Origin of the sequence: Curtobacterium sp. MCBD17_028, from assembly GCF_003234875.1 — a bacterium.
Classification (GTDB): Bacteria; Actinomycetota; Actinomycetes; order Actinomycetales; family Microbacteriaceae; genus Curtobacterium.
In genome coordinates, this window is the sequence record NZ_QKTQ01000022.1 from 1 (window position 1) to 43,287 (window position 43,287).

Genomic DNA, 43,287 nt, shown 5'->3' on the forward strand with positions numbered 1-43,287 from the left:
CGCTCCGGGCAGCACCGCGGCGTCGACCACTTCCGGCGCAGCGACGGCCCCGAGCACCCCGGCCCCGAGCACGGCGGTCCCGATCAGCTCCGCGCCGAGCAGGTCCGCGGGCAGCACGCCCGCTCCGGGCAGCACCGCGGCGTCGACCACTTCCGGCGCAGCGACGACCCCGAGCACCCGGCCCGCACCCGCCGGCGCGAGCACGCGCACCGGTACGAGCACGACGCCCACGGCCGACCGTGGGACGCGCGGCACGCTCGGCGCGACGGCCGGCACCCTCGACGGGGCCCTCCGGCCGGTCGCGGGTGTCCTCGGGTCGCGGCCGGTCGGTGCGCTGCCCGTGGTCGGACCCGTCCTCGGCGACGGCGCCCTCGGGTCCGTGACCGCTCCCGTGACGGGCCTCGTCGACGGCGCGCTCGGGGGCGCCGGCGCGGCTGTCAGCGGACTCCCCGGTGCGGTCGACCCGGTCACCTCGCCGGTCCTCGACCCGGTGGTCGGCCCGGTGCTCGGCGCGGTCTCCCCCGTCGTCACACCCGTCCTCGGGGGCATCGGCTCCGTGGTCGATCCCGTGCTCGGCGGCATCGCCCCGGTCCTCTCGCCCGTGACGTCGACCCTCCCGCCCGCGACCACCGTCCTCGACCCGACGACCCCGGTCGTGGGTCCGGTCCTCCCCGTGGCACCCGGCCAGGGTCAGCCCGGCGACGGTCACCCCGCCCAGGGTCAGCCCGCCGGGACGCCCGGCAGCGCGACCGACTCCGCCGTGGCCGACAGCGTGCTCGTCCGCTCGGGCGCGGGCGCGGGGACCTCGGCCTCCAGCGCATCGGGCCTCGGCACGACGGACTTGGTCCCGACCGTCTCCACCGCTGGCGGGACCCGCCCCGGCGACGCGACCCCGGTCCTCCCGGCAGCGCCGGCCGCACCAACCGCCCCCGCGGCCCCCACCGGGACCACCGGTGGCAGCAGCGCCGCCGCCGGTGGTGCGCCCACCACCCCGGTGGCGACCATCTCGACTCCCGCGTCCGTCGTCCTGGCGGCCGGCCCGATCCTCCCCACCGGTGACGACGTGCTCCCCGCATCCGTCGTCGCCGACCACGACGTCGCTCCTGATTGAGCCCGACGCACCTGCCCCGCTGGCAGGACGCGTCATCGCCGCACACGCGGCGCACCAGTCTCGATCACATCAGGAGCACGACCATGAACAAGTACGTCTCGAGAGGGCTGTGGTTCACCCTCTTCGTCAGCGGTCTCTCGCTCGGGGGTGGGCTCGCCGCCCACGCCGCCGAGACCACGGGGACCGACGGCATCGCCTCCGGCACGCAGGTCGCCGGGAGCTTCGGCCTCCCCGTCTCCGCCACCGGTGACGCCGTGAGCGTCCTCGGGGACGCGACCAGCACCTCCACCGCGCCGGCGGCGTCCGCACCGGCGGCACCGGCGTCCTCGCCGGCGTCAGCCCCGGCGGCACCGGCGTCCTCGCCGGCGTCCACCTCGGGCTCCGGTGGCATCGCGTCCGGCACGCAGGTCGTGCCGACCGTGAGCGTTCCGGTGGACCTCGGCTCGACGGCGGTCGCGGTCGGCGGTGACGCGACCAGCGCACCCGCTCCGGCCGCAGCCCCGACTCCGGCGGCCGCCTCCGCGTCGGGGGCGACGGCTCCGGCGGCTCCCGCCGCCACCACCTCCGGTTCCGACAGCGTCCTCGGCGGCACCCAGGTCGCCCCGGACGTCGCCGCACCGATCGCGGCCACCGGGGACAGCATCGCGGTCCTCGGGGACGCCACCGGCACCAGCTCGGGAGGCTCGGCACCGGCCGCGAACGCCGGGTCCACCCCGGCGTCGGGGTCGGGTCCGACCACCTCGGGTTCAGACGGGACGGCCTCGGGGACGCAGGTCGCACCCGTGGTCAGCGCACCCGTCACCGTCGGCGGCAACGGGATCGCGCTCCTCGGCGACGCCAGCTCCACCGGCACCACCGGCAGCGGCACCTCCGGCACCAGCACCGGCAGCACGGACACCGGCACGACCGGCGGCACCACCACCTCCGGCTCGGACGGCACCGCGTCCGGCACCCAGATCGCCCCGGTGATCAGCCTGCCGGTCACCATCGGCGGCAACGGGATCGCGCTCCTCGGTGACGCCAGCTCCACCGGCACCACCGGCAGCGGCACTTCCGGCACGACCGGCACCGGCACCAGCACCAGCACCGGCACCGGCACCGGCACCGGCAGCACGGACACCGGCACGACCGGCGGCACCACCACCTCCGGCTCGGACGGCACCGCGTCCGGCACCCAGATCGCCCCGGTGATCAGCCTGCCCGTCACCATCGGCGGCAACGGGATCGCGCTCCTCGGTGACGCCAGCTCCACCGGCACCACCGGCAGCGGCACCTCCGGCACGACCGGCACCGGCAGCACGGGCACCGGCAGCACGGACACCGGCACGACCGGCGGCACCACCACCTCCGGCTCGGACGGCACCGCGTCCGGCACCCAGATCGCCCCGGTGATCAGCCTGCCCGTCACCGTCGGCGGCAACGGGATCGCGCTCCTCGGTGACGCCAGCTCCACCGGCACCACCGGCAGCGGCACTTCCGGCACGACCGGCACCGGCACCAGCACCAGCACCGGCACCGGCACCGGCACCGGCAGCACGGACACCGGCACGACCGGCGGCACCACCACCTCCGGCTCGGACGGCACCGCGTCCGGCACCCAGATCGCCCCGGTGATCAGCCTGCCCGTCACCGTCGGCGGCAACGGGATCGCGCTCCTCGGTGACGCCAGCTCCACCGGCACCACCGGCAGCGGCACCTCCGGCACGACCGGCACCGGCAGCACGGGCACCGGCAGCACGGACACCGGCACGACCGGCGGCACCACCACCTCCGGCTCGGACGGCACCGCGTCCGGCACCCAGATCGCCCCGGTGATCAGCCTGCCGGTCACCATCGGCGGTACCACCGTGGCGGTCGGCGGCAACAGCACCACGACGCCGGACCCCACCACGCCCGCCGGGCCGACGAACCCGGTCGTCACGGATCCGACCAGCCCGGCCGACCCGACCAGCCCGGCCGAGCCCACCACGCCGGTGGGCACCACGGACCCCGCTGACGGCACCGACCCCGTGTCGACCACGTCGGCCGGGAACGACCCGACCGCCACGACGGGGGACGAGGGCACGGTGACCGGTCGCGCCGCGGGCATCGTCCCGGCCACGGTGGTCTCGACGGCTCCGGCCGCGGCGATGACCCGCACCGCCTCCACCACCGGCACGATCGCCGCGGTGGCGACCACCGCCTCCACGGCGGCGCTCGCGTACACGGGTTCGACGGGCATCGCGGTCTTCGGCGGGATCGGACTGCTGCTCCTGCTCGTGGGACTCGCGCTGCTGTTCCTGCACCGTGAGTCGGTGATCCGCAGCCGCCGCTGAGCCGCGGCTGAGCCGCGGCGATCCGCTCGAGTCGAGCCGCGATTCGGACTCCGAGCCGGGGAACTTCCCGGTTCGGAGTCCGATTCGCGGCTCAGACCCATGGGCTACCGTGCTGCCATGAGGGCCAGCGCGGGCGCGAGTGGATCCGGACGGCGGTCCCCCGCGGTCCTGGTGGTCACGATCGTGTCCGCGTTGCTCGTCGTCGCGGCAGCGGCGTTCGCCGGGCCGCTGCGGTTCGGCGGACCACGATGGTCCCCGACGATCGCGCTGCCGACCGCCACGACCGCACCGGGACCGACCGCGGCGACCACCCCGACGGCGCAGCCCGGCGCCGCCGGACACCGCTCGACCCTCCACGTCGACCTGACCTGGCCACTGCTGATCGCCAGCCTGGTCGTGCTCGCACTCGTCGTGGTGCTCCTGGTCCGCCTGCTGGGACGGCGGCGACGTGGCGGAGCCGAGCCGGGCCTCCCCACCGGCCTGCTGACGGACGACGTGTCGGACGTCGACGTCCCGACCACGGCGGCCGCGATGCGCACGGTGCACCGCGGCCTCGCGCGCGCGCTCGACGTCATCGACCAGGACCGACCGGCGTCGGACGCGATCACCGCCGCGTGGCTCGGCCTGCAGGAGGCCGCCGAGGACGCCGGCTACCGGCGGCAGATCGCGGAGACCCCGACCGAGTTCACGGCGCGGGTGCTGCTCCGGCTCGAGCTGGACCGGAACGCCGTCGGGACGCTCCGGGACCTCTACGTGATGGTGCGGTTCGGCACCACGCCGGCCGGGCCGACGGAGGTGCAGGCGGCCCGCGTGGCGCTGCGGACGCTGCAGGAGCGGTGGCCGGGCGGGACACCCACCGCGGCCTCGGAGCAGCGCCGGTGAGCGGCCGGACGGTGGGACTACCCGCTCGGCGCCGGGTCGTCGAGGTGGTCGTCGTCGCGGTCGTCGTCGGTGCCGCAGGGTGGTTCTTCGGACTCCCGGTGCCCCAGGCCGTCGTCGTCGCAGCCGTGATCACCGCGGTCGGGTTGACCTGGTCGGCGGTGCGCGACGACGAACGGCTCACGTGGCCGGCACCACCCACCGACGTGGTCCGCGGGGCGCGCCGCGACGTCCAGGCGCTGGCGTGGTCCCTGCGCTCACGCGGCGGGGTGCCCGAGCGACCCGTCGTGCGCCTCCGCGCGGCCGCAGGCCACCTGCTGCTCGTGCACCACGGGGTCGACATCGACGACCCGGAGGCCCGACCCGCGGTCGAGCGCCTGCTCCCGCCCGACGTCGTCCGCGTGCTCCTGAGTCCGCGGCACCCCGAACTCGACCTCGCCACGTTCTCGTCCCTCCTGATCGCCGTGGAGGCGCTCGGGGAACCGTCCGGAAGGCTCCCGTGACCGATCAGACCGCCGACACCACCACCCCCAGCCCGCTGTCCGTGGCCGAGGTCGCCCGGCTCAGCGCCGCCGTCCTCGACGCCGTCGGGACCGCCGTGGTGGGCATGCGGGAGCCCCTCGAGCTGGCGTTCGCGAGCATCCTCGCCGGCGGGCACGTCCTGTTCGAGGACGTGCCCGGGCTCGGCAAGACCCTCGCGGCACGGTCCCTGGCGCAGGCGTCCGGGCTCGACTTCCGGCGCCTGCAGTGCACGCCGGACCTGTTGCCCGCGGACATCACCGGCTCGTTCGTCTACGCCCCGAGCACGGCGGAGTTCGTGTTCCGGCCCGGCCCGGTGTTCACGGGGCTGTTCCTGGCCGACGAGATCAACCGGACGTCGCCGAAGACCCAGTCGGCGCTGCTCGAGGCGATGGCCGAGGGGCAGGTCACCGTCGAGGGTGACCGCTTCCCGCTGCCGCGGCCGTTCCACGTCGTGGCGACGTCGAACCCGATCGAGTACGAGGGCACCTACGCCCTGCCCGAGGCGCAGCTCGACCGCTTCATGGTGCGTCTCGCCGCTGGCTACCCGAGCAGGACCGAAGAGCAGCGCGTGCTCCTCAACCGCGTCGACCGTCAGCGCGAGGTCGCGACGGTGCCGGCGGTGATCAGCGGGGCAGATCTCCTGCGCATGCAGGCGACGGTGGAGCAGGTGCACGTCGACGAGGACATCGCGTTGTACTGCGTCGACCTCGCCGTCGGCACACGGGAGCACCGCGACGTCCAGGTCGGAGCCTCGCCGCGCGGTGCACAGGCGCTCCTGCTCGTCGGACGCGCCCGTGCGGTGATGGCCGGCCGCGACTTCGTCACCCCCGAGGACGTCAAGACCGCCGCCGTCCCGGTGCTCGCCCATCGACTCTCGCTCACCCCGCAGGCCTGGGCCAACGGCGTCGATCCGGCGACCGTCGTCCGGACGGTGGCCGGGCAGGTGGCGGGGCCGCCCGCGGTGGCCTCGGGTCGGGGCGCCGGCACGGGTGGCGGCATCGGCACGGGTGGCGGCATCGGCACGGGTCGGGCGACGGACGCCCCTGCCGGTCGGGAGGCCCCGTGAGCGACGACGACGGATGGCACCTGCCCGTCGGGGTCCCGTCCGGAGCTGTCCCGTCCGGAGGGGCGCCGTCCGGAGCGCTGCTGCCCGGAGGGGCGCCGCCCCGGTCCTCGTCCGCCGCCGTGCCCGAGGACGCCACGCCCGGCGTGCGCTCGACGGACCAGGCGTACAGCGTGCCGTGGGTGCCGAACCCGCCGATCACCGCTGCGATCGCAGCCGCGGTGTTCCTCGCCGGGCTCGCGCTCGTGACGGCCCGCGTCGAGTTCGCCCTCGTGGCCGCACCGCTGCTCGTGATCGCCGCGCTCGGGCACGACCCCGCTCGCGGCCGCGCAGGTGTCATCCGGACCCGAACCGCGGTGCGGCCCGAGGACAACGGGCGGGGCGTCATGGTCGACGTCGAACTCCGGGCACCCCAGGTCGCCGAGGCGGTCGCCGTCGTGGCGACCCTCGCCGACGGATCCACCCGGCGTGTCCTGGTCACGCCGTCCACCGCGGCGGCACTCCGCGGGCCGGTCACGGTCCTCCACTCCGGGCCGCAGGCCGTGGTCCGGCTCGACCTCGCGCTCATCGCGCAGGGCGGCACCGCGGTCACCCTGCCGGAGGAGGGACCGACGCTCCGCGCGGTCGTCCCGCCACCGCGCCTGCGGATCGAACAGCTGCCCATGCCGCACCGGCTCGTCGGCACCACGGGGACCCACGAGTCGAGCAGCCGCGGCGACGGCGGGGAGTTCCGCGACCTCGCGCTCTTCGCCCCCGGGGACCGGCTCCGACGGATCGACTGGCGACGAACGGCACGACGAGCGCAGCAGCCCGGCGAGCTGTACGTGCGGCGAACATCGTCCACCGCCGACGCCGTGGTCGTCATCGTGCTCGACGACCGTGACGACGTCGGGCCGGACGTCACCCGCTGGTCCGGTACCGCCGGACCCGAGCGGAGCGCGACGTCCCTCGACCTCGCCCGCGAGGCCGCCACCACCCTGGCCTCGGCGTACATCGGCGCAGGCGACCGAGTGGGCTTCCGGGACCTCGCCGGTGCTGTGACGGGCATCGAACCCCGCGGAGGGGTGCGGCAGCTCGACCGCCTCCGCTCTGCGACGGCACGAGCGGTCCCGACGAGCGACACCCCGGGGCCGGTGCGTGCGCCGACCGTGCCCGCGGCCTCGCTCGTCGTGGTGCTCTCGACCTTCCTCGACGACCATCCCGCAGCGATGGCGATCACCTGGGCGGCGACCGGCCGCCGCGTGGTCGCCGTCGACGTGCTCCCGCCGCTCGATCGCTCCGACGCGGACCGGCAGGAGCGCGTCGCGTCGCGGCTCGTCGAGCTCGAACGCCGGGTCCGGTTCGATCGGATGCGAGCGGCCGGGGTGGAACCGATCACCTGGCGGACCGCCGACGGGACGCCGCCCGCGGTCGCCGTGCGGCTGCTGAGCAGAGCGAGGCGGCGGCCATGAGTGCGGAGGCGAGCCGGGCCTCCCGGTCGTTCCCCCATGTCGGACGTGCCCTGCCGGCGTGGGTGTTGACCGCGCTCGGTGTCGTCGCGGGCCTCGGTGGGGCGTGGGTGGCCGTCGGTCCGAGCGGGTGGTGGTTCGCACTCGCGGTGGCGCTCGTCGCCGCGTCGGCGGTGTTCCCGCGTGGGCCGTTCACCGCCGGACTGGTCGTGCAGCTCGCAGTGGCCGCCGTCGCCGGGGGTGCCGGGGCTGGATGGGGTCCGCTTGCAGTCGTGCTCCTCAGCACGCACCTGATCGTCGCGGTCGGCATGGTGGCGTCGGTCGCACCCCGGCGAGCCCTCGTGCAACTGCGGGCACTGCGGCCGTCGGCACTCCGGTTCGTCGCGGTGCAGGCGGGGACGCAGCTCGTGGCGGCCGTGGTGCGCATGGTCGGGGTCCGTGGCGGCGCCGATGACGGCATCACGTGGATCGCCGTCCTCGCGGCGGTGGCGATCGTCGCGGTCGCGGTCGCGGTGCTCGTCCCGGCGCTCGGCGCGAGTCGTCGGTCGTCGGACGGCTGAGGGTCGCCCGCGTCGTCCGGTCATGCCCGGAGCTGCCGTGCCGCCGCCTCCAGGGTCCGCCGCAGCGCTCGGAGCGCCGGGGAGCCGGCCCCGGCTTCCCGCTGTGCCGTGAAGACGGTCCGCTGCGGACGCCCGGGGAGCGGCACGAGGCGGCAGGTGGTGCTCCGGCCGGTCCACACGAGGTCCGGCATGAGCGCGACCGCGTTGCCGGACTCGATGAGGCGGATCTGGGTCTGCAGGTCCGGCGTCTCGTACCGCACGTCGGGTTCGAACCCCGCTGATCGGCACACCTGCTCCGCGAAGTGTCGTGATGCGGCCCCGCGCGGCTCCATGACCCACGGCATGGCGGCTGCGCCGAGCAGGTCGTCCACAGACTGGTCGAGTGCGTCGACCGGCGGGAGCGCCAGGCGCACGGCGTCGCGGGTCAGGTCCTGGCGGTCCAACCCGGCGTGCCACGCGGCGGCATGCGCCGGGTACTGCTCGGCGATGACGAGGTCGAAGTCCCGGACCCACGTGGCGCGCAGGGCGCTCTCCGGTTCGTGCTGGACCATCTCCACGCGGACGTCGGGGTGGGTGCGGGCCATGGCGCGGAGGGCCGGCGGCATGAGGGCGAGCGCCGCGGACTGGAACACCGCCACGCGGACCCGCCCCTGCACGCTCGGGAGTGACTGGTCGAGCGCACCCTGGGCCCGTTCGAGCACGTCGAGCACCTCGCTCGCCGCGGCGACGAGCACCTCGGCCTGCGGGGTGAGCTGCAGACGCCGCCCGGCGGGTCGGAGGAGCTCCAGGCCCGTTTCGCGCTCGAGGGCGTTCAGCTGCTGGGACACCGCCGACGGCGTGAAGGACATCGCCTCGGCGACGGCGGCGATCGTGCCCCGGATGGCGAGTTCGCGCAGGATCACCATGCGCCGGACGTCGAGCATGCGGACTCCTCGTGTGGGTGTGTGGACCGTGGGATGTCACTGTGGCTGGATCGCGACCAGTGCGTGGGGCCACCTGTCACGCCTGTGGATAACCCGGTAGGAACGCTACCGATAACCGTGAACCAACCGTCACTGGTGCTACCGCAACCGGAGCCCGATACTGGGCGCATGACCGACCTCGCCACCCCACGGCACGACATCGACGGCGCCGCCGCGGATCCCCTCGTCGACGCCACGATCGTGCTCGTCCGTCGGTGGCTCGCCGAGGCCGACGGCCACCCCGTCGACGGTTCGGCTGCTCAACTCGCGGGCGTGCTCCGCGACCCCAAGGGCCTCGCGTTCACCGTCGGCTTCGTCGACGGCGTGGTCAGGCCGGAGGACCGGACCGTCGCCGCCCGGACGCTCCATCGGATCGCGCCGGACGTCCCCACGTTCCTCCCGGCCGCCATGCGTGCGCTCGTGCGCGCCGGTGGCGGGCTCGCCCCGGTCCTGCCGGGCGTCGTCGTGCCGATCGCGCGCCGCGTGCTCCGGCGGATGGTCGGGCACCTGATCATCGACGCGTCCGACTCCGCGCTCGGGCCGGCGATCCAACGGGTCAAGCGCGAGGGCGTGCGCCTCAACATGAACCTGCTCGGCGAGGCGGTCCTCGGCGAGCGCGAGGCCGCGCGTCGACTCGAAGGCACCGAGCGGCTCCTCGCCCGCGACGACGTCGACTACGTGTCGATCAAGGTGTCGTCGACCGTGCACCCGCACTCGCCCTGGGCCTTCGACGAAGCCGTCGCCGACGTCGTCGCCAAGCTCCGCCCCCTGTTCGCCCGAGCGTCCGCCGCCTCCCCTCACAAGTTCATCAACCTCGACATGGAGGAGTACAAGGACCTCGACCTGACGATCGCGGTCTTCACGACGCTGCTCGACGATCCGGCGTTCCTCGACCTCGAGGCCGGGATCGTGCTCCAGGCGTACCTGCCGGACGCGCTCGGCGCCATGCAGCGGCTCCAGGAGTGGTCCGCGGCACGCCGCGCCCGCGGTGGCGCCGGGATCAAGGTCCGGCTCGTCAAGGGCGCGAACCTGCCCATGGAGCAGGTCGAGGCCTCGATCCACGGCTGGCCCCTGGCGACCTGGCACACCAAGCAGGACTCCGACACGAACTACAAGCGCGTGCTCGACTGGGCCCTCACGCCGTCGCGCATCGCCAACGTCCGGGTCGGGGTCGCCGGGCACAACCTGTTCGACATCGCGCACGCCTGGCTCCTGGCCGGGGAGCGCGGGGTGCAGAGCGGCATCGAGTTCGAGATGCTCCTCGGCATGGCCCAAGGGCAGGCCGAGGCCGTCAAGCGGACCGTCGGGGGTCTCCTGCTCTACACGCCGGTGGTGCACCCGAGCGAGTTCGACGTCGCGATCGCGTACCTGATCCGTCGCCTCGAAGAAGGCGCCTCGCCGGACAACTTCATGTCCGCCGTGTTCGAGCTGTCGACCTCCGAGGCGCTGTTCGAGCGCGAGGCCGACCGGTTCCGCGCGTCACTCGCTCCGCTCGCCGAGTCCGGCGGCCTCGAGGCTCCTGCTCCGCATCGGGTCGCCGACCGGTTCGCGGCAGTTCCGCGGCCGACCCTCGGGCACTTCGAGAACACGCCGGACACGGATCCGTCGGTCGCCGAGCACCGCGTGTGGGCGCGCGGCGTCATCGAGCGGATGTCCACGAGCACGCTCGGCGTCGACGCCGTGCAGGAGGCCCGGATCACCGAGCCGGACACCCTCGCCGCCGCCCTGCAGCGCGTGCGCGAGGCAGGCTCGACGTGGGGATCGTGGTCCGGCGAGGACCGAGCGAGGGTCCTGCACGCCATCGGTGCGGCGCTCGAGGCGCACCGCACCGAGCTGGTCGAGGTCATGGGGGCCGAAGCCGGCAAGACGATCGACCAGGCCGACGTCGAGGTCTCCGAGGCCGTCGACTTCGCCCACTGGTACGCCGAACTCGCGCGGTCGCTCGACGAGGTCGACGGTGCCCGGTTCGTCCCCGCTGCCCTGACGCTCGTGACGCCGCCGTGGAACTTCCCCGTCGCGATCCCGGCCGGGTCGACGCTCGCGGCGCTGGCTGCCGGATCGGGAGTCGTGCTCAAGCCCGCCGGTCCGGCCGAGCGCTGCGGCGCGGTGCTGGCCGGTGTCATCGGCGATGCACTGGCCGCCGCGGGCGCGCCCGCCGACGTGCTCGCGCTCGTGCAGGTGTCGGAGGAGGACCTCGGCCGAGACCTCGTCGCCTCCCCACTCGTCGATCGGGTGATCCTCACGGGCGCGTACGAGACAGCGGAGCGCTTCCGGTCCTTCCGGCCCGATCTGCCGCTCCTCGCCGAGACGAGCGGCAAGAACGCGATCATCGTGACGCCGTCCGCGGACCTCGACCTCGCCGTCAAGGACGTCGTGCAGTCCGCCTTCGGGCACGCCGGGCAGAAGTGCTCCGCAGCGTCGCTCGTCGTACTGGTCGGCTCGGTCGCCCGGTCGAAGCGGTTCAAGCACCAGCTGCTCGACGCGGTGTCGTCCTTGACCGTCGGGTACCCCTGGGACCCGACGACGCAGATGGGCCCGATCATCGAGCCAGCCAGCGGCAAGTTGCTCACGGGCCTGACCGAGCTCGGCCCTGGCGAGACGTGGCAGCTCCGGCCCGAGCAGCTCGACGATCGCGGTCTGCTCTGGAGCCCCGGGGTGCGCGGTGGGGTCCGGCGCGGATCGGACTACCACCGCACGGAGTACTTCGGGCCGATCCTCGGCGTCATGACCGCGGACACCCTCGACGAGGCCATCGACATGGTGAACGAGGTCGACTACGGACTGACCTCGGGGCTGCACGCGCTCGATCCCGCCGAGATCGGCGCATGGCTGTCGCGGGTCGAGGCCGGGAACCTCTACGTCAACCGGGGGATCACGGGCGCGATCGTCCGGCGGCAGCCCTTCGGCGGGTGGAAGCGATCCGCCGTCGGGCCCGGCACCAAGGCCGGGGGTGTCAACTACCTCATCGGCCTCGGTTCGTGGGAGCCGACCGCGGCGAGCGCCGGTGATGCGGTGACGTCCGCGGCCGTGGCGCGCCTCCAGGCTGATGCCGGTGCTGGCCTGTCCGAGCCGGACCGTGCGCTGCTCGCGCGCGCTTTCCGGTCCGACGCGCACGCGTGGTCGACGCTGTTCGGCACCGCCGCGGACGTCTCCGGGCTCAGCGCCGAGCGGAACGTGGCCCGGTACCTGCCGTGGCCGGAACCCGTGCTCGTCCGGCTCGTCGCGGGTGGCAGCGTCGCGTCGCTCGTCCGCGTGGTCGGTGTGGCGGCTGCCGCGGGGGCGGCGGTCGCGGTCTCGGTCGACCCGGAGTGCACGCTCCCCGAGGCCGTGCGGACCGCACTCCGCGTCGAGCCCCACGTGGGATCGGTGGCCGTCGAGTCCGCCGAGGCGTTCCACGCCCGTGCTGGCCGACTCGGCGGCGGGCGGATCCGGCTCATCGACGGGGACGCCGAGGCCGTGCGTGCCCTCGCCGTCGCGACGAACGGGAGGCCCGACCTCGCCGTGTACGCCGGACCGGTCACCGAGGCGGGCCGCATCGAGCTGCTGCCGTTCCTGCGAGAGCAGTCCATCGCGATCACGGCCCACCGCTTCGGGACACCGAACCACCTGTCGGACGGGCTCATCTGACACCCCGTCGCTGGCTCCCCGCGCCCGAGCGGAGAAGCCGTGCACGAGAGGATGGCCGCAGAAGGAGTGTGTGCGATGGAGATCCGTTCGTTCGAGGACACCGACACCGAGGCCGTGGTGGCGCTCTGGCGTGAGGCCGGGCTGACCCGCCCGTGGAACGACCCGCACGAGGACGTCCGCCGCAAGCAGACCGTGCAGCCCGAGATGTTCTTCGTCGCCGAGGACGCCGGGCGGATCGTCGGCGCGGTGATGGCGGGGTACGACGGGCACCGCGGCTGGATCAACTACCTGGCGGTCGGAGACGACCAGCGCGGCACGGGACTCGGTCGCGCGCTCGTCGAACGCGCGGAGGGGGCGCTCCTGGCGCTCGGGTGCCCCAAGGTGCAGCTCCAGGTCCGGCCCGACAACACCGGGGTCGTCGACTTCTACGAGCACCTCGGCTACGCCCCGTACGAGGCCGTCAGCATGGGGAAGCGCCTGATCGAGGACTGAGTCGTGCCCGATCCTCGCGACACCGGCCGAGCCGTTCCCCGCTCGGCCCGGTCCGGCAGCGTCCTGGTCGCACTCGGCGCCGCACTCTGGGGCACCGGTGGGGTCGCGGGCACGATCGTGGCCGCGGACAGCGCGATGTCCTGGCCGGCGATCTCGGCGCTCCGTCTGCTCGGCGGCGGACTCGTCATGCTCGCGGTCACCGCGGCGATGGGCGGCCTCCGGCGCGTGCCGCGCAGCCGGGAGGCCCTGGGGCACGTCCTCCTGACGGCCGTCCTGACCGGCGTGTACGGCACCGCGTACTTCGAGTCGGTCTCGCTCGTCGGCGTCGCGGTGTCGACCGTCATCTCCCTCGGGGTCGCGCCCGTGGCGGTAGCGGTCGCCACGGCACTGCACGAGCGCCGGCCGCCCCGCGCCACGGTGGTCCTCGCGCTCGCCACCGCGGTCGTCGGGCTCCTGCTCGTCAGCGACGTCTCGGGCTCCGAGCCCGGGGCCGGCAGCGCGAGTGTCTCCGGCGCCGGCGTTGCCGTCGGGTCCTCGAACACGGTCGGCGTGCTGCTCGCGCTCGTGGCCGGGCTGGCGTTCGCGGGGACCTCGATCGTGAACCGGCGTGTGATCCCGGGTCTCGGGCCGTCGACGCTCATCGCCGTGTCGTTCACCCTCGCCGGGGTGCTGTCCGCCGTGTTCGCGCTGTGCACCGGGTTCCACCTCGCGAGCGCGGGGCCCTCGGCGTGGGGCGGGGTCGCGTTCCTGGCGCTCGTGCAGACCGTGCTCGGGTACCTGGCGTTCTACGGCGGACTCCAGCGCGGGGTCGCGGCGACGACCGCGGCGGTGCTGTCACTCGTGGAGCCGCTGGTGGCGACCGTGCTGTCGGTCGTGGTGCTCCACGAGCCGCTCACGGTCGCGGGTGTGGTCGGCATCGTGCTGCTCCTCGTCGCGGTGGTGCTGGTCCGCCCGCCGCGCTGACTCCCCAGGAACCGCTGGTTCCCGCGGAGCCGGTCGCCGAGAACAGGCGGAAAGGCTCGGGCGGGCGGCGAGGGCGAGCGGTGGAAGGGCTCGGGGGCCGGAACCTGCCGGCGGCTGAGGGAGAATCGAGTGCCTGCAGCATCCGGAGGTCCCCATGCAGCTCTCGCACCGCGCCCGTGCCGTCGCACCCTTCTACGCGATGGAGTTCGGCAAGCAGGCGGCAGCCCTCGAGGCCGAGGGCCACGACGTCGTCAAGCTCAGCCTCGGCGAGCCCGACTCCGGCGCACCACCCGCCGTCCTGGAGGCCCTGCGCCAGGTGGCCGACGGACGGCCACTCCCCTACACGGCCGCGTTGGGCCTCCCGGCGCTGCGCGCGGCGATCGCCGCGTTCTACCGGACGCAGCACGACGTCGAGATCGATCCCGCGCGGATCGTCGTGACGGCGGGCGCGTCGGCGGCGTTGCTCCTCGCGACGGCCGCGCTCGTCGACGCCGGTGACGAGGTGCTCATGGCGGACCCGTCGTACCCCTGCAACCGCGAACTGGTCGAGACGTTCGGGGGACGGGTGACCCTCGTCCCGACGACCGCCGAGACGCGGTTCCAGCTCGACGACGACGCCGTCCGGGCGAACTGGACGGAGCGGACCACAGGCGTGATGATCGCGACGCCCTCGAACCCGACGGGCACCTCGATCCGTCCCGAGGACCTCGCGGCGATCTGTGCGACGGCGCGGGAGCGCGGCGCGTGGCGGATCGTGGACGAGATCTACCTCGACCTCAGCGACCCGGACGAGCAGGGTCGGCGTCCGCGCAGTGTGCTGTCGATCGATCCCGACGCCATCGTCGTCAACAGCTTCTCGAAGTACTTCGGCATGACGGGGTGGCGTCTGGGTTGGTGCGTCGTGCCCGAGGAACTCGTGCCCGTGACCGAACGCCTGGCGCAGAACTACTTCCTGTGCGCGTCCGCCCCGGCGCAGGCGGCGGCACTCGCGTGCTTCACCCCGGAATCGCTCGCCGTGGCGGAGGCGCGGCGAGCGGAGTTCGCCGAGCGGCGGGCGGTCGTGCTCGACGGCCTCGCGCGGATCGGCCTCCCCGTGCCGGTCCCGCCGGACGGTGCGTTCTACGTGTACTTCGACGTGACCGGGACCGGACTCAGCTCGTGGCAGTTCTGCGAGCGGGCGTTGCACGAGGCGCACGTCGCCCTGACGCCGGGCCGCGACTTCGGAGTCCACACGGCGGAGTCGCACGTCCGGTTGTCGTACGCGGCGTCGATGGACGCACTGCACGAGGGTCTGGCGCGCCTCGGCCGATTCGTGTCGTCCTTGGGCTGATCGGTGGCACCGGCCCGCGACACAGCGGGCACCCGGGCTTTCGGGACGGCAGCGAGGACCGATCGGGGTACGGGCGAGCCAGGCCGATTCAGGGCGCATGGACAGCGAACGCGCATCTCGTCCCCCTACGTTGACGCCAACCTCGCACCCGCGGGGGAACCCGCAGGAGCCGGTCGAAGGGCCGCTCCCCCCACGGAAGCAGTCGCCCTGACGACCACCGATCCGACCGTGCCGCGCATCGTCCGCACGCGTCCCCGCTCCGGCACCACCAGCGGCACGTCCACGTACTCCTCGATCCTCGCCCAGGTCAAGGAGCAAGGCCTCCTCGGCCGCCGCATCGGTTTCTACTGGGCGCTGTTCGGCGCCCTCATCGGGTCGCTCGGGGTCGTGTGGGCCGCGTTCGCGCTCCTCGGCCACTCCTGGTTCCAGCTCATCGTCGCGGCCGCGCTCGGCGTCCTGTTCACCCAGTTCGCGTTCCTGTCGCACGAAGCCGCGCACCGGCAGGTGTTCGCATCGCACAAGTGGAACGACCAGGCGGGCCGGTTGCTCGGGACCTTCCTCGTCGGGCTGAGCTACTCCTGGTGGATGAACAAGCACACCCGGCACCACGGGAACCCGAACACGGTCGGCAAGGACCCGGACATCGCGCCGGACACCATCCGGTTCCGTCCCGAGGACGCCGCCGCGGCGCGCGGTCCGCTCCGCTTGCTCGTGCGGGTCCAGGGGTACGCGTTCTTCCCGCTCCTCACCCTCGAGGGCATCAACCTCCACTGGCTCGCGGTCCGCTCGGTCGTGACCGGCGCCGCGACCAAGGCGGACGCCCGACACCGCTGGATCGAGGGCGGTCTCCTGGCGGCCCGCTTCGGCATCTACCTGACCGTGGTGTTCTGGTTCCTGCCGCTCGGCATGGCGTTCGCGTTCCTCGGGGTGCAGCTCGCGGTGTTCGGCGTGATGATGGGCGCCTCGTTCGCCCCGAACCACAAGGGCATGCCGGTGCTGGCGCACGACGCCCAGGTCGACTTCTTCTCGCGACAGGTTCGGACCTCCCGGAACATCCGCGGCGGCTGGTGGGTGTCGTTCCTCATGGGCGGCCTCAACTACCAGGTCGAGCACCACCTGTTCCCGAGCATGCCGCGGCCGGCGCTCAAGAAGGCTCGCCTGCTGGTCCGCGACCACTGTGCGACGCTCGACGTGCCCTACACCGAGACCACGCTCGTGCGGTCCTACGGCATCGTCGTCCGGTACCTCAACGAGGTCGGCCTCGCCGCGCGCGACCCGTTCGCCTGCCCGCTCGTGGCCGAACTCCGGGTGCGCTGACCGCCCTCGGGTTCACTCCCCGAACAGGATCTCCAGCAGGGCGACCACCACGACGCCCGCGATCGGCACGCCCGCGATGAGCAGTCCGGCGCGGACCTGCGTCCGGTGGATCGTCCTCCGACCGCCGGACGCCTCGGCGACCTGGGTCGCGGCGACGAGCTCGGGTGCCGCGGCGGGCGGAACGGGCGGCGGAGCAGGGCGGTCGTCCTCGAACGCCGGGATCTCGATGACGACCTCGGCGGGATCCACCTCCGGCGGCAGATGCGCGAAGCGTCCGACCCCCTCGGGCGCGGGTGCGCGATCTCGCTCGTCCTCGGCCATCGGTCGCTCCCCTCGTCAGCCACAGCGTGCCAGGTCCTCCACACGCGCGTCGAGTGCCGAGTCGATCCACATCCGCGCCGATTGACCCTGCCGGAGTGACCCGTTCCTCCCCTATGGTGAGTGCCACCGCCGCACAGGCGCGGGAGCCAGGGGGAGGGCGACGACGTGATCGACGTTGCAGGACTGACGAAACACTTCGGCGCGACGACGGCCGTGCAGGACCTGACGTTCACGGTGCAACCGGGGCTCGTGACCGGGTTCCTCGGGCCGAACGGCGCGGGCAAGTCGACGACCATGCGGCTCATGCTCGGCCTCGACCGTCCCACCGCGGGCTCCGCCACCATCAACGGCCGTCGCTACGCCGACCACCGCGCGCCCCTGCACGAGGTCGGCGCGCTGCTCGACGCCAAGGCCGTGCACCCGGGGCGGAGCGCGCGAGCACACCTCCGAGCCCTCGCCGCGACGCACGGCATCTCGCAGGCGCGCGTCGACACGGTGATCGGCCTGACCGGGCTCGACAGCGTGGCGGGCAAGCGCGTCGGCGGGTTCTCGCTCGGCATGGGTCAGCGCCTCGGGATCGCGGCTGCGCTGCTCGGTGACCCGGCCGTCGTGATCCTGGACGAGCCGGTCAACGGCCTGGACCCCGACGGCGTGCTCTGGGTCCGCGGCCTCGCCAAGCACCTGGCGTCCGAGGGCCGGACCGTGTTCCTGTCGTCCCACCTCATGAGCGAGATGGCGCAGACGGCGGATCGCATCGTCATCGTCGGCAAGGGTCGGCTCCTCGTCGACGAACCCATGGCGGCCCTGCTCGCGCGGTCCGGGTCGTCCGTCGTCGTCGCCGGCCCGGCGCTCGATCCGCTCACCGAGGCGGTCGCGCGGGGCGGCGGACGCGTCCAGCAGGTCGCCCCGGACCGCTTCGAGATCACCGGGCCGGACGCGGCGTGGATCGGTGAGTTCGCTGCCGAGTACCGACTCGTGCTGCACGAACTCACGCCACGCTCCGCCTCGCTCGAGGAGGCCTACCTCGCGATGACCCGAGACGAGACCGAGTACGTGTCAGGAGGCGCGCGATGAGCGGCGTGGAGATCGGGACGTCCACCGAGCGGGCAGCGTCGACCGCTCCCCGCTCCGGCGTCGCCGCCCGGTTGACCTTCGGCGGTCTGCTCCATGCCGAGTGGATCAAGCTCTGGACGCTCCGGTCGACGTACTGGTGCTTCCTCATCGCGGTCGCGCTGACGGTCGGGTTCGGTTTCCTCGTCGCCGTCGCGATCTCGAGTACCGGGCTCGGCGACACCGGCAGCCGCCCGGGAGCGACCTCGGCGCTCGCGCAGGCAGCGACGGGTGGCACCAGCATCGCGGAGCTCGTGGTCGCGGTGCTCGGCGCCCTGATCGTGACCGGCGAGTACGGCACCGGCATGATCCGCACGACGTTCCTCGCCGCGCCGCGCCGGTTCGACGCCCTCGGTGCCAAGGCGCTCGTGTTCGTCCTCGTCGCGTTCGGGGTCGGGATCGTCGCGGTCGCGATCAGCACCGGGATCGCGATCGCCGTGGTCACCGGCGCGGGCCTCCACCCGGACCTCGGCCAGCCGGGTCTGTGGGGGGCGTTGCTGGGCGGAGCGGGAGCGCTGGCACTCGTGGGTCTGCTCGCCGTCGGGATCGGGATGCTCGTCCGGAACTCGGCCTTCGCGATCACGCTCTCGGTCGGCATCCTGTTCGTGCTCCCGATCATCATGAGCATCCTCAGCGGTGTCACCCGGGCGCATTGGGTGACCGACCTGATCGCCTACCTGCCGAGCCAGGCGGCCTCGACGATGTCGTCGTACGTCCCGCACGGCCTCACGTCGTCGCTCGACCCCTGGCAAGCCGCGCTCGTACTCGGGCTCTGGGCCGGGGTGTTCGTCGGTCTCGGCGTGCTCGCCGCCGAGCGCCGAGACGCCTGACCGGAGCTGCCGGGCTGTTCGAGCCGGTCGTCCGGTCGGGCCTCCGCTCCCGCTTCGTCATTGACCCGATGACGCGCGCCCGCTCCGCCGCATGATCGCCCGGCGGATCTCCCCCACGATGACGGCGAACGCGGCCGCGCAGAGCGGTCCCGCCACGACGTCGCTCGGGTAGTGCACCGCCAGGACCACACGCGACACCGCGACCACCCCCACCACCACGACGCCCAGGCCGATGGCGACCCGCCGCGCCACGGGCCGCTCCCGGAGCGTCGGCGCGAGCAGGACCAGCACGCCGATCACGAGCGCGGTCGCCACGGCGGCATGACCGGAGGGGTAGGACCACGTCGACGGGGTCGAGATCGCCGCGACGCCCCGCACGGCTGGACGCGGCCGCTCCACGATGAGCTTGAGCGCCTCGGTCGCCCACCACGGCACGACGGTGAGCGCCAGGGAGGTCAGCACCGCCTCCGACCGGCGCCGGACCGCCCACGTGATCGCGGCGATGACGAGGACGATGACGGTGGCCCCACCCGGGGCGAGGGTGTTCCCGATCACCAGCGCGATCGCGTGCGCCCACGGCGGCGCGCCGTCGATCGCGGCCTGGTCCACGGCGAGCTCGGCGGCGTGCCAGTCGGCGTCGTGCGTGATGACGACGCCGACGAGGACGAGCGCGACGAGCACGGCACCCGCGGTGGCGACGCGTGCCCGGCTCAAGGCGGTCCGGGGTCGCGTGTCCATCGGCTCATCCTGGCCGAGCGCGCCCGGGAGCCACCCGGGAGCCCCTCCCCGAGCCACCCGAGCCCCACGAGCCCCCAGCCACCCGAGGCGGCAGCCGGAACCCGCGACCCACCTTCGAGCGGCAGCCGGACTCGCGAGTCATCCGGGAGGCGCGCCCACCGCAGCAGCGGACCTCCCGTCCGACGTGGGCTCAGTCGACGAGCGTCTGCGTCCCGAGCACGATCGCGAGGGCGAGCCGCTCGGCGTCCTCGGTGCCGGGCTCGGCCGTGTAGAGCATGATGCGGACGTCGTCGGTGGCCACGACCAGCACGTCGCAGTCGAGCGCGATCGGCCCGACGGTCGGGTGCTGCACGACCTTGCGCTTGACGGTGCCACGGTCCGCGGCGACCGTCTCGGCCTCCCAGAGCTCGACGAACCGGGCACTCCCGGCGGCGAGTTCTGCCACGAGGGCCTGCACGGACCGGTCGGCCGGGTAGCGGCTCGCTGTACGGCGGAGTTCGGCGACCTGTCCGGCCTGCAGCGCGGCGAGCTCCTCCGGACTGTGCACCACGCGGGTGCCGGGGCCGATCAGGTTGCGCCAGACTGCGTTGCGCTCGATCCCGCGCCAGGTCGAGGTGGGTCCCATGAGCGCGTCGTACGGCGCGTTGGCGACGATGAGCGTCCACGTGGCGTCGTACACAGCGACCGGGGTGGTCGCGAGCCGGTCGAGGAGGCGCTGCACGCTCGCCGAGATCCGGGACGGCACGAGGTCGGGGCCGGGTGCGGCGTGTCCCGCGAGGTCGTACAGGAGGTCGCGGTCGGCGTCGGAGAGCCGCAGGGCTCGGGCGATCGCCTCGACGACCTGCGCCGAGGGCGAGGTCGCCCGCCCCTGTTCGAGCCGGGTCAGGTAGTCGGCGGAGATCCCGGCGAGCGCTGCGAGTTCCTCGCGCCGGAGGCCCACCGCACGTCGGCGGCCGCCCACGGACACGCCGACGGTCTCCGGCGCGACGCGGTCTCGCCAGCGCCGCACGGTCCGTCCGAACTCCCAGGTCTGCACCCGTCCAGTCTCCGCGACCGGCGCGGCGGTGTCCTGGGTCCACCGGTCCCAGGACGCCGCGGACGACGCCGGCGCCGCAGCCGACCGCCCGCAGCACGACGACGCAGCCCCGTCCGACCGCACTCAGGCCCGGACCGCCGTCGCTCCCGTCGGCCCCACCGTCCGCGGCCGCAGCGCCCCGGAGGCCACGAACGCGGCGACGAACGCTGCCGCCACGAGCCACAGCGCGGTGAGGACGCTCGACCGCTCGGCGAGGAGCCCGATGGCCGGCGGACCGGCGAAGTTCGCGAAGTACCCGATCGACGCGACGACGCTGACCCGCGCGGCGGGGTCCGGGCCGGACTCGGCCGCGGCGGACATGCCGAGCGGGAACCCCATCGACACCCCGACCGCCCAGAGCAGCACCCCGACGAGCGCGATCCACCAGGTCCCGCCGAGGATGAACGCGACCGCGCCGAGCACCCCGAGCGCCGCCGTCACGCGGACGGTCCACACGCGGCCGAACCGGTCGACGAACGGGCCGCCGAGTGCCCGCGTGGCGGCCTCGGTGAGCGCGAACACGGTGAAGAACAGCGCGGCGACCGCTGCGGGTTCGCCGTGGTCGTCCCGGGTGGCGAGGGTGAGCCAGTTGTTCGCGGACCCCTCGCCGAGTTCGACGCCGAGCATGACGACCCCGATGAGCAGGAGCCGCCAGTCGGCCCATCCGCGCAGCCAGTCGAGCACCTTGCGGCCGGTGGTCTGGGGCTCCCGTGGCTCCTCGGTCCGGGCGCCGGCCGGGATCGAGCGGGTCAGGACGAGGCCCGCCACGGCGATCGCGACGGCCTCGCCGACGAACTGGACCGACGGTGCGATGCCGAGCGCCGCGCAAGCCGCGCCGATCCCGGACCCGAGTGCCGCGCCTCCCGACCATGCCGCGTGCATGAGCGGCAGGAAGGTGCGGCCCATCGCGGCCTCGACAGCCGTGCCCTCGACGTTGATCATGACGTCGAGGGACCCGATCCCGAGCCCGGCCGCGACGAACGCGACGGCGACCAGGGGAACGGACCCGAGGGCGGCGGCGAGGCCGATGACGGCGAGCGCGACGGCGACCAGGAGGATCGTGCTCGCGATCGCACGTCGGCTCCCGAGCGTCCGCAGCAGCGGGGTGGCGAGCAGCAGCCCGGCGACGGACCCGACGGTGACGGCGGCGAGCACGACGCCGATGGTGCCGGTCGTCACGTGGAGCTCCGCGCGGAGCTCCGGCAGGCGCGGTCCCCACGCGGCGAGGGTGATGCCACCGATGCCGAACGCGACGATGATCGCGGTCCGCCATCGGACGAGGACACGGCGGTCGACGACGGCGTCGGCACCGGAACGGGAGTCGGTCACGCTCCGGATCGTAACGGCGCCGCGGGACGCGCCGGGGAAACTACACACCGGAAGGTATTGCGTGTAGCGTCGTCCCGATCCTGTCGACGACGCCGGAGCATCCCACGGCCGCGACGGGTGGACACCCCTGCCAGGACCGAAGGAGTTCCGAATGCCCACCACCTCCGTGCAGCTGTACTCGCTGCGGGACGCCGTCGCGGCCGACCTGGACGCCGCCGTCGCGCGGGTCCGCGAGATCGGCTACGAGCACGTCGAGCCGTACGCGTTCCAGGAGCGCGTCGACGACTACGAGCGCGTGTTCGCCGCGACCGGCCTCACCGCGCCGTCCGGTCACGCCGCCGTGATCGACTCGGAGGCCCCCGAGGCCGTGTTCGAGGCCGCCGTCCGCCTCGGCATCACGACCGTCATCGACCCGTTCATCCCGACGGACCGGTGGCAGACCGCCGACGACGCGAAGCGCCTCGCCGAGCGCGTCAACACGCTCACCGAGCAGGCGGCGGGCTCCGGCCTCCGCTTCGGGTACCACAACCACCAGTGGGAGTTCACGAACAAGGTCGACGGTCGTCCGATCTACGAGCTGTTCGTCGAGCAGCTCGCCCCCGAGGTCGTCCTCGAGGTCGACACGTTCTGGGCCACCGTCGGCGGTGCCGACGCACCGGCCGTGCTCCGCGGGCTCGGCGACCGCGTCGTCGCGATCCACGTCAAGGACGGCAAGGTGACCGGGGACATCGCCACGGCCCTCCCGTCGAGCGAGAGCGCGCTCGTCGTGCCGGACGCGCTCAAGGCGGCGTTCGAGAACCAGACCCCCGCCGGTCAGGGCGACGTCGACGTCGCCGCGATCCTCGCCGCGGCCCCGCAGGCCCTGCGTGTCGTCGAGTTCGACGCCTACAAGGGCGACGTGTTCGAGGGCATCGCCGAGTCCCTGGCCTGGCTGCGCGAGAACGACCACTGAGCTGAGCTCGACGGCGGGGCCGCGCCGGGCGATCCGGCGCGGCCCCGCCCCGTTCCCATCGGCAGCGCCGTCCCGATCAGGCGGCCGGCCCCGGCGGCACGATCGACTCGAGGAGCCGGAGGACCCGCGCGCCGTCGACCGCTTCGGGGTCGAGCAGCCACTGCACCTGCAGCCCGTCGGACGCCGCGATGCTCAGCGAGGCGAGGTCCTGCGCGTCGAGGTCCGCGCGGATCCGCCCGGCCTCCTGGTCGCGTCGGATGAGCTCGGCGAGGTCGTGGCGCAGCGATCGAAAACGCTCGCGCATGAACTCCCGCGTCCCCGGGTGGCCCTCCTGCACCGCGTCGGCCGCGAGTGTCGTGTAGAGCTGCACCAGCCCGGGCACGGACCGGTTGCGGTCGGTGCTCTCGCGCATGTCCCCGATCGCCGAGGTCGGGGGTTCGGCCGCCGAGACGGTGCGGACCTCGTGCTCCCGGTACACGGCGACGAGGAGTTCGTCCCGGGACGAGAAGTAGTGCCGCAGCGCCGCGTGCGAGATGCCGAGCGCGTCCGCCACAGAACGGATCGACGACGCGTCGACCCCCTGCTCGGCGACCATCCGGATCATCTCGTCGAGGATCTGCGCGCGCCGCTCCGCCCCCTTGCGGTACCCGCGCCGTGGGGCGTCCTCGGCGGCTCCAGCGCTGGTCACGCCCCCAACGTAGCGCCAGCCGGGAGGGCCGGGGGCACGTTCGCGAGATCGGCCGCCGGTCGGGTTGCGCCGGAGCGACGGGGAGGGCAACCTGCTCACCGTGCCGCACGTCCCGCGGCACGCACCGCCCCACGAGGCCCCGGAGCACGATGACCGACCACCGCCCCACCGTCCTGTTCGTGTGTGTCCACAACGCCGGGCGATCACAGATGGCCGCGGGCTACCTGCAGCACCTCGCGGGCGACCGCGTGACCGTGCTGTCGGCGGGCAGCGAACCGGCGGACCACATCAACCCCGTGGCGGTGGCGGCCATGGCCGAGGACGGCATCGACATCACCGCCGGTCGGCCGACCGTGCTCGAGACGGACACCGTCCGCGCGTCCGACGTCGTCATCACCATGGGGTGCGGCGACGCGTGCCCGGTGTTCCCCGGCAAGCGCTACGAGGACTGGGAGCTCACCGATCCCGCGGGCTTGCCGCTGGAGCAGGTGCGGCCCGTCCGTGACGAGATCCGGCGGCGCGTCACGGCGCTCGTCGCGGAGCTCGACGCCTGACCCGTCCGGCGCGATCGACGGCACGGTCGCTTCTGCGGCACGGTCGCTTCTGCAGCCCGACCACTCCCGCGGCCCTACCGCTTGCATCGGCCCGCGCCTACGCTGTCCTCAGATCGCCCGGAGAGCAGGAGTCGACGATGACCGAACGCAACGCTTCCGACGGCACCCCCGGCAACGTGGTCCGCGGTGAGGTGATCATCCTGCAGCTCGACCCGGCGGAGCTGCTGAGCGAACCCCCGACCGACGCGGAGTTCGTCGGCGTCCTGCTGTCGAGCACCGAGGGGCGGCCGTCGTACTTCGCCGGGCACCGCATCGGCGGCGAGGCCTACGACCGCGTGTCGATGAAGTTCAGCGACCGCGAGCGGGTGTGGGTGAAGGTCGCCGACTCGGGCCCCGACGTGACGTACCGGCTCATCACGGCGAACCAGTACGCGACCGGGCGTCCCTGACGGCTCCGCCCTGCGCGCCCGGGCCCTCGCGCCCGGGCCCCCGCGCGAGGTCGGCCGAGCACGAGTCGCCCACGCGCGGCTCGCCCGGGCGCGGCCCGGGGTGCATGATTCCGTCATGACCATCGGCTTCGACCGCGACTCCTGGGACGCCCACTGGCGCGACGCCGACGGCGACGAAGCCGAGGGGCCGACCACTCCCACCCCGTACCTGGTGCAGGCGGCGGAGGCCGGGCCTCCCGGCTCCGCGCTCGACGCGGGGTGCGGCACCGGGAGGGACGCGGTGTGGCTCGCCGAGCACGGCTGGCACGTGACCGGCGTCGACATCGCGCCGACCGCGCTCGAACGCGCCGCACGGCGCGCAGCCGTGGCGGAGGTCACGGACGCGGTGACCTGGGTGGCCACGGACCTGACCACCTGGGAGCCCGAGCGCCGCTTCGACCTGGTGACGACCGCCTACGCGCACGCCACGATCCCGCAGCTCGCGCTCTACGAGCGGATCGGCGGGTGGGTCGCGCCCGGTGGCACGCTGCTCGTCGTCGGGCATCGACACGGGTCGCACCACCGGCACGACGCCGCACCGCCCGAGGAGGCCACGGTCGGTGCCGCCGACGTCGCCGCCCTGTTCGACGGACCCGCCTGGCGCGTCGACCGTGCGGAGGAGCCGCGACGCGAGATCGTGCGCCGCAGCGGCCCGGTCGTGCTCCACGACGTCGTGGTGCGCGCCACGCGCCTGCCCTGACCAGAGGGCCCACGCGGAGGGACCCGCGGGGTGAGGCCGTGACGGCCCTCCCCACCGGGTGTGCTGCGGGGACCCTCCACATCCCCGTTCTGGGGAGGACCGCGGCGGATGGCACGACTGGTAGCGTTCCCGGGCCGACGAGGGGGAGCACGTGACCTACTGGACGACCGGGGAGCATCCGGGGACCACCGAACGCCGCACCGGGGGTGTCCTGCTGCTCATCGTGGTGGCGGTGATCGCCGGGCTGATCGGTGGGGCGATCGCCGCGTTCACGACCGGGCCGGTGATCGCGCACCGGTTGGTCCTCGGCGAGTTCACGAAGGCCGTCCACTGGACCGCGTGCGGTCACGACCGCTGCGCCGCCGTGGAGGCCCCGCTCGATTGGGAGGACCCGGGCACGCGCGCGATCCACCTGGCGCTCATCGAGCACCGCGCCACCGGCAAGCGCCTCGGTACGCTGCTCGTCGACCCCGGCGGGCCGGGTGAGTCCGGCGTCGACCTCGTCGGGAGCAGCGTGCGGAACGCCGTCACGGCCACGGTCGCGCGGCACTACGACGTCGTCGGGTTCGACCCCCGCGGCGTCGGGTACTCGAGCGCGGTGCACTGCGGTGGCGCCGCCGAGCTCGACCGGTACCTCTACAGCGTCCTCCCCGGCACCATCGGATCGAGCACGTGGCTCGCCGCGGACCGCGAGCGTGCCCGGACGTTCGCCCACGACTGCGCCGAGCACACCGGAGCGCTGCTCGGGCACGTCGACACGGTGAGCGCCGCCCGCGACATGGAGCTCCTCCGCGCCGACCTCGGCATGCCGCGCCTCGACTACCTCGGGTACTCGTACGGCACCGAGCTCGGCAGTGTCTACGCGTCCCTCTACCCCCACCACGTGGGCCGGTTCGTGCTCGACGGTGCCGTCGACATCTGGACCCCGACCTCCACCGACGGCGTCGTCGCGCAGGCGAAGGGCTTCGAGGGCGACCTCCGCGCCTGGGCCCGGGCCTGCCTCCGGGGATCGGAGAGCGCCGTCGTCGGCGACGCCACCTGCCCCTTCACCGGCTCCGTCGACCACGCGATGGGCCGGATCCGTCACCTGCTGCACGCGGCCGACACGGATCCCCTGACGGCGAGCGACGGTCGGCGGCTCGACGGGGCGACGCTCTCGACCGCGATCGTCAACGACCTGTACAGCACCACCGAGTGGCCCGCCCTGACCACCATGCTCCGCGGCGTCGCGGCCGGCGACCCGGCCAAGGCGTTCCACGCGGCCGACGCCTACAACGGCCGGCGCTCGAACGGGAAGTACTGGGACAACGCGACCGAGGCGTTCACCGCGATCGGCTGCCTCGACGGCGGCGCTGACGACGTGACCGCGGACATGCGCCACGAGGCGAAGCAGCTGGCGCACGCGGCACCGACGCTCGGTCCCTACCAGGCGTACGGCGACGTCACCTGCGGGCAGTGGCCGGACGGCATGGTCGCGTCCCCGGCGCCCCCGACACACGGCGGGCAGGACCCCGTGCTCGTCATCGGCTCGACCGGCGACCCCGCGACCCCGTACCACCAGGCGAAGACCCTGGCCGCGTTGTTCCCGTCCGGGCACCTCGTCACCCACGTCGGCGAGGGGCACCTGGCGTACAACTACGGCGACGAGTGCGTCGACGACACGGTGGACGCGTACCTCGTGCAGGGGCTCGTGCCGAGTCGCGATCCGCGGTGCCGCTGAGACGCTAAGCCGGGGGCCTGCCCGCTGGCCTCGGAAGTGACAGCAACGCTCCCGTTACTGTCACTTGTCGCTCGTAAGTGAGAATAGCGGCGCCATTACTGTCACTTACGGGCCACAACTGATAGTTTGACCCTCGCTGATGTCAGTTGTGTGCAGGAGGGAGACGTGGTGTCCTGGCCCGCGCGGACATTCCGGACCGTTCCGTGGACTCCGCCCTCACGGCGTGGGTCCTCTGCCGATCGGCGCCTGACCGAGGTCGACGTCTCGGTGCCACCGCACATCGCCGGGCTCCCCTTCACGGCCGTGGCCTCGCGAGAACTCGAGCGCGCGATGCGCGAGGTGCGGACGCTCGAGGAGAACTACGCCGACGTCCTCCGACCGCTCGCCGGGTTCCTCGTCAGGACTGAGTCCGTCGCCTCGTCGAAGATCGAGCACGTCACGGCGTCCGTCGAGGACTTCGCGCGTGCGTTGGGCGGGGTCCGGTCGAACTCGTCGGCCGTCTCGATGGTGTCCGCCGGTCGCGCCATGACGAAGTTGATCGACACGGCGCACCCGGCGATCACCCTCGACGCGATCCTGGCCGCGCACCACGCCCTGATGTCGGAAGATCCGTCCGAGCGCATCTCCGCCGGGCGACTCCGCGACGTCCAGAACTGGATCGGCGGCAGCGACCACAGTCCGCGAGGCGCGCTCTACGTCCCGCCACCGGCCGAGACCGTCGACGACCTCATGGCTGACCTGATCACGTTCGCGAACGCCGACGACGTCCATCCCGTGGCGCAGGCCGCGATCGTGCACGCGCAGTTCGAGACCATCCACCCGTTCACCGATGGCAACGGCCGGATCGGACGAGCGCTCCTCGGTGCCGTGCTCCGCCGTCGCGGCGTTGCCCGGAGCACGGTCGTGCCGGTCGCCTCGGCGCTCTCGGCCGACACAGAGCACTACTTCGACTCGCTCACTGCCTACCGGGATGGCGACGCGGACCGCATCGTCGAGGACATCGCGCTCTCCACGCAGATCGCCGCCCGTGAGTCGGAGCACACGGCCGCGCTGTTCCGCACCCTGCCCTCCGATTGGCGTGCCGCCGCCAGCCCACGCCGGGGTTCGGGCGCGGAGGACGTCATCGACCATCTCCTCGCGCTCCCGGTGTTCACCGTCGAGCAGATGGCCCATGAGACGCATCGCGACGAGCAGACGGTGTTCCGCGCTGTCGCTCGACTCGAGGACTCCGGCGTGATCCACGAGGTCACGGACCGGAAGCGTGACCGTGTGTTCGCGGCGCGCGACGTCCTCGACGAACTCGACGACCTCGACCTGCGCATCCGGAACGCCATCACGGCAGAGCGCCGCGGGTAGTCGGAACGCGTCCCGACCCTGCCCCCGTGGAAACGTCGTCCGCGCCGCCTGTCGATTCCCGCACACCCCGTTCGACAAGGGAGTACCGGTGGAACCACCGGCGACGACGACGGGAGACGACATGACCCAGTACGCGATCCTCATCTACCCCGGTGCAGGTCCGGCCACCGCCGAGGACCTCGCCGAACACGACCAGCACGCGGCCGACCTCATCGCGTCGGGCGCGCTCGTGGCGGCCTTCGCGCTGACACCGCCCGAGGTGACCACCACGGTCCGGGACGGCGTGGTCAGCGACGGCCCGTTCGCCGAGACGAAGGAGGTCATCGCCGGCCTCGGCATCATCGAGGCGCCCGACCTCGACGCCGCACTCGCGATCGCCGCCCGCAACCCGGCCACGTGGCAGGGCGGCGCGGTGGAGGTCCGGCCGGTGGTCGGCGGATGGGTCCGCGGCGACGTGGGAGCGGCCTCCGGGCAGGCTCCTGGCGTCCCCGCCGCCGACGGGGCATGACGGGCACGACCCCGGCGGTCGTGCGCGCAGCGCTCGAGGAGGCCCACCGCCGCGGGTGGGCGGGCCTCCTCACCGCCGCGGCGCGGGTGACGCGCGACCTCGACCTGGCCGAGGAGTGTGTGCAGGAGGCATCGGCCACGGCGATCGAGGCCTGGTCGACCGGCGGCGTGCCCGACGACCCGGTGGCCTGGCTCGCGACCGTGGCCCGGCGCCGTGCACTCGACGCCGTCCGCCGGGCGATGACGCTGCGACGGAGGCTCCCGTTGCTCGTCGAGCCCGATCCGTCACCATCCCCGTCGGAGCCGCGGGACACCCCCGATCACCGCCTCGACCTGGTGTTCCTGTGCTGTCACCCCGCGCTCGCCCCCGAGTCGCAGCTCGCGCTGACGCTCCGTCTGGTGTGCGGGATCCCCACCGCGGACGCCGCGCGGCTGCTCCTCGTGCCGGAGGCGACCATGGCAGCCCGGCTCACCCGGGCGAAGCGAAAGGTCCACGACGCGCGGATCCCGTTCCGCACCCCGCCGGCCGCCGAGCTCCCGCACCGACTGCTGATGGTCCTCGCCACCGTGCACCTCGTGTTCACGGCCGGCCACACGGCTCCGTCCGGTGCGGGACTGCTGCAGCCGGACCTCCTGGACCGGGCCATCGAACTCGGACGGATGCTCGTGGCGGTGCTGCCCGACGACCCCGAGGTGCAGGGCCTGCTCGCGCTCATGCTCGCGACCGACGCCCGACGCAGCACGCGGGTCGACGCCGCCGGCGCGCTCGTCCCGCTCGCCGACCAGGACCGGAGCCGCTGGGACCGCGCCATGATCGAGGAGGCCCGCGACCGCGCACTCCGAGCGCTCCGGCCCCGGCCCGGACGCTTCGCGCTCCAGGCCGCGATCGCCGTCCTGCACGCCGAGGCGCCGTCCACCGCGGCAACGGATTGGAGGCAGATCCGGGCGCTGTACGACGCGCTCGTCCGCGCGTGGCCGTCCCCCATGGTCCTGCTCGCCCGGGCGGTCGCCACTGCCGAGGTGGACGGCCCCGACGCCGCGCTCATCGAACTCGACCGGCTGCGAGACGATCCCCAGCTCGCCCGGAACCACCACCTCGCGGCGACGCGCGCCGAGCTGCTCCACCGCAGCGGGCAGCCCGAGGAGGCCGTGGTCGCGTGCGATCGCGCACTCGCCCTGGTCGAGAACGCGGCCGAGCGCGACCACCTGCTCACTCGGCGGGCGGTCTACGCGGGGGTCGAGACGTCGCGGAGGTGAAGCGCGCCGAGGTAGTCGTCAAACGTCCACGGGCGTTCGGTCTCCGTCCTCGAGTCGTCGGCGAACTTCAGAACCCTGGCCGCCCAATCTCGATCAGGGTCGAGAGGGGGAACGTGCGCGTCCCGAACGCGACGGGCTGATCCAGATCCGTGATCTTCACGCTCACACATCCCTGAGCTGCCGCTCGAGATCCCATCCTTCTGGTGGACTCTCGCGAGACCACCAAGGCGCACCAAGATCAAGCCAGTTCTGCCGCCATCGGTCGTAATCGATGCCCCTGTCGTCATCCGACACTCCGAACTGATAGCCGCAACAGGGGCAGATATCGAACGAGGGAAGACCGTACCGATTACGCGCCGGCTCGTACAAGCCGGGATATCTGCACACAGGACAGCGGTACATCGTCACCATGTCCACCACCGTCCCCTGTCGATCACCGCAGCAGCTCTCGCGCTCCGGCACGCGGTACGTCCTCCTGCAACCGCCCGGATTCCATGCAGTCCCCTCCGTCCTCGATGGTCCAGCGCTCTCACCTGTATCGCCCAGTCGTGGTAGCGCACTCAAGTGAGGCTGACCCAGCATCCTCGACCGGAACGCGGCACGGTATCGGTCACGATCTCGATCTCGATCTCGATGCCGTCGGTGAGCCTGCGGTGATGCGCGACGACACCTGGCGCCCGGCCGGCATCACCACAGATCGACCAAGAGTGACGCACCCATGCTGAAGCGCCCCCGCTCGCGGTCCGGGCGTCAGCCGGGACGGACGATGTGCGTGGTCCGCCCGCGGCGCCTCAGCGGGACCACGGAGCTCCGGAGTCGGCCGCGGGCGGCTCCGGCATGCCGACCGGGCCAGCCGACGGCTGCGGGCCCGTCATCGAGGAGGACCAGGCGCCGCCCGGACCAGTCGGCGTCACCCGGTCGTTCGCGCCGTACGAGTACCGGTTCGTCTGCTGCACGCCCGTCGGTCCGGGGTCGGCTCCGGCTCCGGCTCCGGTCTGGGGTGCGAGGTACCGCCCGAGCGCGGAGTCGAGGACCCTCAGTCCGACCTCGGTCAGCCCCGTGGAGCTCGAGGTCGGCTGGTCCAGGAAGCCGTGGTCCGAGCTCCAGCCGGCACCGCTGCTGACGGCGACGCCGAACGGGTCGAACCACCGCCGCACGACCGCGCCGGTCCGCGAGTTGCTCTCGAGGTCGACGGTCCCGTCGACGTCGGCGTCGAGCAACCAGACGGTCACGGCACCGGTGTCGTCGGTGTCCCGTTCGGCGACGGTGATGCCCCGGACGGAGTACGTGCGCGACGCGGTCACGGTGGTCGACCCCGGCGCCTGGTGGAGCTCGGTGTCGCCGATGACGAGGGAGGCGCCGTCGACGCGGTCGTCCTGCAGCAGCAGGCGGCCGTTCGCGTCATGGACGTCACCCTGCACCTGGCCACCGTCCGCCGCGGTGATCGACTGCACCCCGCCGTCAGCGTCGTACGCCACAGCGCGCCCGTCGAGGCTCGTGGTGTCACCGTCCGCGTCGTAGGCGAGCTGGTCGGTCGTCGTGGTGGTCCCGTCGGTCGTGGTCACCGACTGTGCGGCGTGGGGCTGGTTGGAGCCCGCTGCCGGGTAGGCGTACGTGCTCGTCGTGTCCGGACCACCGGTGGTGGAGTGGTCGGTCTCGGACAGGCGGTTTCCGGTCGCGGTGTCGTAGCTGTAGGTGTGCCAGTAGGGTGCAGCGCCGCTGAGGCCGGAGGCCGTGGGCGCAGCGGAGCAGGAACCGGATGCGGACGTCCAAGCGTCGGTGAGCTCCTGGAGCGCGTCGTGTCCGTAGCACTGGGCCTCGGACCCCGCCTCGCCGGTCGTGACCGCCGAGGTGATGACGCCGGCGTCGTTCCGGTGGTAGGTCCGGTCGGCCTGGACCACGGTGGCGGATCCGGTGCCGGTCATGTCCTCGATGCCGGTGAGCGCCCCGGTCGCTTCGTCGTACGAGTAGGCGGAGGAGTTCGCCACGGTTCCGCCACGGTCGATCTGCGCGACCTGGCCGAGCGCGTTCACGAGGACGTCACCGTAGTCGGCCGCGCCGCCGATGCCGACCGGGTCGCCCAGCGCGCTGTAGTTCGTGACGACCTTCTCGGCCGCGAGGCCCCCCATCGCTCCGTAGGTGGTCGCGAGGAGCGAACCGTCCACCGCGTACCCGTAGGCGAGGGTGTAGGTCGTGCCACCGAACGCGGGTGCTGCCGACGGGATCGAGATCGTCTCGCCCGTGGGCTCGTCGTACGCGTTGTACCCGGAGTAGGACGTCGTGTACGCGGCGCCGGGAACACCGGGCACCGAGCCCGTGTAGCTCGACGATGACGTCAGCTGACCGACCTTGCGGCTGTCGTAGGTCCACGAGTCGAGCAGCGCGCCGCTGGTGCTGCCGTCGTACTCGGCGGTCCTCCGGCCGTCGTCGTCGTACGTGTACGCGACCGTCCGTCCCCGCGCGTCCGTCCGGGTGAGCTGCTCGCCGTCCAGGTCGTAGGTGGCGGTCGTCGTCCCGGAGTCGGGGTCGACGGTGGACACCTGGTCGCCCTGGAGGTCGTAGGACCAGTGCGACTCGTTGCCAGCCGGGTCGGTCATCGACGTCATGCGTCCGGCAGCGTCGTACCCGTACGTCGTCGTGTCGGCCGTCGTGCTGCTCGACGGCGTGCTGCCCAGGTACTGCACGAGCTTCGTCCGCCGCCCGAGCGAGTCCGTGGAGGTCGCCGTCGGGATCCCACCGCTCGGCGGCGTGGTGACGACCTCGTCGCTCCCCGGGTAGGTGTCCGTCGTCCGGTACAGCTCCTTGCCGAAGGAGCGCGTGGCCGTCGCCAGCGTGCGGCCGGCCGCGTCGTACTGCGTCTGGGTCGAGGACTGGATCTGCTGCTGGTTCGCGGGCACGAACAGCTTGGCCGACGGCGCCACCGCACTCGCCCAGTAGTCGTGGTCGACGACGACCACGCGCCCCTGGGCGTCGTACTGGTCGTCGGTGACGATCGAGCCGCCAGAGGGCGACGGCGCCTGCGTCTGGACCTGCTGCCCGAGGCCGTCGAACAGGGTGTCGGTCGTCACGCTCGTGGTGGCGTTCAGGGTCGTGGTGGCGACCGCGAACGGCGCGGTCTGCGACTCGGTGTAGGCGTAGGCCGAGGACGGCGACGTCGGGTACGTCGCGCGCGGCCGACCGGGCAGCCACACGTCGGTGCGGCGTCCGAGGGCGTCGTACGTGGTCGTGGTGAGACCGCCGTCCGCCGCGGTCTGCGTGAGGACCTCGCCGCGCGTGCCGTCGTACCCGGTGGTGCTCGTCCAGCCCATCGGGTTGGTCGTGGTCACGCGCGTGACCGGCCCGCCGACCGTCGGCGTGTACGCGGTCGTGGTCGTCCGGCCGAGCGCGTCACGGGATCCGGTCCTCCGACCGAGTGCGTCGTACGTGCTCGTGTCGGTCGTCGTCCACACGGGTGTGGATCCGCTGTACGACGTGACCCTGCGGGTCGACGTCGCATCGCCGACGGTCGGCGCGACGCCGAACGCGTGCCCGTCGTAGCTCGTCTCGGTGTCCGACACCACATCGGCCGGGAGGCCCGGGTCGCCACCGCAGGCAGCGCCGGTCTCCGTCACCTCCTGTGGCAGGTCGACGATCCAAGCGTCGGTGTTCGCCGGCGCGTAGGACGTCGTGACACACGTGGTGCCGGCGTCCGACGTCGCGGTGGTCAGGGACGTCGGGTCCCCGTGGGCGTCGTACGTCGCCGTGGTCTGCGTGGTGCGGCTCCCACCGGACGCGATCGGCTCCGTGGTGGTGCTGTTCCCGTCGGCGACGACCCGGGCCGTGTCGAGACCGTCGTCCGCTTCGACGCTCCCGGCCCACGGGGCGTGCACGGTGTCGGACAACAGCGAGCCGCCGACCCCGTCGAGGTCCTTCTCCTCGTACACCCGGCCCGCGAACCACCGCGCGTCAGGGATCGTCGTCCCGGTGACGGCGACGGTCTTCGTCCCACCGCTGGCGGCAGCGCGATCGCCGTCGAGGCCCCGGAAGAACGTGTAGTCCGTGGTCTTCTGGGCCGACGGTGTCGTGGGCGCGCCCTCGCGCACCTCGACCCGGTCGAAGCCCGCCGGGACCGACCACGTGCGCTGCGCGACCGGCGTCGCCGGACTCGTGTCGTACCTCCAGGCCGGCCCGCCGGTGTAGACGTAGTCGGTTTCCTGCGCGGGGTCGTTCCCGCCGCCGGTCCTCGGGTCGCGGACCACGCTCGTGACCACGTACTCGTGGAACAGGTCCTGGCGCGCTGCGGCCGCCGGCACCACGGACGATGCCCACGGCTGCGGGAAGCACCGCTCGTCGTTGCTCGCCGCTGCCGCCTCGATCGCCGATGCCCGCGCTGCGGTGCACTGCTGTGCGGAGTAGTTCACCGAGGTCACCGCGCCCGTCGCGGCGGTGATCGACGAGATCCGCCACTTGTCGAGCGGCGCCAGCCCGCCCGTCGCGGACACCCGGTTCTGCATCCGGACACCCGCGAACCTGGTCGCGGGCTCACTGATGCTCGTGCTCCCGGCGTACCCGGTGTGCTGCACCTGGGTCAGCCAGAGGGCCGCGCTCGTGCCGTCGCCGGGCGAGGGGAACGAGTGCGACAGGGTCCACTTGTCGACGGTCGCGGAGCCCGAACCCGAACGGACGCTCGTGGTGACGGTGTCGAGCATCGCGTCGGTCCAGAACGTGGGAACGCGGTGCGCGGAGCAGCTGGCGCTGCACGACTGGTCCCAGGGCACATCGGGGTAGGCGGAGGCGGTGGCCGGCTTGGTCGCCGCGGCGGTGATGCTCTCCTTGGTGCACGTCTTGTGCGTGGTGTCGCTGCACCGGCCGTAGGCGTCGTAACCGAACGAAGCCCGGGCCGTGGCCGCGTTCGACGAGTACACCGTGCTCCTGGTCAGGCCGTAGTCGACGTGGTCGAGCTGTCCGCCGCGGATGTACGAGGTGGTGCTGCTGCCGTCCTTGCCGTAGCTGTTCGTCTCGGCGTCGTAGTAGTACGCCTCGGCGTTGCCGTGCGTGTCGACGACGTAGTCGAGGTTCCACCGCCACGCCTGCATGCACGAGGACGACGCGAAGGTCGACGCGTGGCAGGGCTCACCGGCGCCATTCCCGAACACGGGGACCGTCCAGGCGGAGTTCGTGGTGGCCTTGCCCTTGGCCCAGCCGGGCAGCTCGTTCAGCCCGAACCAGTACTGGGTGCCGTCGGTGGTCGTGAGGCGCCAGCAGTCGGTGTCGGACGTGCCGTTCGCGGCGCAGCCGTGCGCCGTCCCGACCAGGTGCTCGAGGCGGGACCCGTCGTCCGTCTGCAGGTGCCACGCACCCGTTGCGCTGTCGCGGACCAGGGGTGTGCTGTGACCGTCGAGCTCGAGGGTCGCGTTGTCGGTCCTCCAGCAGAGGTCGCCGGAGGTCGCGACGGCGGCGCTGTCGTCCCGCGAGCACGAGACGTACTGTCGCTGGATGGAGCCGCCGCCGGTGAGGCTCCACCCGTCGCCGATCGCCGAGGGCTGGTTGTTCGTGGAACCCGTCTCGCGGTCGACCGACTGCGAGTCGTAGGCGAGCGCGAGGTGCGGGGTCGGGCCCGCGGCCGCAGGCGGGACCGTCATCGGGTAGGTCCACGAGAGGGACCCCGTCTGTGCGGCGACGTCCGGGGCGGACGACGCGACGGACGGAGCGGACGACGGGACGGTCGCGGCGGAGGACGCGATCGTCGGGGCGGATGACGGCACGGTCGCAGCGGATGACGGCACGGTCGCAGCGGATGACGGCACGGTCGCAGCGGATGACGGCACGGTCGGGGTCGCGGACGGCACGGTCGGGGCCGCGGCGAACGATCCAGTGCCGCTGGCCGACACCGGTCCGCTCGTCGCCGCGACCGTGGTCGCCGTCGTGGTGACCTTCGGGGTGAGCACGACTGAGCCCGAGCTCGCCGTCGTCGTCACCGCCGTCGCGTTCGTCGCCGAGAGCGCCACTCCGGCGGGCAGGGTCACCCAGGTCGTCCGGTCCGCGACGTCAGCGCCGCCGGCGTTCGTCAGCAGGCTCCTCGGCACCTCGAGCTGGACCGCCCCGGACCGCGTGGTGCGATCGGTCCGCTTGATGTCGAGAGCCAGGCCGTCGAGGTGCCGCGCCTGGGCGGCGGTCGGGCTCACGACACTGATCGAGACGCTCCGGACCGCACTGGACGAGCTGCCCTGCGACTTGACCTGGATGCCGGTCCCGCCGACCGCGGTCCAGCGCGTCGCATTCAGGGCCACCGTGTACGTCCCGGAGAGCCGGCTGACCGCGGGCGTGCTGACGCTCGTGGAGGATGCCGGCGCGGCGGCGACGAGGGCCGGGCTCGCGACGTGGCCGGTGACCGACGTCCCCGGGGCCGCGCTGAGCGACGCGGCCGTCGCCGGTGTCGCGGTCAGCGCGGCTGCGACGACCGCCATGACTCCGATCGTGACGACGGCAGCCCGACTCAGAGATGCTCTCGAGCGCAGGCCACGTCCGTGGTGGCTCATGCGGCTGACGCCGATAGCCGATACGCCCGCGCCACGATGCCGGCCATGCTTCCCCCAGAGTGCGATCGGTGAGAAGTACGAGCGACTCTCACTCAGGCGCGATGCTAGCGAGCAGCGTGACGGCGCTGGGCACCCCTGTCCGAGGGGTGCGCGATGTTTCCGGGGGTCGAGGGACCCGTTACTGTCAGGACCCTCATCCAGCCGAAGTCATGGCGGGCCACGGAGCCCCGCTCCGGCTCACCGCGCCATCGCGAGCACGTCCCCCACCAACCGCACCGCGTCCTCCTCGCTCACCGGCAGGGCGAACACCGTCCGGTAGTACAGCGGTGCGATCACGTGATCGAGGACCTGGTCGACGGTCGGCGATGCTTCACCACGGGCGGCGGCCCGGCCGATCACGGCAGCGGCCTGTTCCCGACGCCGCTCCGTGACGGCGCAGTGCACCACGAGGTCCGTCCGCGCCGACACCATCGCACGCAGGAACCGTGCGCGCTCGATCCGGCCGATGTCCCGGACCACGGCGGTGGCCCAGCCGATGAGGTCGCCGTCGAGCGACCCGGTGTCGGGAACCGGGTCCCCCTCACGCGTGAGTGCCGCCACCGTGGCGTCCTGCAGGAGTGCGCCGACGTCCGGCCACCGTCGGTACAGCGTCGTCGGGTTCACGCCGGCCCGTTCGGCGACGAGCGGGAAGGTGATCCGCTCTGCGCCCTCGCCGACCAGCTGGCCGACGGCCGCGTAGACGGCCTCGAGGACGCGCGCGCTCCGCCCGCCGGGACGGCTGACCGGTTCCGAGGAGGGCATGCCTCCATTGTCGCAACGTCCGTTGCTTTTGTGTCGGTCCTGACCTAACGTTCTTATCGCAACGATCACTGCGTTAAGGAGGACCGTCCGCATGCCGTCCCGACCCGTCGCGTTCGCCATCGCCGCTGCGGCCGGCACGGCGATCCTGACCGCCGCCTCTGCCCCCGCGCCCCTGTACCCGACGTACCAGCGGTTGTGGCACTTCTCGACCTTCACCCTCACGGTCGTCTTCGCGGTCTACGTTGCGGCACTGCTCGTCGCCCTGCTCACGGTGGGCGCCCTCTCGGATCGGGTCGGTCGCCGTCTGGTGGCCTCGGCGTCCCTGCTCGTCCTCGCCGTGGGGATGCTCGTGTTCGCCGGCGCCGACGGGACCGGTGCGCTCATCGCAGCCCGGGTCCTCCAGGGTCTCGCGGTCGGCGCGGCCACCGGCACACTGACGGCCATGATCGTGGACGCGGCCCCGACCGCCCGGTCCGGCTCGATCGTGAGCAGCGCGGTGCCCTCGCTCGGCATCGCCGTCGGCGCCGTCCTCGCCGGCGGCCTGGTCGAGTACGCGCCCCTGCCGCGCCAGCTCGTGTTCTGGGTGCTCGCCGCGGTCGACCTCGCGCTCGCGGCGCTGGTCTGGAGGGTCGGCGAACGAAGCGAGGACCGTCCGGTACCGCGCGAATCGCTCCTCCGGTCGCTGCTGCCGACCGCGGGCCTCCCCCGGGAGGCCCGCTCCACGTTCCTCGCGCTGCTCCCGCTCATCTGTGCCGCGTGGGCGCTCGCGGGCTTGTACCTGTCGCTCGGGTCGTCCGTCATCGGCGGCGTGCTCGGCGTGGAGGACCACTTCGTGGTCGGGGTCGTCCTCGCCGTCTTCTTCGTGGCCGGGATCGCGGGGACCGCACTCGCCTCGACCGTCCCCGAACGGCTCCGCTCGGTCGCGGGGGCCGCCGTGCTCGCCGTCGGCGTCGGTGTCACCACGGCCGCCACCCTGCTCGGCGCCCTCCCGCTGTACGCCGTGGGATCGGCGATCGCCGGCATCGGCTACGGCGCGACCTTCCGGCAGATCATCGACGCGCTCGGTCGGGAGGCCCCGGGGCACCAGCGCAGTCAGGTCTTCGCGACGATGTACATCGTCAGCTACGCGGCGTTCAGCGTGCCGGCGCTCGGCGCCGGGCTCGCGGTCGGCGACTGGGGCCTGCAGCGGACCGCTGTCGCGTACGGTGCGCTGGTGGTGGCGCTCGTCGCCGTCGCTGCGCTCGTGCACCTCCGCGCTGGACGGCGGGCTGCGGTGACCGGCTGACCCGCTGACCCGCGCCGAACGCCGAGGCCGGCTCCTTCGTGCCCGTGCCGCACACGCCATCAGGCTCGGTGATGAGGGACTGCTGCAGGTTCAGTTGACTCTGACGTGCCCTACTGCCCGGTCACCCGTTCGCCTGTGGAGGCCAGGCGGGGTGTCGTGCTCCGACCGATGCGCTACCCGGACTTGCTCATTGCGACAGCTCGCGGTCGAGACGGTCGAGCAGACTCTCGAGTGAGACCTCGAACTCCTCGTCACTCCGGTCCTCGCTGAGCAACGCCCGGAGTCGACGGACCTCCGGCGCGGCGTCCAACGACATCGATCCATCTCCCTCAGGGACGGTGGCGCCTCCTTCATCCAGGGGTTCCTCAGCGGGCCCTGCTTCGGCTCCGCGGACGACGGACTGCAGCAGCAGCTGCCCGAGCAGGAAACTGCTGAAGGCGCGGTAGGCGTTCACGGCCTGTGCATCGTTGAAGCCGTTCCTGGTCAGCGCGGTCAGGAACGTGTTGACGACCTCGATGCTCCGAAGCGGTGGACGCAGCCACGGTGCTGCCGGGTGGCGCGTGGCCACGAGCGGGAACGCCTTCGGGTGGCTGTCGGCGATCCGTCGCACCTCGTGCGCGACCGTCTGCAGGAAGACCTGCCAGTGCTCCCCCTGCGCTTCCTCGAGCTGCGAGGTCAGTTCGCTCATCAGTGACGCGACGACCCCCTCGAGGAGGTCCTCTTTCCCGTGGACGTACCGGTAGAGGGACATCGCCTCGACACCGAGCTCCTGCGCGAGGGATCGCATCGACAGGCCCTGCGTGCCCGACCGGTCGATCTGCCCGAGCGCGGTCTCGACCACGAGGTCGCGACTCAGCTTCGGCGCTCCCGATCCTGACCGGCTCGTCCTCGGATGCTCTGCCACCGACACGTCTCCCTGCTGGTTCACGATCCCGCGCCTCCCGGTCACCGGGAGGCAGCGACCGGTCCTGGTGACGCTACCCGCGCTTACGGCGTAAGTTCCGACGTGGCTTACGCCGTAAGCCGGACGAGCACGCCAGTTGCGCGTACCCCGAGAATCCGCATCGCGCACCGCCGCTCCGTCTGGCGCGATCACCACACGCAGAGAGGGAGTGTCCGATGAAGTTGGGGAACTCGGAACTCGATGCCTTGCGGCAGTTACCGCGAGAGTGGCGACGCCGAGGGCTGATGCCTCCGAGCGAGCTCGCGGCGATGATCGAAGCTCGCGTCCGCGAGGACAGCTCGACCACCGTCAGCCCCCAAGCCGCAGAGGTGATCGAAGAGCGCAGCGAGTACGTGCCGCCCTTCGGTGACACGGGACCGAAGTACGCCGACTTCTTCAGGTGACCGGCGACCACAGCGGGAACACGAGCAGGCGGCGTCGGTCACACCGGTCGCTCGATGGCGAGCGCCAATGAACGCAGGGGGCAGGCCGGCCAACAGTGGGAGCCATGCGCCCACCCGATGAGGAGCAACCAGAAGATCGAACACTGCCAGCAGGATGAGGATCATCGGGACCGCGGGCGAGGCGCCAATCAGAGAAAAGCCCCGGCCGAGACCGAGGGCTCTTCTGGAGTTCAGTCTGCCGATCGATCACGCTGGCGGTACCGGTGGGATTTCAACCCATTGCCGTGCGTTCGCTCGAGAGTGACCGGCGGGCGGGTCACGACGGGCCCTGCGCCGATCTCTTCCGGCGTTAGCGTCACTGGCGCCGGCCTGGTCAAGAACTCGTTGATCGCAGCACGGGACACGTCAGTGCCGTACCTGCGGTTCTTGCCCATGCGGCCATGATTCCACGAGTTCGAACGTACGTTCGAACCTCGGTGCGCTCGGCGACCGCGCTGCACCTGCTCGATCGCGTCAGCTTCGGCCCAGATCGCGGACACGCGATCCGGGTCCGGATGCGCGCCGCGCAGCCCGCGGTCGTAGTCGCGCACGAGCCCCCCGTCGACGGGCGGCGAGCTCGTCGACGGTGAGCCACTGCAGCGCTTCACGGTCGGCGTCATTCGCGACGGGGACTGTAGGCCGTCCACCCGACGGCCCACTGCGCATGCCCAGCGCAGGACTCGCTCGCGTCGATCCGCGCAGACCCCTAAGCCGAGAAGTTTGATCGCGCGTACTGAACAATCCAACCTTTGTCGGTGATGTTCACCGTCTTACGCCGCTGGTCGTCTTCATCAACCACCGCGCGAACCAGGTCCACTCGCTCAAGAGCGGAAAAGTTTGTCCGCATCTGCTGGGGAGTGTTGAAGTCAAATTGCTCATTGTCACCCGGCGCGCACGATCCGCCCGCCGCTGCAAGATCTGCAAACAGCTTCCATGCGCGTGGCTGCAGCGATATAGCCGACAGAATTTGCTCCGCCTCATGGGCTAGCCAAACTTCAAGCAGTGGCAAATAGCCACCCGGATGCTTGCCGAGCTCATCTTCAATATCGAGCCACACGCAAAAAGCTTGTGCGTATTTCATTGCGTCACGAAGATTTTCGTTGCAAATCTGGTATAGATGCTGAAACTCTTCAACACCTACAGGGGATTTAGCGTTAACATCCTCCGCATAGTAGTTGAGCCTCGCGGTTATGAGTTCGGGGATTGACTCGGACTTGACCGGAGCAACCTCGAGCGGGGTGCTGATACGCCCGTTCAGGCTAGGCGAGCTTACGGAGGATCGCACGATACCAAGTGCTCCACACAACACCCATTTCACGCCAGGCAGGGAGAGGGTCGTGTCACGGATACGTTCTAGGACACGACGAGCATCATTGCTCTTGCTCACCAGTTCGACGTTGTCAATGATCCCGACGACAGCCCCGTCCGACGATGAGGGGAACAGTCGATTGAGCGCCGCCTTCAGCAGCCGTTCGAAACCCGATTCATCGAAGCCCGTTGAAGACGTAGCGGTTTCGGCATACTGCCCGGAGACGCTCAAAATCCCAGCTCCATAGCTGCGATTAATAGGCTGATTAAGCCAGCTTTCGAGGTCATGCAATCCCGTGACGTCGTGCCCGCACTGCTCCAAAAAACGTTTGTGTTCGATTACTGCCTGGGCAACAGCAAACAGAGCGCCCCGATGCATTTGAGTCGAATCCGTACCCATCTGCACCGGAGTCGACGCCGGAATGAATGTCTGAGCAGTCTCCATTCGCTTGCGCTTTTCCATGGCTCGGTAAACCGTCACCCACACGAGACTGGTTTTCCCGACGCCGTTCGACCCCTCGAGTGCGGGATGAAGGGATTCATTACTAAGCTTACTGGAAAGCGTTCGGCTTTCGCGCGTTCGACCGACTAGTAGCTCGTCGCCCGCCTCGGTCGCGGTAAGAGGAAGAGACTCGTAGGGGTTGTCGCGGAACCCAAGGTCTGTCCAAATTGTCATTAGTCCCCCACCTAGTCGTCACAGCTCCAGCCGAACTGTTGGTCGATCGAAGCTTAGAGGACTGTCTACACGCTTCCAAGCGTGTTGCACCGTCCCGCTGATGGGACGGAAGCCAGGCGCTAGCCGCGCTGTCCGATAGCCGGTCGTCCAGCGAGACGGAGCGTCGTGTGTCTTCGTCGGCGCACCTTCGGGGCTCCGAGCGTCTCAGATAGCTGGTCCGAAACTGATTCCGGCAAGGCGCGGCGGATTCTGATGGTCGACGCAACAGGTGGTCGATTTGGGGCTGGTTTCAGGGTAGCTGGAGGGCGGTGATGCGGCGCTTCTTGAATCGCCCCGGGTCTGGTGGAGGGTCTGATTCCCCGAGAGGATCGGACCATGCCAGCACCGAGGAAGTATCCGCAAGAACTGCGGGAGCGTGCGATGCGGCTCGTGCAAGAGGCGCAGAAGGAAGACTCTTCGCTGTCATTGAACGCGGCCGTGATCCGGATCGGGTCGCGCACGGGGGTGAACCCCGACACGTTGCGCGGCTGGTGCAAGCAGGCCTCGATCGATGCCGGCGAGCGTCCCGGGACCACGAGCACCGACGCGGCTCGCATCAAAGCGCTCGAGGCGGAGAACCGGAAACTCAAACGCGCCAACGAGATCTTGTTGGCGGCGTCCTCGTTCTTCGCGCGGGAGCTCGACCCGCGACTGCCGTGGTGACCCAATTCATCGACGAACACCGGAAACGGTTCGGGGTCGAGTCGATCCGTCGCGTGCTCACCGAGCACGGCGTCACGATCGCCCCTTCCGGCTACTACGCGTTCAAGACCCGGCCCGCTCGGCCCGGTCCATCGCGGACGATGACCTGCTGGTGGAGATCGAGCGGGTATTTTGGGACCTGGGCCGTGGCATCAGTGGCGCGCGGAAGATTTGGCGGCTGCTGCGCCGTGAAGGCATCACCGTCGCCCGCTGCACCGTGGAGCGGCTGATGCGTCGGCAGGGGCTGTGTTCCGCCCCGGATTTAGTGGAGGCTCGGTAGTGCCGCCTCGACGGTAATCGGAGCGGGGTTGTGCCGGTAGTGGTCGTGCTCAAACTCGACCGGCGGGACCATGCCGAG

At 72.3% G+C, this 43,287-nt stretch carries 38 protein-coding genes and 1 other annotated feature; of the genes, 26 read left to right on the forward strand and 12 right to left on the reverse strand.

The genetic code is table 11. The features are described 5' to 3' along the window. Positions 1-231, reverse strand: a 231-nt coding sequence (locus tag DEI86_RS15345; RefSeq protein WP_220038536.1) for a hypothetical protein, incomplete at its 3' end; no start/stop codon positions are given. A 109-nt stretch (positions 232-340) separates the two neighbouring features. Between DEI86_RS15345 and DEI86_RS15350 the strand changes: the two genes are divergently transcribed. The 7 genes from DEI86_RS15350 (at position 341) to DEI86_RS15390 (ending at position 7,898) form a co-directional block, all read left to right on the forward strand. Further along, entirely contained in the window at positions 341-1,111 is a 771-nt protein-coding gene (locus DEI86_RS15350) for a hypothetical protein (protein WP_111050090.1), read from the forward strand. Positions 1,112-1,194: 83 nt separating this feature from the next. Continuing rightward, positions 1,195-3,426: a hypothetical protein gene (locus DEI86_RS17005; protein WP_181439815.1), complete on the forward strand. Its 2,232-nt coding sequence runs from the start codon at positions 1,195-1,197 to the stop codon at positions 3,424-3,426. A gap of 117 nt (positions 3,427-3,543) precedes the next feature. Then, a complete protein-coding gene (locus DEI86_RS15370) occupies positions 3,544-4,308 on the forward strand; it encodes a DUF4129 domain-containing protein (RefSeq protein ID WP_146244968.1) in 765 nt (254 codons plus the stop codon). After that, positions 4,305-4,808 carry a hypothetical protein gene (locus DEI86_RS15375; protein ID WP_146244049.1) on the forward strand — a complete coding sequence of 168 codons (504 nt, stop codon included), beginning with the start codon at positions 4,305-4,307 and terminating at the stop codon, positions 4,806-4,808. The genes DEI86_RS15370 and DEI86_RS15375 overlap by 4 nt, the downstream gene beginning before the upstream one ends. Beyond that, positions 4,805-5,893: a MoxR family ATPase gene (locus DEI86_RS15380; RefSeq protein WP_258376579.1), complete on the forward strand. Its 1,089-nt coding sequence runs from the start codon at positions 4,805-4,807 to the stop codon at positions 5,891-5,893. Before DEI86_RS15375 ends, DEI86_RS15380 begins: the two co-directional genes overlap by 4 nt. After that, on the forward strand, positions 5,890-7,341 hold the full coding sequence (locus DEI86_RS15385; protein WP_146244969.1) for a DUF58 domain-containing protein: 1,452 nt from the start codon (positions 5,890-5,892) through the stop codon (positions 7,339-7,341). The genes DEI86_RS15380 and DEI86_RS15385 overlap by 4 nt, the downstream gene beginning before the upstream one ends. Beyond that, a complete protein-coding gene (locus tag DEI86_RS15390; RefSeq protein WP_111050095.1) occupies positions 7,338-7,898 on the forward strand; it encodes a hypothetical protein in 561 nt (186 codons plus the stop codon). The genes DEI86_RS15385 and DEI86_RS15390 overlap by 4 nt, the downstream gene beginning before the upstream one ends. A 20-nt stretch (positions 7,899-7,918) precedes the next feature. Here DEI86_RS15390 and DEI86_RS15395 read toward each other — a convergent pair whose 3' ends face one another. Then, on the reverse strand, positions 7,919-8,821 hold the full coding sequence (locus DEI86_RS15395) for a LysR substrate-binding domain-containing protein (RefSeq protein WP_111027333.1): 903 nt from the start codon (positions 8,819-8,821) through the stop codon (positions 7,919-7,921). A 168-nt stretch (positions 8,822-8,989) separates the two neighbouring features. Here DEI86_RS15395 and DEI86_RS15400 point away from each other — a divergent pair, with 168 nt between their 5' ends. From DEI86_RS15400 to DEI86_RS15420, 5 genes are all read left to right on the forward strand, one after another. Further along, positions 8,990-12,487, forward strand: a complete 3,498-nt coding sequence (locus DEI86_RS15400) for a bifunctional proline dehydrogenase/L-glutamate gamma-semialdehyde dehydrogenase (protein ID WP_111050096.1) — start codon at positions 8,990-8,992, stop codon at positions 12,485-12,487. 75 nt (positions 12,488-12,562) lie between these two features. Next, entirely contained in the window at positions 12,563-12,979 is a 417-nt protein-coding gene (locus DEI86_RS15405; RefSeq protein ID WP_111050097.1) for a GNAT family acetyltransferase, read from the forward strand. A 3-nt stretch (positions 12,980-12,982) separates the two neighbouring features. Further along, the gene (locus tag DEI86_RS15410; protein ID WP_111050098.1) at positions 12,983-13,942 is read left to right on the forward strand and encodes a DMT family transporter; all 960 of its coding nucleotides are present in this window, start codon (positions 12,983-12,985) and stop codon (positions 13,940-13,942) included. Positions 13,943-14,096: 154 nt separating this feature from the next. Further along, positions 14,097-15,272 carry a pyridoxal phosphate-dependent aminotransferase gene (locus DEI86_RS15415; RefSeq protein WP_111010268.1) on the forward strand — a complete coding sequence of 392 codons (1,176 nt, stop codon included), beginning with the start codon at positions 14,097-14,099 and terminating at the stop codon, positions 15,270-15,272. A gap of 228 nt (positions 15,273-15,500) precedes the next feature. Then, complete coding sequence (locus tag DEI86_RS15420) at positions 15,501-16,589, forward strand: acyl-CoA desaturase (RefSeq protein ID WP_111050099.1); 1,089 nt, start codon at positions 15,501-15,503, stop codon at positions 16,587-16,589. Between the two features lie 12 nt (positions 16,590-16,601). On the opposite strand, the gene DEI86_RS15425 is transcribed toward DEI86_RS15420, so the two are convergent. Next, the gene (locus DEI86_RS15425; RefSeq protein WP_111050100.1) at positions 16,602-16,910 is read right to left on the reverse strand and encodes a hypothetical protein; all 309 of its coding nucleotides are present in this window, start codon (positions 16,908-16,910) and stop codon (positions 16,602-16,604) included. A 165-nt stretch (positions 16,911-17,075) separates the two neighbouring features. On the opposite strand from DEI86_RS15425, the gene DEI86_RS15430 reads away from it, so the two are divergent. Together DEI86_RS15430 and DEI86_RS15435 are read left to right on the forward strand one after the other, a co-directional pair. Then, positions 17,076-17,984 carry an ABC transporter ATP-binding protein gene (locus DEI86_RS15430; protein WP_111027326.1) on the forward strand — a complete coding sequence of 303 codons (909 nt, stop codon included), beginning with the start codon at positions 17,076-17,078 and terminating at the stop codon, positions 17,982-17,984. After that, the gene (locus tag DEI86_RS15435) at positions 17,981-18,850 is read left to right on the forward strand and encodes an ABC transporter permease subunit (protein WP_111050101.1); all 870 of its coding nucleotides are present in this window, start codon (positions 17,981-17,983) and stop codon (positions 18,848-18,850) included. Before DEI86_RS15430 ends, DEI86_RS15435 begins: the two co-directional genes overlap by 4 nt. Before the next feature lie 57 nt (positions 18,851-18,907). Here DEI86_RS15435 and DEI86_RS15440 read toward each other — a convergent pair whose 3' ends face one another. The 3 genes from DEI86_RS15440 to DEI86_RS15450 all read right to left on the reverse strand — a co-directional run bounded on the left by DEI86_RS15440 (position 18,908) and on the right by DEI86_RS15450 (position 21,992). Then, positions 18,908-19,588, reverse strand: coding sequence for a phosphatase PAP2 family protein (locus tag DEI86_RS15440; protein WP_111050102.1), 681 nt, complete (start codon positions 19,586-19,588; stop codon positions 18,908-18,910). Between the two features lie 190 nt (positions 19,589-19,778). Then, positions 19,779-20,624: a helix-turn-helix transcriptional regulator gene (locus DEI86_RS15445; RefSeq protein WP_111050115.1), complete on the reverse strand. Its 846-nt coding sequence runs from the start codon at positions 20,622-20,624 to the stop codon at positions 19,779-19,781. Positions 20,625-20,747: 123 nt separating this feature from the next. Further along, the gene (locus tag DEI86_RS15450; RefSeq protein WP_111050103.1) at positions 20,748-21,992 is read right to left on the reverse strand and encodes an MFS transporter; all 1,245 of its coding nucleotides are present in this window, start codon (positions 21,990-21,992) and stop codon (positions 20,748-20,750) included. Between the two features lie 151 nt (positions 21,993-22,143). Here DEI86_RS15450 and DEI86_RS15455 point away from each other — a divergent pair, with 151 nt between their 5' ends. After that, positions 22,144-22,944, forward strand: coding sequence for a sugar phosphate isomerase/epimerase (locus tag DEI86_RS15455; protein WP_111010277.1), 801 nt, complete (start codon positions 22,144-22,146; stop codon positions 22,942-22,944). A 76-nt stretch (positions 22,945-23,020) separates the two neighbouring features. Here DEI86_RS15455 and DEI86_RS15460 read toward each other — a convergent pair whose 3' ends face one another. Next, positions 23,021-23,632, reverse strand: a complete 612-nt coding sequence (locus DEI86_RS15460) for a TetR/AcrR family transcriptional regulator (protein WP_111012057.1) — start codon at positions 23,630-23,632, stop codon at positions 23,021-23,023. Positions 23,633-23,781: 149 nt separating this feature from the next. Here DEI86_RS15460 and DEI86_RS15465 point away from each other — a divergent pair, with 149 nt between their 5' ends. The 7 genes from DEI86_RS15465 to DEI86_RS15495 all read left to right on the forward strand — a co-directional run bounded on the left by DEI86_RS15465 (position 23,782) and on the right by DEI86_RS15495 (position 30,214). Then, positions 23,782-24,186, forward strand: a complete 405-nt coding sequence (locus tag DEI86_RS15465) for an arsenate reductase ArsC (protein ID WP_111050104.1) — start codon at positions 23,782-23,784, stop codon at positions 24,184-24,186. 137 nt (positions 24,187-24,323) lie between these two features. Then, positions 24,324-24,635, forward strand: coding sequence for a hypothetical protein (locus DEI86_RS15470; protein WP_111010280.1), 312 nt, complete (start codon positions 24,324-24,326; stop codon positions 24,633-24,635). A gap of 115 nt (positions 24,636-24,750) precedes the next feature. Continuing rightward, positions 24,751-25,374 carry a bifunctional 2-polyprenyl-6-hydroxyphenol methylase/3-demethylubiquinol 3-O-methyltransferase UbiG gene (locus tag DEI86_RS15475; RefSeq protein WP_111050105.1) on the forward strand — a complete coding sequence of 208 codons (624 nt, stop codon included), beginning with the start codon at positions 24,751-24,753 and terminating at the stop codon, positions 25,372-25,374. A 151-nt stretch (positions 25,375-25,525) separates the two neighbouring features. Further along, complete coding sequence (locus tag DEI86_RS15480) at positions 25,526-27,094, forward strand: alpha/beta hydrolase (protein WP_111050106.1); 1,569 nt, start codon at positions 25,526-25,528, stop codon at positions 27,092-27,094. A 303-nt stretch (positions 27,095-27,397) separates the two neighbouring features. Beyond that, on the forward strand, positions 27,398-28,450 hold the full coding sequence (locus DEI86_RS15485) for a Fic family protein (RefSeq protein ID WP_258376580.1): 1,053 nt from the start codon (positions 27,398-27,400) through the stop codon (positions 28,448-28,450). Positions 28,451-28,571: 121 nt separating this feature from the next. Further along, positions 28,572-28,958: a YciI family protein gene (locus DEI86_RS15490; RefSeq protein ID WP_111050108.1), complete on the forward strand. Its 387-nt coding sequence runs from the start codon at positions 28,572-28,574 to the stop codon at positions 28,956-28,958. Further along, positions 28,955-30,214 carry an RNA polymerase sigma factor gene (locus DEI86_RS15495; RefSeq protein WP_111050109.1) on the forward strand — a complete coding sequence of 420 codons (1,260 nt, stop codon included), beginning with the start codon at positions 28,955-28,957 and terminating at the stop codon, positions 30,212-30,214. The genes DEI86_RS15490 and DEI86_RS15495 overlap by 4 nt, the downstream gene beginning before the upstream one ends. Before the next feature lie 791 nt (positions 30,215-31,005). On the opposite strand, the gene DEI86_RS15505 is transcribed toward DEI86_RS15495, so the two are convergent. Then, positions 31,006-36,660: a hypothetical protein gene (locus DEI86_RS15505; protein WP_181439816.1), complete on the reverse strand. Its 5,655-nt coding sequence runs from the start codon at positions 36,658-36,660 to the stop codon at positions 31,006-31,008. 309 nt (positions 36,661-36,969) lie between these two features. Further along, entirely contained in the window at positions 36,970-37,533 is a 564-nt protein-coding gene (locus DEI86_RS15515; RefSeq protein WP_111035684.1) for a TetR/AcrR family transcriptional regulator, read from the reverse strand. A gap of 91 nt (positions 37,534-37,624) precedes the next feature. Between DEI86_RS15515 and DEI86_RS15520 the strand changes: the two genes are divergently transcribed. After that, positions 37,625-38,818: an MFS transporter gene (locus tag DEI86_RS15520; RefSeq protein ID WP_111050111.1), complete on the forward strand. Its 1,194-nt coding sequence runs from the start codon at positions 37,625-37,627 to the stop codon at positions 38,816-38,818. Positions 38,819-39,005: 187 nt separating this feature from the next. Here DEI86_RS15520 and DEI86_RS15525 read toward each other — a convergent pair whose 3' ends face one another. Beyond that, positions 39,006-39,746, reverse strand: a complete 741-nt coding sequence (locus DEI86_RS15525; RefSeq protein WP_258376581.1) for a TetR/AcrR family transcriptional regulator C-terminal domain-containing protein — start codon at positions 39,744-39,746, stop codon at positions 39,006-39,008. 260 nt (positions 39,747-40,006) lie between these two features. On the opposite strand from DEI86_RS15525, the gene DEI86_RS16655 reads away from it, so the two are divergent. Beyond that, entirely contained in the window at positions 40,007-40,165 is a 159-nt protein-coding gene (locus DEI86_RS16655; RefSeq protein WP_181439817.1) for a hypothetical protein, read from the forward strand. A 230-nt stretch (positions 40,166-40,395) separates the two neighbouring features. On the opposite strand, the gene DEI86_RS16375 is transcribed toward DEI86_RS16655, so the two are convergent. Next, entirely contained in the window at positions 40,396-40,755 is a 360-nt protein-coding gene (locus DEI86_RS16375) for a hypothetical protein (RefSeq protein WP_146244970.1), read from the reverse strand. A 155-nt stretch (positions 40,756-40,910) separates the two neighbouring features. Further along, positions 40,911-41,975 (reverse strand): hypothetical protein, encoded by a 1,065-nt coding sequence (locus DEI86_RS16380; protein WP_146244971.1) that lies wholly within the window; start codon positions 41,973-41,975, stop codon positions 40,911-40,913. Between the two features lie 588 nt (positions 41,976-42,563). On the opposite strand from DEI86_RS16380, the gene DEI86_RS15530 reads away from it, so the two are divergent. Next, a complete protein-coding gene (locus DEI86_RS15530; protein ID WP_111050112.1) occupies positions 42,564-42,890 on the forward strand; it encodes a transposase in 327 nt (108 codons plus the stop codon). Continuing rightward, positions 42,848-42,976, forward strand: a sequence feature (AL1L pseudoknot). (Overlaps the previous gene by 43 nt.) A gap of 62 nt (positions 42,977-43,038) precedes the next feature. Further along, on the forward strand, positions 43,039-43,209 hold the full coding sequence (locus DEI86_RS17050; protein ID WP_375342181.1) for an IS3 family transposase: 171 nt from the start codon (positions 43,039-43,041) through the stop codon (positions 43,207-43,209). Positions 43,210-43,287 lie beyond the last annotated feature (78 nt).

Bases quoted from the DNA above. Each gene is read 5' to 3' on its own strand.
- DEI86_RS17005 (WP_181439815.1), top strand. From the start codon at position 1,195: ATGAACAAGTACGTCTCGAGAGGGCTGTGGTTCACCCTCTTCGTCAGC.
- DEI86_RS15370 (WP_146244968.1), top strand. From the start codon at position 3,544: ATGAGGGCCAGCGCGGGCGCGAGTGGATCCGGACGGCGGTCCCCCGCG.
- DEI86_RS15390 (WP_111050095.1), top strand. From the start codon at position 7,338: ATGAGTGCGGAGGCGAGCCGGGCCTCCCGGTCGTTCCCCCATGTCGGA.
- DEI86_RS15395 (WP_111027333.1), bottom strand. From the start codon at position 8,821: ATGCTCGACGTCCGGCGCATGGTGATCCTGCGCGAACTCGCCATCCGG.
- DEI86_RS15400 (WP_111050096.1), top strand. From the start codon at position 8,990: ATGACCGACCTCGCCACCCCACGGCACGACATCGACGGCGCCGCCGCG.
- DEI86_RS15405 (WP_111050097.1), top strand. From the start codon at position 12,563: ATGGAGATCCGTTCGTTCGAGGACACCGACACCGAGGCCGTGGTGGCG.
- DEI86_RS15415 (WP_111010268.1), top strand. From the start codon at position 14,097: ATGCAGCTCTCGCACCGCGCCCGTGCCGTCGCACCCTTCTACGCGATG.
- DEI86_RS15425 (WP_111050100.1), bottom strand. From the start codon at position 16,910: ATGGCCGAGGACGAGCGAGATCGCGCACCCGCGCCCGAGGGGGTCGGA.
- DEI86_RS15435 (WP_111050101.1), top strand. From the start codon at position 17,981: ATGAGCGGCGTGGAGATCGGGACGTCCACCGAGCGGGCAGCGTCGACC.
- DEI86_RS15440 (WP_111050102.1), bottom strand. From the start codon at position 19,588: ATGGACACGCGACCCCGGACCGCCTTGAGCCGGGCACGCGTCGCCACC.
- DEI86_RS15455 (WP_111010277.1), top strand. From the start codon at position 22,144: ATGCCCACCACCTCCGTGCAGCTGTACTCGCTGCGGGACGCCGTCGCG.
- DEI86_RS15465 (WP_111050104.1), top strand. From the start codon at position 23,782: ATGACCGACCACCGCCCCACCGTCCTGTTCGTGTGTGTCCACAACGCC.
- DEI86_RS15470 (WP_111010280.1), top strand. From the start codon at position 24,324: ATGACCGAACGCAACGCTTCCGACGGCACCCCCGGCAACGTGGTCCGC.
- DEI86_RS15475 (WP_111050105.1), top strand. From the start codon at position 24,751: ATGACCATCGGCTTCGACCGCGACTCCTGGGACGCCCACTGGCGCGAC.
- DEI86_RS15490 (WP_111050108.1), top strand. From the start codon at position 28,572: ATGACCCAGTACGCGATCCTCATCTACCCCGGTGCAGGTCCGGCCACC.
- DEI86_RS15495 (WP_111050109.1), top strand. From the start codon at position 28,955: ATGACGGGCACGACCCCGGCGGTCGTGCGCGCAGCGCTCGAGGAGGCC.
- DEI86_RS15505 (WP_181439816.1), bottom strand. From the start codon at position 36,660: ATGGCGGTCGTCGCAGCCGCGCTGACCGCGACACCGGCGACGGCCGCG.
- DEI86_RS15515 (WP_111035684.1), bottom strand. From the start codon at position 37,533: ATGCCCTCCTCGGAACCGGTCAGCCGTCCCGGCGGGCGGAGCGCGCGC.
- DEI86_RS15520 (WP_111050111.1), top strand. From the start codon at position 37,625: ATGCCGTCCCGACCCGTCGCGTTCGCCATCGCCGCTGCGGCCGGCACG.
- DEI86_RS16655 (WP_181439817.1), top strand. From the start codon at position 40,007: ATGCCTCCGAGCGAGCTCGCGGCGATGATCGAAGCTCGCGTCCGCGAG.
- DEI86_RS16380 (WP_146244971.1), bottom strand. From the start codon at position 41,975: ATGGAAAAGCGCAAGCGAATGGAGACTGCTCAGACATTCATTCCGGCG.
- DEI86_RS15530 (WP_111050112.1), top strand. From the start codon at position 42,564: ATGCCAGCACCGAGGAAGTATCCGCAAGAACTGCGGGAGCGTGCGATG.